Raw genomic sequence first — 57,671 nt, 5'->3', positions numbered from 1 at the left:
GCCTGGTGCGGACAAAAGGAGCCGAAAGTGAAAGCACCATCTCAGGTGATCACGTATGTGTCTGCCCATGATAATCATACACTCTGGGATAAACTGTGTGAAACAACAGCGTCAGAAGAATTGAGAAGAAAACAGTACCGTCTGGCAGCGGGAATGTATCTGACCTGTCAGGGAATTCCGTTTTTGTTATCTGGAGAGGAGTTCGCACGGACAAAAGGCGGCAGGGATAACACGTATAATGCACCGATCACCATCAATCGTCTGGATTGGGAACAGGCATACAAGGAACAGGAGCTGGTGGAATATTACCGGGGACTGATCACACTGCGAAAAATGCTGCCGGGATTGTGGGATAAAAGCGCACAGGCGGCAAAACGCATCTTAAAAACGTGGAAAACAGATGGTTGTGTGGGCTTGTATGTGGATAACCAGACAAAAGAAAAAGCAGAACTGTGGAAAACACTCTGTATTGTATATAACGGCAGTGAAAAACAGCAGGAAGTGAAACTTTTGAAAGGGACATGGGAAGTTCTTGCAGACGGAGAGGACAGCTTTTTATGGAAACATCCACAGATTGCAGCGGAACATATGAAAGTTTCTCCGGTCAGTATTTTGATACTTGGAAAAAAGGAAGAGAGCAGGTAAAGTGTGATGAAATGGATGTATGGAAAACAAGACTGGAAAACAAGAGAGCGGGGACTGGAAAACTGTTATTTGATGACCAACGGACTGGGGGGATTTTCCTCCATGACGATGACGGGGGCAGTGTCAAGAAATGACCATGCACTGTTGATGGCCTGTACAACAGCGCCAAACTGCAGATACAATATGATACACCGCTTAAAGGAAGAACTTCTGACAGAAACAGGAGACGTGCTTACACTGTCCACACAGGAGTTTGAGGAGCAGACACCGGAGGATGGATATCTTCATCTGGCGGCATTTTCCTATGAAGATACTCCGATCTGGAGATTCCTTGTAAATGGTGTGGAGATCAAAAAAGAGATTGGAATGCCACAGGAAGAAAATACAGTGGCGCTTCGTTATGAAATCAAAAACCGCAGCAGCCGGAATGTGGAATTTGTGCTGACTCCATTTTTCCAGTTCGTACCAAAGGGAGCCGATCTCTTGCCGGATCAGGAAATCGTATTTACAAAAGGAGCAGTGGAAAGTGAAGGAATGACACTGCATCTTCGTACAAACGGAATGATAAAAGAGATCGCAGAGACAGAGGAAGTTTATTTTTACCGCTATGATGTCTGTGACGGACGCAGGGCGTATGGACACGCAAGAGCCAACCATCAGATCCGTCTGCAGGCAGAGGCTGGAAAACAGGTGGTCCTGGAAGTAGTCTATGAGATGGAACCATCAAAAAACAGTGCACAGACGATCATTGAGCAGACGAAAGCAGACAGAAAACAGCTGGAGGAAACAGCCGGATTTACTTCGGAGGCTGGGAAAATGCTTTCAAAAAGTGCCAGACAGTTTGTTTCAAAACGGGAATCCACGGGGGGAGATACGATTTTGGCAGGATATCCGTTTTTTGAAGACTGGGGCAGAGATACGATGATTGCACTTCCGGGAATCTGCATTTCTACCGGACAGTTTGAGACTGCAAAAAGGATTCTGCGCACCTTTGCACAGAATGAGAGAGACGGTCTGATGCCGAATCTGTTTCCAGAGGGAGGAAACGAACCGCTGTACAATACAGTCGATGCGGCACTGTTGTTTATCAATTGCGTGTATTTGTATTATGAAGCAACAAAAGATATGGAGTTTGTCCGGGAAGTGTATCCGGTGATGGAGCGGATCATGGATGGATATCAGAGCGGGACAAAGTTTGGGATCCACATGGATACAGACGGGCTGATCTGTGCAGGGGAAGGTCTTGCTCAGGTGACCTGGATGGACGTACGTGTGGGAGAGATTCTGCCGACTCCAAGACACGGAAAGCCGGTGGAGATCAATGCCTACTGGTACAATGCCTTAAAAATTATGGAAACATTTACAGAAGAAACAGAAACAAGCAGATACTACGCGCAACTGGCAGAAAAGGTAAGGGATTCGTTTACAGAAAAATTCTGGATGTCGCAGAAAAATTGTCTGAAAGACCTGGTTTCCGGAACAGAGGCAGATACCCAGATCCGCTGCAATCAGATCTGGGCACTCTCCATGCCGTTTACGATGCTGGAGCCGGAAAAAGAGCGGAAGATAGTGGAAACTGTTTTTGAAAAGCTGTATACTTTTTATGGGATGCGTACACTGGAAGAAGCAGATCCGGAATTTCATCCATACTATGAAGGAGCGATGGAAAAGCGGGATATGGCATACCATCAGGGCACTGTATGGACGTTCCCACTGGGGGCTTACTATCTGGCGTATCTCAAGGTTCACGCATACAGTGAACGCGCAAAACAGGACGTAAAAGAGCAGCTGGAAGTTCTGGAGTGCGCACTTAAGGAAGGGTGCATTGGACAGCTGCCGGAAATCTACGACGGGAAAAACCCAGTGTCTTCCAAAGGCTGTTTTGCACAGGCATGGAGTGTCGGAGAATTGCTCCGTGTATATGAACAGATTGAAAAAAAGAAGAAATAGAACATGGAATCTGAAAGGAGAATGACAATGGAAAAAGAATTAGAGCAGATGTTACAGACAGTTTGCAGCAAAGGAATAAAAGAGGCATCCAGTGAAGAGATCTACGCAGCGCTTCTTCAGTGGTCCAAAGAAAAAATGAATGGTATGAAACACAACGAGGGAGACAGAAAACTGTACTACATTTCCGCAGAATTTCTGGTAGGGAAACTCTTGTCCAACAACCTGATCAATCTGGGTGTATTTGAAGAAGTCAGAGAAGTGCTGAAAAAACACGGACACGATCTGACAGAGATTGAAGAAGTAGAATTGGAACCATCTCTTGGAAACGGAGGATTGGGACGTCTGGCAGCATGTTTCCTGGATTCCATCGCAACACTCGGACTCAATGGAGACGGTGTGGGACTGAACTATCACGACGGATTATTCCTTCAGAAATTTTCTGATAACAAACAGTGGGAAGAGAAAAATCCATGGATCACAGAAAAGAGCTGGCTGACAAAAACAGATGTGAGTTTTGAGGTTCCGTTTAAAGATTTTACCCTGAAATCTACCATGTATGACATTGACGTACCGGGATATCAGAGCGGCTGCAACAAACTGCACCTGTTTGATCTGGACAGTGTAGATGAGAGCATCATTGGAAATGGAATCCAGTTCGACAAACAGGAGATCCATAAAAACCTGACATTGTTCCTCTATCCGGATGACAGTGATGAAGCAGGACAGCTTCTGCGTATTTATCAGCAGTATTTCATGGTCAGCAATGCAGCACAGCTGATCCTCAAAGAAGCCGAGGATCGTGGGGTGAATCTGTATCACCTGCATGAGCATGTGTGCATCCAGATCAATGATACACATCCGACTATGGTCATTCCGGAACTGATCCGTATCCTGACAGAACAAAAAGGATTTAATATCGATACTGCAGTGGACGTGGTGAGCAAGACTTGTGCGTATACAAACCATACGATCCTGGCAGAGGCGCTGGAAAAATGGCCGATCTCTTATCTGGAGAAAGTGGTACCGCATCTGATGCCGATCATCCGCGAACTGGATCGAAGAGTGAGAAGAGATTTCCACGATCCGAGAGTGTATATCATTGATGAGATGGACCGCGTGCACATGGCACACATTGATATTCATTTCGGATATGCAGTAAACGGTGTGGCAGCGCTTCACACAGAGATTTTAAAAGAATCTGAGCTGAAACCGTTCTACGATATTTATCCGCAGAAGTTCAACAACAAGACCAACGGAATCACATTCCGCAGATGGCTGGTACACTGCAATCACAATCTGGCAGAGTACTTAAAAGAACTGATCGGACCTGGATATATGGAGAATGCAGAAGAACTGGAAAAACTTCTGGCATATCAGGATGATGAGAATGTTCTCGCAAAACTGAAAGAGATTAAAAAAGAAGCAAAAGCAGAATTAAAGAAATATCTCAAGATGACACAGAATGTGGAGATTGATGAAAATTCTGTATTTGATATCCAGATCAAACGTCTCCATGAGTATAAGAGACAGCAGATGAACGCACTGTATGCGATCTACAAATACAAAGAGATCAAAAAAGGAAATCTGCCGAAACGTCCGCTCACAATGATCTTCGGAGCAAAGGCAGCACCGGCATATACGATTGCCAAAGATATCATTCATCTGATCCTCTGCCTGCAGCAGCTCATTGACAATGATCCGCAGGTAAGCCCGTACATGAAGATCGTGATGGTAGAAAACTACAATGTGACAAAGGCAGAGAAACTGATCCCTGCATGTGATATTTCCGAGCAGATTTCTCTGGCTTCCAAAGAGGCTTCCGGAACCGGAAATATGAAATTTATGCTCAACGGCGCTGTGACGCTCGGAACAGAAGACGGAGCAAATGTGGAGATCCATCAGCTTGTCGGCGATGACAATATTTACATTTTCGGAGAAAAATCTGAAAAGATCATCAAGCTGTATGAAACAGGAGAATACTGTTCGAAAGATATTTACGAAAACGATCCGATGGTAGAAGAGCTGGTAGACTTTATTATCAGTAAAGATTTGATCCGCATCGGAGATCCGGTGAACCTGGGACGTCTGTACAAAGAAATCGTAGGCAAAGACTGGTTCATGGCACTTTTGGATGTGAAAGATTATATCAGAACAAAAGAGCAGATGCTTTCTGATTATGAAGATGAAAAAGCGTGGGAGAAAAAAATGCTGGTGAACATTGCCAAAGCCGGATTTTTCTCTTCCGACAGAACGATTGCAGAGTATAACAGAGACATCTGGCATCTGTAGGATATGGCAAAAGCCAAAGGAGAGAGTAAAATGAGAAAAACAGGAATTTTGATGCCTGTATCTTCCCTCCCGTCTCGAACGGGAGTGGGAGAGATGGGGGCAGAAGCATATCATTTTCTGACATTGTTAAAAGAAAGCGGTATAAGGATCTGGCAGATTTTGCCGATGAATCCGGTAGGATACGGAAACTCCCCGTATCAGCCATATTCTTCCTGTGCAGGGGATGAGTTATATATCAGTTTGGATACGCTGTATGAGGAAGGGCTGTTAAAAGAAAGACCAGAAGGGTTTCACGAATATGCGACGAAAGTCGATTATGATGCTGTGCGTCTGCACAAAGAGCCTTATTTAAGAGAAGCTTTTCAGACATTTCTTACAAGTGGCGGCTGTGAGACAAAAGACTATCAGGAGTTTGCAGATCAGAGCTGGGTATATGAATATGGTGCTTTCCGTGCGCTGAAAAAGGCAAACGGGGGATGCTGCTGGAATGAATGGAAACAGGAAGATAAAATGTGGCCGGATGCGAGAACGGATTTGGCGCCTGAGTTAGAAACAGAAGTGCAGTATCATATGTTTTTACAGTATGTATTTTTCAGTCAGTGGATGAAACTGAAAGAAAAGGCCAATGCGTATGATATTCAGATCATGGGAGATGTGCCGTTTTATGTGGGGGTAGATTCTGTGGACGTGTGGGCAGCAAAAGACAATTTCCTTCTGGATACAGACGGAAGGCCGATCTTTATTGCAGGAGTTCCGCCGGATTATTTCAGTGCGACCGGTCAGAGATGGGGCAATCCAATCTACAACTGGGAATATTTAAAAGAAAACAACTATCAGTTCTGGGTGGACCGGATCGGATACAGCAGCAAGCTGTTTGACATTATCCGGATCGATCACTTCCGGGCGTTTGACACCTTCTGGAAAATTCCGGCAAGTTGTCCGACAGCTGTGGAAGGCGAGTGGATTGAGGCGCCGGGATATGAAGTGATTGACACGCTCAAAGAGAAGATCCCGGGTGTAAATCTGGTGGCGGAAGATCTGGGAGATCTCAGACCGGAAGTACTGGAATTGAAGGATCACTATCATCTGAAAGGCATGAAGATCCTTGTATTTTCGATTGAGACAAAAGGAAAATATGCATATGACAGCTTCCGCGATGTAGAAAATATGATCGTGTATACGGGAACGCATGACAATGATACTTTGATGGAGTGGTATCATAATCTGACCTGCGCGGCGAAGCGTAAAGTGCGCAGATTTCTCACACGTGAGGGAATCAGGCAGGGAAGTGTCAAAGACCGTCTGCTTGCTTATACATTAAAGAGCAAGGCAGAATATGCGATCATTCCGATGGCGGATATTTTAGGGCAGGGAAAAGAAGGGCATCTGAATACACCGGGGACAGTCGGTTCTCCGAACTGGGAGTGGAGAATGCCGGACTTTACACTTGCCGGGAAAGAACTGAAACGATATAAAAATCTGATCACATTCCGGAACTAAAGGAGAGACAACATGCAATTTGCTGGAATTTTTCATAAAACATCAGAACAGATGAGTTATGCGTTAAATGAAAATGAGCTGATCGTAAACTTAAGAACAGGATATGATGTCAGACGGGTATTCATTCATTATGGAGATCCGTTTGAATCGGGAATCCTTGGCGGAAACGAGAAATGGACCGGAAAGAGAGAGGAAATCTGTTTTAAGAAACGTTTGCGTCACCAGCTCTGGTGGACAACGACATTGGTTCCAAAGTATAAACGCTGCAAATATTATTTTGAATTACATACAGAGGAAGAAGTCTGGTATTATTTTGAGGATGGATTTCTGACAGAAGAACAGATGCAGATGGACGGAAGGATGCTGCAGTGCTTTACCGTACCGTGGATGAATCCTGCGGATATTAATGTGACACCAGACTGGGTCAACGAGACAGTATGGTATCAGATTTTTCCGGACCGGTTCTGCAGGGGAGCAGATACGAAGGAAGAGGCCGGTGTGACGAAGTGGCGCACTGGTACTGTGACCAATGAAGAGAGGTTTGGCGGAAATTTAAATGGAATCCGGGAAAAAATTCCTTATCTGGAAGGGCTCGGAATCACGGGAATCTACCTGAATCCCATTATGAAAGCAGAATCCAACCACAAATATGACACCACAGATTATACGGTGATCGATCCTCATTTTGGAACGGAGGAAGAATTTAAAGATCTGGTAGAAGAGGCACATCAGCATGGGATTCGGATCATGGTGGATGCTGTGTTCAATCATTGTGGAAGAAAGTTTGCACCATGGCTGGATGTTCTGGAGAAAAAAGAAAAATCTGCGTATGCAGACTGGTTTATGATCCATGACTGGGAAACAGTCGAAAAACGGGCAGATACGAGAGACGGACGGTTTTATTCATTTGCATTTACTGATGGAATGCCAAAGCTGAATACAAATAACGAAGAAGTAATTCAATACTTCTGTAAAATATGCGAAGACTGGATCCGCAAATTCGATATTGACGGAATCCGGTTTGACGTGGGAAATGAAGTTTCCCACCGTTTTCTGAAAAAAATCCGGGAGCATTTAAAACAGATGAAACCGGATCTGTACTTACTGGGTGAAATCTGGCATGATGCAAGTCAGTGGCTTCTGGGAGATGAGTACGATTCTGTAATGAACTATCCTCTGATGAGCGGAATCCATGATTTCTTCTTAGATCGGGGAATGGAAAAAGAAGAATTTGAGTATATGGTGAACCGCTGTTATACGATGTATATGCAGCAGAGCAACAATGTGATGTTCAATCTTCTGGATTCTCATGACACGCAGCGTCTGATGAGTCGGTTTGATGATCTGGATCTGTTTTACCAGCAGCTTGCCGTGTTGTTTACAATGCCGGGAAGTGCCTGCATTTATTATGGAACAGAGATTGCAATGGAAGGCGGTTTTGATCCGGACTGCCGCAGATGTATGCCGTGGCAGGAACTGGATTCATCCGAAAACCAGGAAAAAATCCAGATCATGCAAAAGCTGATCGCAATGCGGAAACAGGAAGCAGCCTGCAAAAGTCTGTATTTCCATTTTCCGAATGAGTATGAGAAGAGACGTCTTGTGGAGTATATCAAACTGGATCAGGACGGCAATCAGCTGGAAGTACTCTTAAACTGTTCTGAGGAATCGGTATCAGTAAAAGAAGAGGGAGAAGTTTTGTTTTCCCGCAGATTTGAGCAGGGTGTATTGAAGAAAAACGGAACTTTGATCAGAAGAAAGAAATAAAGGAGAACGTCAATGGAAGGGACAAGAAAAGAACACTGGTGGAGGGATGCGGTGATCTATCAGATTTATCCACGCAGCTTTCAGGACAGCAATGGAGATGGGATCGGAGATCTGCGAGGGATCATTCAGAGACTGGATTATTTAAAAGAGCTGGGAATCGATGCGATCTGGCTGTCTCCGGTCTGCAAATCCCCGCAGGATGACAATGGATATGACATCTCTGATTATCAGGATATCGATCCTATGTTCGGAAGTCTGGATGACATGGAAGAGCTGATAAAAGAAGCCAAAAAGAGAAATATCCGGATTATCATGGATCTTGTGTTAAACCATTCTTCTGATGAGCATCGCTGGTTTCAGGAGGCAAAGAAAAGCAAGGATAACCCGTACCATGACTATTATGTCTGGAGAGATGGGAAAGAGGGCGTGTATCCGAATGATATGAGATCCGTATTTGGGGGACCTGCCTGGGAATGGGTGCCGGAACTGGAACAGTACTATTTTCACCAGTTTTCGGTAAAACAGCCGGATCTGAACTGGGAGAATCCAAAAGTGCGCCGTGAGATCTATGATATGATCCTCTGGTGGATGGAAAAAGGAGCGGGTGGATTCCGTCTGGATGTGATCGATCAGATTGCCAAGGAGCCGGATCAAAAGATCACAAACAACGGACCGAGACTCCATGAGTTTATTCAGGAACTGAGCAGGGAAACATTCCAAAAGGGAGATCTGATCACAGTAGGAGAGGCATGGGGCGCAGATATTGAACGCGCCAAATTGTACAGCAATCCGGATGGAAGCGAGTTTTCTATGGTGTTCCAGTTCGAGCATATTGGTCTGGATCAGCAGGAAGGAAAGTCGAAATGGGATGTGGCGCCGCTTCCAGTAGTGAAATTAAAACAGGTGCTTGCAAAATGGCAGAGAGAACTGCACGGATGTGGATGGAACAGTCTGTTCTGGAACAATCACGATCTGCCAAGAATCGTGTCCCGTTGGGGAAATGATCAGAAATACCGCGTGGAATCTGCAAAGATGCTTGCTACCTTGCTGCATGGAATGCAGGGAACTCCTTATATCTATCAGGGAGAAGAACTGGGTATGACAAATGTGCGCTTTGCAGATATCAGCCAGTATCAGGATATTGAGACACTGAATATGTACAAAGAGCGTCTGGATGAAGGATATAGCAAGGAAGAAATCATGAACTCCATTTATGCAAAGGGCAGGGACAATGCAAGAACGCCGATGCAGTGGAGTGGTGAGGTGAATGCAGGATTTACAAAGGGAACCCCATGGTTGGAAGTGAATCCGAATTATACGAAGATCAATGCCGAGTCGGAACTATCCGATCCCGATTCTGTATTCTACTATTATCAGAAGCTGATCCGGCTGAGAAAAGAACATTCCGTGTTTGTAAACGGAGAGTTTACACTTTTGATGGAAGAGGATCCGCAGGTGTTTGCCTATATAAGAAAAGAAGGCGATACAGAAGTCCTGGTATGTGCAAATTTCAGTGAAACACCGGCAGCGTGCGATCTTTTGAGTGAATGGAAAGACGGAGAGGTACTGATCTGGAATTATAAGGAAAAAGGAGAGACTGGAGTGCTCAGACCTTATGAAGCAATGATGATCAGAAGATAAATAGAGAATCCATATTTGAGAGAGGGGGAGGAATCTTCCTCTCTTTTTACGTAATAAGAAACGATGGAGTTTTCAAGGTGAAAAACAAATTTCAACTTTCTCTTTTTAAATAATCGTGCTATAATGCAGAAAAGCATAAAAATTCTGGTTTTCTAAGCGGAACCATACCGCATCTTTTATTCTAAGTCATATCGGAAAATCTCTATGCTTTGATTTCAATCTAAAACAGCAGAGAGGTTTGAGGGAAAGATGCCGTATTGGAAAGCCTCCTGCAGCTATTTTCATTCAAGGAGGTATTTATATGAACCAGACAACACCAACACAGCCTGTAAACAGACTGTACAAATCGAGGATTTTTGCCATGCTCTACAGTGACAGGAAAGATCTGCTCGATCTGTACAATGCGGTCAGTGGAAAACATTATGAAGATCCGGAATTGTTGGAAATCAATACACTGGAAAATGCAATCTACATGTCGATGCATAATGATCTGTCCTTTCTCATTGATTCCAGACTTTCCCTGTATGAGCATCAGTCCACCTACAGTCCCAACCTGCCCCTGCGGTATTTGTTTTATATCTCGGATCTGTATTCCGGGATGACAAAAGATGAAAACCTGTATGGTACGAAATGCATTCAGATCCCGACTCCGCAGTTTGTGATCTTTTACAATGGAAGTCAGGAACAGCCGGATCGAAAAATTTTAAGATTGTCTGATGCGTATTGCGTCAAAGAAGAACATCCGGCATTGGAGCTGACTGCGGTGATGCTGAACATCAACCGCGGGCATAATGAGAAGTTGAAGGAAATGTGCAAATCTCTGAAGGATTACTCGGAATATACTGCAAGAGTGCGGGAGTACGCCCAGGTAAAGCCGGTGGAAGAAGCAGTGGAACAGGCAATCAGTGAGTGTATTCAGGAAGGGATTATGGCAGAGTTTTTGAAACAAAACAGAGCGGAGGCGAAACAAGTGAGTATTTATGAATATGATGAGGAAAAGCATATGCGGCAGGAGCGGGAAGCGTCCTGGGAAGAGGGCAAATTGGAAGGGAAAATTGAGCTTCTTAGAATGCAGATTCAAAAGAAACTGGTAAAAGGAAAATCTATTTCTGAGATTTCAGAGGAACTTGAAGAAGAGGAAGAGGTTATTGCAGAGATGATCCGAGAAATGGGAGAAGAGAGGGCAACGGGCAAAGAAGAACAATAGAAAATACATATTTGGGGCTGTCGGGAATTAACCGATAGCCCCTTGCTAACTTTGATTGCGTTGGTGTTTATACAAAAGATAAAGAACAACTCGAAAAATATAATCTTTTACCGGCTAAAGTCATGTTAGAGATAGCAGACCAAAAGTCTGTGAAAGGGTTAGGATATATTGGCGGAGTAATGGGACCGAAAGAATTTACGGACAGTAAATCTTATGTTGTTCAGATGCTTTGTTCCAGCAAACACAAAATTTCTTATGTAGAACCTACTCTTGTGTATGGAAACGGACGCAATGATATCGTGTTTAGCTCGTACAAACTGTCTGTTTTGTGCGAGCTTTTTTCATAGCTGCAGTTTTCTGTTGTAAAAGATGTTGTTATCCGCCATATTATGCAGAAATCCGGTTCTTGACTTTGTGTGGTAAAATGTAGAAAAAGGAGGGAACAGCATGAAAAACGGAACAGAACATGATATGACACAAGGAGCAGTGGCCGTTCCTCTGATTGGCTTTACGATACCACTGGTACTCGGTAATTTTTTTCAACTTTTTTATAATGCAGCGGATTCCATCATTGTAGGTCGATACGTGGGGGAGCGTGCATTGGCAGCAGTCGGAACATCCACACCGGTGATGAATCTTGTCATCCTTTTGATCAGCGGTCTTTGTATGGGGGCAAGTATTTTGATGAGTTCCCAGTTTGGAGCGGGAAATTATGAACAGTTATCCCGTCAGATCAGTACCACATTGTTGTCCGGCTGCGGATTTTCAATCGGTTTTTCCGTGCTGACAATCTTGGTGTCAGAACCATTGCTTCGGCTGATACAGGTACCGAAGGAAGTGATGCCGGATGCGCTTGCGTATCTCAGGATCATTTTTATCGGAATTTTGTTTACGTTTATTTACAATTTTCTTGCCAATACACTTCGGGCACTGGGCGATAGTAAAACGCCGCTGTATTTTCTGGTTGCCAGTGCAATTTTAAATGTGCTCGGAGATCTGCTTTTTGTGGCAGTATTTGGATGGGGCGTGGCGGGAAGTGCCATTTCAACGGTATTAAGTGAGGCCAGCAGCTGTCTTTTTTGTGCGTTGTATATCAGGAAGCGGGTTCCGCTTTTGTGCCTGGGAAAGCGGTGGTTTGTGTTTGATAAAAGTTTGATGAAAAAGACTATTAGTTATGGAAGCACCAGTGCCATGCAGCAAGTCTGCCTTCAGATTGGAAAGACAATCATTCAGGCAGTGGTCAACACCCAGGGAGTCAGTGTAATGGCAGCATTTACGGCAGTAAACCGCGTGGATGATTTTGCGTATATTCCTCAGCAGAACATCGGGCATGCCATGACGACTTTTATTGCCCAGAATAAGGGGGCAGGCAAAAGAGAAAGAATCCGCAGGGGACTTCAGAGTGGAATCGGGATTGAACTGGTATATGGTCTGATCTTGCTGGTTCTGATGTATTTTGGTGCAGAGAAGATTATGGGATTGTTTACCTCTCAGGAAGATGCACAGGTGGTGACTCTGGGAAAGTCTTATCTGCATCTGGTTTCCTGGATGTATATTCTTCCGGCGATAACGAATGGGATTCAGGGATTTTTCCGTGGCATGGGAGATCTGAAGGTGACACTGTACAGTACTTTTATGAATATGGCAGGGCGTGTGCTGGCAGTTATTGTGATGTTTCTGGTATTCAACTTGGGATTTGTAAGCCTTGCGTGGGCGAATCTGATCGGGTGGATCGTGATGCTTCTTTTTGAAATCCCTCTTCTGATGAGACAGTTAAAAGAGCTGAGAAAATAAAAACAAGGCTGCTCTTGCAGGATTTTTCAAGATAAGATACAGTAGATATAAAACAGTGATCCAGGGAGGAAAACAAACGATGAATACTATAAAAGTGAGAAATTTAGAGATTGGCACAGGAATGCCGAAAATCTGTGTTCCGATAGTGGGAAAAACAGTACCGGAGATTTTAGAAAACGCAAAAAGTGCAGTACAGGCAAAAGCAGATGTAGTGGAATGGAGAGTGGACTGGTACGAAGATGTATTTTCGTTTGAGTGTGTCGAACATGTCTTGCGTAAGCTATGTGAAATTACAGGAGAGATTCCGCTTTTATTCACATTCCGTACACTGCAGGAGGGCGGAGAACAGGCAATCGATGCAGCGGCGTATAGAGAATTGAATGAAAAAGCAGCCCGGACTAAGATGGCAGATCTGATCGATGCAGAATTATCAGCAGGAGAGAAAACGGTGAAATCTCTCATAAAAACAGCGCATACCTTCGGAGTGAAAGTGGTGGTTTCCAATCACGATTTTGAGAAAACTCCTTCCAAAGAAGAAATCGTGGCAAGACTTCAGAAGATGCAGGAACTTGGGGCAGACCTTCCCAAGATCGCAGTGATGCCGCAGTGCAGGAAAGATGTGCTGACATTGCTTGCGGCAACGGAAGAGATGGCAGGAACCTATGCCGATCGCCCCATCATCACGATGTCTATGGCAAAAGATGGAGTGATCAGCAGACTCTGTGGAGAAGTATTTGGCTCTGCGCTGACTTTCGGGGCGGCAGGACAAACATCTGCGCCGGGGCAGATTGAAGTGGAGAAACTAAGAGGAGTGCTTGAAATTTTTCATTAGAGAAAGAGGCATTTATGCGAATCAAAGCAAAAGAAATTGCGCAGGAACTGGGGCTTTCGGAGGCAACGGTATCTCTGGCTCTCAATAACCGTCCGGGAGTCAATGCCAATACAAAAAAGCGGATTTTGGAATGTGTAAGAGCAAAGCAGGAGAAAGAACTGAAGAATTTTGAGACACAGGAAAATTCGATTCAGGGCGAAGTGATGATGCTCAACTACGTTAAAAACGGAATTATTATGAAGCGAAGTCAAGACCGCCATCCTGCAATGCCATTAAGCTAGTGTATTGACACGATGATATTTAGCAATACTACTGCCCTATCAGGAAGCAGTAGTAAATGTGGGATATAGTGAACTGAGCTTTATTCTGGCATCGTGGGTTCTAAAATGCCAGTTGACCTTTGCTGCCAGTGTATTCCGTTCCGTTTCCCATGCGGACAGTTCGCTGCGTAACTGTTCTATTTCAGCGATGCGGCGGCTAAGGCATTGCCTGGTCATTACATTAAGCTCTATTTCAGCAATATCCAGCCAGCTGCAATGCTTGGGCGTGTAATGTATCTCCAGTTTTTTTATGATACGCCTTTCTTCTTCTGCCGGATACCGTTTGTACAGGGATGACGGTTTATGGGTATTAAGGTTATCCATCACAAGGAGGATCTTTTCGGCATCGGGGTACATGTTGTCCACAAGATACCTGATTTCCTCTGCCCAGTCTGTGGCTGTACGGTGTTCACGTACACTTACATGGTGAACGCCTCCGAGCGGTTCCACAAAAGCAAAAATGCTGACGGTGCCGTTGCGGACATATTCCGAATTGGTTTTCTGGTCGCTTCCGGGAATCATTGGCAAAGGCTCCCTGATCTCTCCCAAAAGCTGGTACGGTTTCTCATCCATACACACAACCGGATGATTCTCATCATAGGGGAGTTCATACATATTCAGGACAGCTGTGATTACCAGAAAATTTTAGTTAAATATCAACAAGCCAATACACTAGGTGTTCGAGGTTTTGTTCGAATTTGCATTGAAACATGTGCAAGAGGATATTTTGGTGCTTGGAAATACAGATTCAGAAAAAAGGGCATGCTGATAAGACAGATGATGTTCATCTGTCAAAAATGACAATCTTCAGTGGTAGAGCCTAACCCGGATAAACCGGAAAAGTTATTTTTATTTTCTACCCCTTGTGTTATTCTAAAGAAAAAGGGGGTTTTTATATGTTACTCACTGATAAATACGTTGATAAAATTCATGGCATCATTACCTGTTATGACCGCATGATCATTCAGGGATATATCCCAAACTGGAGCCATGCGGAAGCAATGACTGCCTATATGAAACTCAACGGTATCCGTATTTTTGATTATCCCACCAGTTTCTCCCAGCCCCTTACGGAACAGGTCCGTCAGAATGCGGAAAAGATTGCTCACGAAAATGGAATGGAAATTGAGTTCATCCGAAAACTCCATGCTTTTCGAAAAGATGACCGCATCCAGAACATCATTGCCGAAACCGGAAAAACGGAAGGTCTGATCCATATCTTTTCTGCTATGGAATGCTGTAATACCTACAGGCCCTGGCATGATAAAACAACTGGGAAGACCTTCCTGAAGTTTGACCAGAGCAAGTGTCTTCATTACTATTTCTATTTTATCGACAGGGAACTTGGCCTTTGCTATCTTCGTGTCCCTACATGGCCGCCTTTCCGTCTTCAGTTTTACATGAACGGTCATAACCTGCTCGCCTATAAGCTTGATAAAAAACAGCTTTCTTACCGGATGCAGGACAACGCGTTCCTTGAAATCTCCGATATTGAAACTGCTCAGAAACTTTCTGACCGTATCAACCCGCAAGGGCTCCATAAAGTTCTCGATGTCTTTGCCAGACGCTACAGTCCCGTTCCGGAATCTCTCGGGCTGGGTTATACCTGGACGGTTCAGCAGATCGAATGTGCCACGGATATCATGTTCCGTAAGCCGGAATACCTGGCACCAATCTATGATGAAATCATCCACACTGCGATATATACTGTGAAGCCTGACAACATCGCCACTTTCCTTGGACAGCGAATCACTTATAACTGTACCAAAGAGATTGGCACAAACTATAATCAGCGCATCCTCGGAACGAGGATCAAGCACCACATGGGTGATGTGTCCATAAAAATGTATGACAAGTTTGGCTGTGTACTGCGAATTGAAAGCACCTGCAATGATATCAGTACGTTCCGTGTGGAGCGGGAAGTTCAGCATAGGGATGGAACATCCGATATTCGGAAAGACCCTTTAAAAAAGAGTATTTACAGTTTATATCAGTTATTCACAATCCTGAAATCTGCGAATTACAGATACCTTGAATTTATCTCATCCTTTGATGATCACAGCAGCGGCAGGAAGAAATTGGATGAAGTCAGTCATTCCCGGAGGGAAAAGGAACGAACCTATCGCGGATTCAACTTTTTTGATTCTCGTGATCTGTCTGTACTGGAAGCCATCAGCAAAGGGGAATACATGACATTCGGGATACAAGGAAAACAGATCCGCCAGCATCTTCCGAAAATCACTCCGTCTGCCATGACAAGGATCTTTAAACGTCTGAAAGTCCATGGACTGATTGAAAAAATCCCAGGATCCTATAAATATTTGATAACGGCTCTTGGAAAAGAGATCATAGCTGCTGGTTTATCGATAAAAAACCTTATCCTTGTTCCGGCGCTTACATCTTGATTTTCCTGATGCCGAAATTTTGCCATTTTGCGTAGAAAATCATTTATAAGTGGCCTAAGGCTATCGATATCCGAAATGAATCGCACTGATTCCACGGAGGGGCCGGTCAAATTGTTGGAATTTTTCTTTTACAGCATGGACGTATTTCAACATCAACTTAATGATATCAATAGGTTTATCGGAGTCCCTGCGAATAAAGAACTTTCTTGCTGTTTTCAGAGCAGAAGAAATGTCGATTTCGTAAAGATATTTGTTATCATTCTTCCGTTCTTTTTTCTTGCTTTCTTCAGCTGCTTCGTTAGCAATGAAGATTCCGAAATTATAGAGTGTCAGATTTGCATAGATTTCCTGTTTTAGGAATTCGGGTTTTTTACTGTGGAAGTACAAAAGCCCATTTGCATGCTTAAGATAACGGAAAGAAATTTCAATGCCCCATCTCCAGTGATAGCATTCCTTGATGTCTTCCATAGTAAAGCTGTGGGGCAGATTTGTGATGAGATACTCATATGTATTTTCTGCAGTTTTTATTTTTACGACACGAAACTGCATGAAGTAAAGATGTCTCCTATCTCTGTTAAGAAGCTCATAAAAATGAGGTGTGTTTTTACTCGGATTAATATATCGGTACACATCCGACTGATCTTTCATAACATTTGTAGCTTTGTCAGTGAAATAACGTTTCATCGTAACATCGAATTCTTCAAGGTCGTCAGGAAGTTCAGTAGCGTAATAGGAAAGCAGACTTTTAGAAGAGGCGCTTTTACACGAAAAACATAATTTAGATTCTTGAGTTCACAGTGGAATAACAGATCGTAAGATTCATAACCACGATCAGCAGTTACAATATATTTCCGAAAAAGGTATTCGAAAGCAGACAGTGAAATCTGACTGCGTCGTTGATTGAAAGCGGATTGAGATGGAATAAGATCAGGAACCATGTCAAAGTAATCCATAATTTCATCATTGGTAGTTCCTTTTCCCATGTCGATAATAAGACGCATGGTATCGTAGAAAGAGAGTTTGCCCTGATGCTGACGCATGAAATTGTGTCCAGGATTGTTTGACAAGAGCCAATGATGCTCCGACATGTCAGCGATGATAGAGTTCAATTTTTGTTTTACATTTGATGGATAATCGTTCATAATAAATGTGTGCCTCCTTAGTATGGGAATAATTGGTTCCCCACGAATCAATTCCCTTGATAAACTAAGGGTCACCTTGTTGTTCCGATGGACAACAAGGTGACCGCACATTTTTTGTTGCATGTCAATAGGAAAATAAAAAAAGATATATAAAATATGTTACAAAGATGTTAAATAAGTGCCAGCCTAAAAAATAGTATAAAATGAGAACTACTGATATTATAAGGGATAGCAGGCTTGGAAGAAAAAGGTGTTAAGCTAGAGAAGCTAACTGGTATTGAACACAATGGTGTCAGGCACTATTAAATTTTCATGTTTGAAAGAAAGGACAGGTTCAGACAGAATGGAACAAAGTGATTGCTATACATATTTAGCCTGTGTTAGAATATTTTGGAGAAAAATCTAGAAGGAATGGAATAGGGGAAGTGGGTTTTGAAATTAAAAAGAATATTGGATTCATTAACATATGAAAAGCAGATGTTTATAAAACTGATGGCGTTGGTAACAATTCCGATGATTATCATGGGGATTGTCTCCAGCTTAATTTATGTCAATGGAGAATCTGCTAGAAGTGAGCTCCAGCTGCAGTCTTATAGTGAACAAATTACAAGGGAATATGAGAATGTGTTTTCATCGTTGAAAGAGTACTATATTGAAGTGGCAAATGAAGATGCAGTTCGATGGCTGGCTCAGCAGGAGAAACCACCATATTCTATGTACAGTGATTTGAATCGGGCGCAGGACAGTCTTCAGGGAAACTATTTTGTAGAGAAGTATGTAGAGTCATATGAATTTATCAATGTCAGAAGTGGATGGATATTGGATGATTATGGCATGTTCGACTATGATGAACTGAAAAATAGAGAGGAAGCGGAGCAATTTCTGGAGGCGCAGAAAGAGGTTCCATTATCTGCTTATTGGATTAAAGCTAAAGACAGTGAAAAGTACGGAAATCATAATTTGCGCAAACAAAATACGGTAGATCTGAGTGGTTTTCGACTTGTGATAAAAAAAGAATATGGAGCAGGTGATCTTGCATGGATTATTGTTGTAAAAATAAACGAATCAGAAATTCGGCAGCTGTTACCATCGAATTATGAAAATATGGGATACAGTGTCTCTGTTTTAAGTGATCAGTCGGTAATGGCAGAAACAAATCAGAAACTGACACAAATATGGTTGGAAAAGTTCTCAGAAGAGAAAGAATGGGGGGCGTTCGATTCAGAAGGTACATTGCAAATCGAAAAGACGACAAAGTATAGTATCAGTAGAACCAGTGGTGCGACCAGTGGCCTTACATATTTGGTAGGATTTAATCATAATCAGATACGAAAGATAGGAATGACATTTATATTTGCATCATTTGCGGTGATTGCAGTAATTGCAGTGCTGATTCAGATTGTGCGTGTACTTGTACTTGCATTTGCTAATCCATTGAATAAATTGGAACTTCATGTAAAGGAGCGAGATATCCAGTTAAAAGAATTTCTGTTATCGAATCTTATAAAAGGTGAGATGAATGAAGGAAAGATAAAAGACGCTTTGGGGAAATACCAGATTACAGAATATAGCTCCTATCGAATGCTTGGTATGGCTTGTAAAGAGAATGATAATAAGGAAATATTAAAGAGAGAAATCTATACCGGAATTCTGGAAACATTGCCTGAAGAAATACAAAGTAAAATATTTATTACACCTCTGTTTTACGGAGATAAGATGATTTTTGTTGCGGGCGGTGAGGATGATAATGCAGCGGAGAATCAAACAGCAGTGATTTATAAAGAAGTAAAGGATTTTATTGCAGAGCATTTTTTATACCATGTTTCCTGTGGAATCAGTCAGACATTTCATCATCTTACAGATATTCAGCAGGCATACAATGAATGTAATGAAGCTCTTTATGATCAGACGAATGCAAACAAATCAGAAGGCTCAACACTGGTGTTGTTCGATGACTATTCCATGTTGAAACGTGAAAGTAATGTATATGACATAATTATGGAAGGCGAATTGGTTCAGGCAATAGAAAACTGCAATGTGGAGGAAAGCCAGAGACTCCTGGAAACAATGATTGAGCGATTGGATTCAAAGCGTGTAATTGGAGTGGAGAGAAACTTCTATTTAACGAGACTACTTACAGTGATTGTTGGAACAACGGTTACACATGGACTGTTACTTGAGGATGTATTCATGGATAGTCAATATAATACATTTAACCGGATTCCAATGCTTTATGATACGGAAAAACTGAAGGAAGCAATCATAAAAGAAGTGATTCAGCCAATCATTGAGAGTTTGCAAAAACTTGAAGATGGAGATGAGATGGGCATTTTCCAGCAGATCCAGAAGCTTGTACGGGAGAATCGAGGAAATATAACACTGAGTGAATGTGCACAGACATTAAATTATCATCCAAATTATATCGGGAAAATAATAAAGAAAGAAAAAAATATCACGTTTACAGATATGGTAAACGAGGAAAAGCTGATGCAGGCAAAATATATGTTGTTGACGACAGAAATGTCGGTGGCAGAAATATCGGAAATATTAATGTATAATAACGTGCAGAATTTCATCCGTTTTTTCAAGAAACATATCGGAGTGACACCTGCGGCATTCAGAAAAGAACATTAAAATAAAAATGAAGAAGTGGATAATCATGTTTTTTTGCTGTTATCAAGAGAAAAACAGTGTGGTCAGAACATGATAACCGGAATGCGATAAAAGCTGAAACCCCTTGAATTTCAAGGGGTTTTCGCATGTGTAAAAGGATAATAACAGATTGTAAAATGATTATTTACAAATGAATGAAAGAGACGGTACAATGTGCTCACGGAAGCGGACCGCAATCGTAGATATCATGAGCCGATCATGATAAAAAAGAGGACGAGGAGAAAGTGGGAATGAAGACAAAAGCAAAAACCCAAGCAGTAACATCTCGTACAGGACAATGGAAAGCACATATATGGTTATATATCATGATTATTCCAGGTGTGTTGTACATGCTGATTTTTAATTATCTTCCAATGGGGGGATTGGCAATGGCCTTTCAGGATTTTAGTCCATATAATGGAGATTCAGCGATATCAGCAATTATAAACAGTCCTTTCGTAGGATTTGACATATTTAAGAAATTTCTTACGGGACCGGATTTCTGGAGCCTGTTAAAGAATACTCTTTCAATCTCAATCGCAAGCCTGATTTTTTATTTTCCGGCACCGATTATTTTAGCACTCTTATTAAATGAAGTGAAAAATATGGCATTCAAACGTGTTACACAGACGATGGTGTACATCCCTCATTTTATTTCATTTGTAATTGTGGCGGCACTGACAACTCAGTTGTTTTCAACAACAGACGGAATCGTGTATCATTTTCTGACAATGATTTTTGGAAAAAATGCACCTGATATTATGTCAGATCCGAATTTGTTTGTTCCGATGATCATCGGACAGAACATGTGGAAAGAAACCGGATATGGAACAATCATCTTCCTGGCGGCTCTCTCAGGCGTGGATGTACAACTTTATGAAGCAGCAGATATGGATGGAGCAAATCGTTGGCAGAAAATGTGGCATGTAACTCTTCCGGCTATTCGTTCAACAATTGTAATTATGTTGATTTTGAAAGTGGGACAGATTTTAAATACAGGATACGAACAGATTTATCTGATGCAGAACTCCATGAACAGAGCAGCATCGGATGTGTTTGACACATATATTTACACAAAAGGTGTTGTGAATGGAAACTATTCTCTGGCAACAGCAGCAGGAATGTTTAAATCCGTTGTAAGTATGGTTATGGTCATCGGAGCGAACAAGCTTGCAAAAGTGTTTGGTGAATCAGGATTCTATTAAAAGGGGTGAGAAAAATGGCAAAAATGAAAGCAAGCGTAAAAAATGGCATGCAGGGAAGGAAAATTAAACGAAGTCCGGCTGATCAGGCGGTGCAGGTGCTGATTTATTTGTTTATTGCATCGTTTGCGCTGATTACTCTGCTTCCTTTTCTCTATGTAATCGCAGGATCCTTTGCGACAGAAAAAGAACTGACAGAACGGGCATTTTTCATAATCCCGCATACAATATCACTGAATGCATACAAATATATCTTTGCAAATGGTGAAACAATCAGAGGACTTCTCAATTCGGTTTTTGTAACGGTGGTTGGTGTTGCGATAAATATGTTTTTATCATGTACATTAGCGTATCCGTTATCAAGAAACTATTTTAAAGGAAGAAACTTTTTTATTAACATGGTAATTGTAACGATGCTCTTTACAGGAGGTATGGTTCCGACTTATATTCTTGTAGCAAATGTGTTGAATTTGAGAGATTCTTTCTGGGCATTATGGCTGCCGGGAGCAATCAATCCGTTTAATATGATCATTATTAAAAACTATTTTCAGGGACTTCCGATGGAGTTGGAGGAATCGGCAAGGCTGGATGGATGTAACGATCTACAGATATTTATGAAGATTATTCTTCCGCTTTCAAAACCGGTACTTGCGAGTGTATCTTTGTTCTATGCAGTTACGCACTGGAATTCGTATTTCAATGCAATGATGTACATTTCGGATTCTAAGAAAGAAGTAATTCAGATCGTACTTCGAAGAATCATCTTTATGACGTCCTCTGTGGCAACACAGAGTGGGATGGACTTCGGTGCATTCGGTACACCTCCGGAGCAGTCAGTGAAGATGGCAACGACAGTAGTTGCGACCATTCCGATTTTGATCATTTATCCGTTCATCCAGAAGTATTTTACGAAGGGTGTTATGGTTGGAGCAGTAAAAGGATGATATAAAATACAATTTATATAAAAAGAAGGGAAAAGATTATGAGAAAAACATGGAAAAAAGCAACAGCAATTACCCTCGCGGGTGTAACAGCAATGTCAATGGCAGCATGTGGTGGTTCTTCCGATAAAAAGGAATCCACATCATCAACAACAGAAGACGGGAAACCGGTCATCAGTATGATGGTTCCGGCTTTTTACGGCACAGAGCTTCAGAATGAGCATTCTGATGAAGTAATCAAGAAATATGAAGATTACACAGGAGTCAGTGTAGAGTGGAAATTTGAGAATGACGGTACATACAAAGAAAAACTTGGATTGACATTGATGGATAAAGATAATATGCCGATGATTCTTACATCAAATGTAGAACTGAGTGCAAATATTGTAGATGCCGCAAAGAAAGGTGCGTTTTGGGATCTGACATCATATCTGGAAGATTCAGAAGCATATCCGAATCTCTCCCAGGCAGATCCGGAAGTTTCAAAAGCACTTACAGTGGACGGTCAGATCATCGGATTATATCGTGCGCGTGCCAAAGGTCGTTTAGGTCTTTCTTACAGAAAAGACTGGGCAGAGAAAGTTGGAATCACAGAAGATCCGAAGACAATTGAAGATGTATACGAGATGCTTTACAAATTTACATATGAGGATCCGGACGGAAACGGTGTAGATGATACATATGGTCTTGAACTTACAAAGTATACAGGACCTTTGGATGTAATCCAGACATGGTTTGGTACAGGAAATGAATGGGTAGAAGAGAATGGAAAAATGGTTCCGGTTCACCAGACAGAAGAGTATCAGGAAGCACTGGATTGGATGAAGAAAATCTATGATGAAGGTCTGGTAAGAAAAGACTGGGCAACAATTGATTCTGGTACATTCCAGGAGGCATGTAAGAAGGGAGAAACAGGAGTATTCGTAGATGTCATGGACGGCGGTACAAGAATCTGGGATTACTTTAAAACAAATAACATCACATCTGTAGTGGACTCTTCTAAGACCGCAACGATGCAGCTTGTAGGACCTATTGAGGAAAAAACACTGGCGACAAGCGGATACAATGGTTTCTATATGATTACAAAAGCAGGTGCTAAAACAGAAGAAGATCTGAAAAACTGTCTTACATTCCTGGATAAAATGTGTGATGACGAGATGATGGTTTTGGCTGATTACGGACTGGAAGATATCAGCTATACAATCAACGAGAATGGAAACATTGAAAAGAGCGGTGATTTTGAAATGTCAAGTCTTCCGAATACAGGTCTGAACCAGGCAGAAGCATATATTCCGAACCTTCTTTCTCAGAGCCCGTCACTGGAGATGGATGAAGTTCAGAAGGCAAGATACGAGTCCTATGAGTATAACGAGCCATTTGCTGTAAGCAATCCGGCACTGGGATATCTTGCAAACTCAGAGGTGAATGCAGAAGTTGGTACAGATATTGAGCAGATTATCGAAGATGCAAGAACACAGTACATTTGTGGACAGATCGATAAGAAAGGTCTTGAGGATGCAGCACAGTTGTGGCTTGATCGTGGAGGAGACAGACTTGTTGAGGAAGTAAACGAGCTGTATAAAGCCGATAAATAAATGAATTAGAGTAGTGAGAAAGGCTTCAGCAGGAAAACTGGTTGGAGCCTTTTGTGTTTCTATAGGAAACTGCGGAAAGGAAAACAAGATGATGGAATTAGCACAGATCACCCGCAACGAGGCAGTAATCATGTGGGATGAAGCTATTGGCGCACAAAGCTACAGAATTTACTGGTCTGACCGTGAGGGAGAGCAAGTAAGGTATCAGATGATAGGGGAAATTCCGGCAGATCAAGAGAGGGTTTATCGATTGAAAAAATCAACGCACCGGCCGCATTATCTAAAACTGGTTCCGGTGATAGATGGAAAAGAAACGGCAGAGGAGCTGTTCGTGACACCGGTTCATTATATTCAGAAGGAACAACTGGAGCAACTGAAGCGCGGTCTGATCGCAGTGCCGTGCAGGGAAGGTGTTTTCTTAAGCTGGCGATTGTTCCTTACAGAGGTGACCGGAGTAAGAGAAGATGGAAGAGGGCTTGACGGCGTCGGATTTGTTATTTATAGAAACGGAGAAAGCATCGCTGAGGTGAATGACAGTATGAATTATCTGGATATTCAAGGTGGTATGGATGATCAGTATAGTGTGGCACCTGTCATAAATGGAAACATCTTATCCAGGTGTGAGTGTGTAAATGTTTGGGAAAATGGGTATTATGATATTCCTATTCAGAAACCGGCAGACGGAATTACCCCGGCAGGAGAAGCATTTACATATTCAGCAAACGATATGTCTGTGGCGGATGTAGACGGCGATGGAGAGTATGAGTATATTGTGAAATGGGATCCGTCCAACTCCCATGATGTCTCGATCAAAGGATATACCGGTCACTGCTATCTGGATTGTTATAAATTGGATGGAGAATTGATGTGGCGCCTGGACATGGGAGAAAATATACGAGCCGGTGCTCATTATACCCAGTTTATCTGTTATGACTTTAATGGAGATGGACAGGCGGAGATGGCAGTGAAAACGGCACCGGGTACGAAAATGACGATTTTCTTCGAAGGCAAAGAAAAAGAACAATATATCACAATACCAGAAAAAGATATGTGTGCGGGAATCACGCATGAAGATTCATATGTTTGTTCGGCCGAAGATTATTATGAACATCTGGTAAAGGTATTCCAAAGCTGGCATGAGCAGCCGGAAGTTATCAGTGGTACATGGCCGTCTACACTAGAAGAATGTTTTGGGACAGAGCAAAGATTTGAGTATCCGCTGTCAGAGCAGGATGCGCGTCAATTGACGGATTATTTTATTGATGTGTATGCGAAAGAAAGAAGTGATAAAAATTGCTTGAGAGAGTTTGAAGGCTTCATATATGAAGGCCCGGAGTATTTGACGATGTTTGCCGGGAATGGCGAGGAACTGGAAACAATAGAGTTTCCTGTCGGGCGTACTGATGATGGTCTGCGATGGGGAGATTATGCAATGAAACGAATCGAACCGTGTAACCGTGTGGATCGATTCCTGTCGGGAGTGGCCTATCTGGATGGAGAACGTCCGTATCTGATTGTATGCCGTGGCTATTACACAAGATCAACACTGACGGCATATCGTTTCTTTGAAAACAAATTTGAGACGGAGTGGAAGGTAGACAGTGGGTTTGTTCCAATGAACAATCCATTTCATGATAATCCGCATCTGAAAAAAGGAGAGGATCCGGTGTACGGTAAACTTGCGGGACAGGGAAATCATTCGCTTGCAACAGCAGATGTAGATGGGGACGGCTGTATGGAAATCATTTACGGAGCAGCATGTATCGATCATGACGGAAGTTTATTATACAGTTCTTATGGAATGCTGCCAGACGGAAGAGAAGCTAAGTTTGGACACGGAGATGCCATGCATGTGGCAGATATCGATCCGGATCGTCCGGGGCTGGAGATTTTTAATGTTTTTGAAGAAGGGATTAACGCTCCATACGGGTATGCCCTGCGTCATGCGGAAAATGGAGAAGTTGTGTTTGGAGAATATGCGGAGGAAGATCTGGGAAGATGCATGATTGGAGATATTCATCCCAATGCAAGGGGGCTACAGTGCTGGGTGAACGGAAAAGGGACATATGACTGTCACGGAACTCTTTTGGAGGCAGGTTCGCCGGGCAGCAATATGTCGATTCGCTGGGCATCAGATCTGACGACACAGATTACGGACGGCGAGGATTATCTTCATGAAACTGCAACAGGAGTGATCAGTGATATGATACACGGCGAGATGCTCCGTCCGGAGAATACGCTGACAAATAACGGTACCAAAGGAAATCCATGTCTTGTGGCTGATATCTTCGGGGATTTCCGGGAGGAGATCCTTCTGCGGACAAGCGACAGTTCCGCAATCCGAATTTATAGTTCAACGGAATTGACGGAACATAAATTGTTTACTTTGATGCATGATGTGCAGTATCGGTGTGGAGTGGCATGGCAGAATAACTGCTATAACCAGCCGGGGTATACGAAGTTTTATTATGCTTCGGATATGGATTTCAGGCAGGTACTGCCGGAGATGAAACGTAAGCCGGTATTGTATCTTGCAGGAGATTCGACGGCACAGAGTTATCATGAGTCAGAAAGACCACAGACCGGATGGGGAGAAAAGCTTGTTGACGCCCTGGAAGCCGAAAACTGTTGGAAAGAAGCGCATCGGGACAGCAGTCCGTTTTCGCAGGAAATGAGCTATGAAACCAGACATATTATCGTTGACAATTGTGCGATGGCAGGTCGATCCTCCAGATCTTTTAGAGAAGAAGGTCGACTTGAGGACATCAAAAATCAGATGAAGAGTGGAGATTATCTGTTGATACAGTTCGGACATAATGATGCGGCAGCAGAGAAAAAAGAACGCTATGTTCCGCTGGAAACATTTGGAGAATCTCTTATGGAATATATAAGAGTGGCAAGAGAAAAGAAGGCGTATCCGATTCTGATTTCGTCAATCTGTCTGCGTCCGTGTCTGGCAAATGAACAGGGAGAAAACGCAAAAATCGATGCATTACTTCCGAAATATGCAAAAGAAATGAAGAAGCTTGCAGATAAAGAAAATATTCCATATGTGGATATGCTGGGGATTACAAGAAAAGCATGTGCAAAGGCAGGAGAAGAACAAACTGCTGTATGGTATCGTGAAGACAACGTCCATCTACAAGAGGCAGGAGCACAACTGTATGCGCATTTTGTAGCAGAAGAAATCAAAAAGTTAATCGGAAAGGAATAAAACAATGGGGAAATTAGAATACAATAAAGCAAACTTAGAAGAGCAAATGGATAAAATCGTTGCGCGTACGATGCGTATGGATATGACATGGGACTGGCCATGCGGAGTCGCGTATTACGGAATTGCAGAAGCATATGAGGCAACAAAAAAGCAGGAATATCTGAACGTATTAAAAGAGAGGGTAGATGAACTGATTGAACTTGGACTTCCTGTCTGGACAGTAAACACCTGCGCGATGGGGCATTGTCTGATCACGCTGTATCAGGCTACCGGTGAAGAGAAATACATGGATCTGATCCAGTTTAAAATTGCCTATCTGAGAAATGATGCACTTCGTTTCGGAAATCACGTATTGCAGCATACGGTTTCTGCAAAGAATGATTTTCCGGAGCAGTGTTGGGCGGATACGCTATTTATGGCAGCGTTCTTTATGCTGCGGGTAGGTGTAATGACAGAAGATGCAGAATTGATTGATGATGCGTTGAATCAGTTCTGTTGGCATATCCAGTATCTTCAAGATGAAGAAAACGGATTGTGGTATCACGGATACAATAACATCACAAAAGATCATATGTCAGGTTTCCACTGGGGAAGAGCAAACTGCTGGGGAGCTTATACAATGTGTCAGGTGGGACGAATTCTGCCGGAATGCTATCTATATCCACAGTATCTTGAAATTGTAGGAAGTCTGAATGAGCAGTTGTCAGCATTGAAATTATTACAGACAGAGAATGGACTTTGGAGAACAATCCTGGATGATGAAGAGTCCTATGAAGAAATCTCTGCGTCTGCGGGGATTGCAGCTGCATTGACTTTGAAAGGAAATCCGCTTCATTTGAAATATGTGCAGAAATCAATCGATGGAATTCTCGCACATGTAAATCCGGATGGCAGAGTGACCGATGTATCCGGAGGCACGGCGGTGATGAAAGACCGGGAGGGTTACTGTGGTATTTCGAAAAAATGGATCCAGGGATGGGGCCAGGGAATGGCACTTGCATTCTTCAGCGCAGTATTGAATGTGGAAAATATTACAGGGGATGGTGCGTTATGAGGAACAAATTGAAAAATATCTATGTATGTTTTCCGAAAGGAAAGCATAAGGTTCTGACGCTTAGTTACGATGATGGACGGGTGGAAGACAGACGTCTCGTGGAAATTATGAATCAAAATGGAGTTCGTGGGACATTTCACTTGAATTCAGGCTTGGTAGATGAAGAACGAATCCAGGTGGAAGAGTGGAAAACGCTTTATCAGAGACATGAGGTATCCTGCCATACCGTACTGCATCCGACAATCAGTCGATGTCCGATTGAGCAGACCGCTATGCAGGTGCTGGAGGATCGACGTGCGCTTGAGAGAGCGGTTGGATATCCGGTAAGAGGAATGTCTTATCCGAATGGTTCCTGCAATGATGAAATTGTCGGGTTGCTTCCGGGACTGGGAATTGAGTACTGTCGGACTGTAGGAAGTACGGATAGCTTTGGTATGCCGGAGAATTATCTGAAATGGACGGCAACCTGCCATCACAATCACAATCTGCTGGAAAACGGCCAGAAGTTTGTTGAATTATTTAAAGCACAGTACTTATACATGATGTATGTATGGGGGCACAGCTTTGAGTTTACAAGAGATAATAACTGGGAGCTGATAGAAGAATTCTGTCAGCTTGTGGGAAATCGGGAAGATATATGGTATGCGACGAATATTGAAATTGTGGATTATATGAAGGCTGCAAAAAATTTGAAGTTTACAATTGATGCAGATAAAGTATATAATCCAGGATTTGATTCTGTATGGATTAATGTCGATGGAATGATCGTGGAAGTGCCAGGTGGAAAGACGGTCAATATATAGTAAAATGCGGGTTACTGCTCACAGGTTCCCTGTGAACAGTAACAAATGAGGAAAGAAACAGGAACGGAGTGAAGAAACAAATGAGTACAAAAGTTGTTTCAATGACAGAAGGAAAAATCTGGAAGAAATTATTACTGTTTTCGATTCCACTGATGATGGGAAGTTTTTTTCAGCAGCTTTACAATACGGCGGATAGTATTATTGTAGGTAATTATGTCGGGAAAGAAGCTCTGGCAGCAATCGGAACGACAGATAATCTGATCAATACGTTTATCGGCTTTTTTATGGGACTTTCTACAGGAGCAGGAATTATCATTTCGCAGTATTTCGGAGCAAAAGATGAGAAGAATGTACAGATTGCGGTAAACACAACGATTGGGCTTACATTTGTTATGAGCGTGATTTGTACGGTGTGCGCGCTGGGATTCAGGACACAAATGCTTAAATTGATGAATACACCAGCAGAGGTATTTGTACAGGCAGATGCATATCTGAGAATTTATTTTCTCGGAGTAACAGGGCTTCTCTTTTATAATATGGGAGCTGGAATCCTTCGGGCAGTAGGTGACTCCCGTCGACCGTTATATTTCCTTATCTTTTCAACCGTTTTGAATATCGTCCTGGATTTGATTTTTGTGGCAGGGTTCAGTCTGGGCGTAGAAGGAGCGGCGTATGCTACGGTTATTTCGCAAGGGGCATCTGCTGTCCTTGTAATGATCGTTCTGAGCAGAGAACGGGCAAGTTATCGAGTGGTTTGGAATAGGATCAGACTCAATCCGGAAATGATAGGAAAGATAGTACGCGTCGGATTACCGATGGCATTACAGTCGGCAGTTGTGTCATTCTCTAATGTATTTGTACAGTCGTATATCAATCATTTCGGTGTAGCGGCAATGGCGGGATGGTTAGCATATGGAAAAGTTGATAAATTCTGTCTGCTTCCGATTCAAAGTCTTTCTCTTGGTTTGATGACATTTGTCGGACAGAATTATGGGGCAAAACGATATGACAGAATTAGAAAAGGAATCCGGACAGGATTGACAATGTGCTTTGGGATTGCGATATGCATGATCATTCTAATTAATCTCTTCGCAGAATCGTTGGTATCCATGTTTATCCAAAGTCCGGACGTTGTAAAATTCGGAACATTATTTATCCATATAGAAATGCCGTTTTACCTTGCGCTCTGTGTCAACTCAGTTTACGACAGTACGTTAAGAGGGATCGGAATGACGAAAGGACCGATGTTGATTATGATGATAAATTCGATTCTCTTCCGGCAGATTTACTTATTTGTTGTGTCCAGAGTATCAGAATCCATGATTCCGATTGTGCTCGGATACCCATTAGGATGGATCTTGTGCAGTGTGATGCTGGTTCTGTATTATAAACATCACTGCTCATCAGCATATAAGGAGTAATGGATTAGTGGACCACCAGGTGCGCCATCCTGTGATTGAAACGATAAAAGCGATTGTGGAAAAATCTGGGTATTCATTTGAATATCGTCTGTTTCAGGAAAAGTGTGAACATGTAGAGAATCTGATTGCTGAATGCAGGGAGAAGGACGTAAAAGGAATCTACATCATGGCGGCAGAAATGGAAAAATCAGATATTTATCCCTTTTTAGAACTTCAGATACCGATTGTAACAGGAGATAATCTGTTTTATGAAGAGGGAATCAATAGTTTTCTGATCGATAACCGGGAAGGAATCCGAAGAGGTGTAGATTATCTGGTAGATAAGGGGCATAGCAGGATTGTATATCTGGCAGAAGATATTGATATTTTCAATTTTCTCGAAAGAAGAGAAGCATTTGTTCTGGAGATGGCAAAGCGGGAGTGTGGAGACGCAAGCAATCGTATCAGGCAGCTTGGCTGTAATGTAGAGGAAGCTGCTTTTTCGATGGGAAAATATCTGGATGAAGGAATGCGGGGAGTGACTGCGTTTATTCTGGAAAGTTCTGTTATTTCCATGTGGGGATCAAAGCGCTTCTTGAGCGGAATATACGAATTCCAAGGGACATCTCTTTGCTTGGATTTGATGCAGTTGCACCAGTGGAACTTCCGGGATTTGAACTGACACTGATCAAAGGAACCCATACGAAACGCCACATAGCAGCAGTGAAGCATCTGCTCCGTTATATGGAAGACGAAAACGAAGAAATTATGAGAGTATACTATAAGACCCGGCTTTCAGAAGGGGAAACAGTGTTCGATAAAACAAAATATATTTATGGGTGAAAAATATTTGATGACGGGTATTTAAAGAAAATTTAAATGCCTGTTATTTTTTATAAATTTGAGGAGAGAATCAGGGAATATCGGAAGTGAAATCTGCAAAATAGCAGAAAAAATGAAAGGGGATTGAGAGTTTTTCTGTCAGATGTTATCTTGGTTTTAAATAAAGAACGCGCGTTACAGTTTACAAAAAACAGGAGGAATGCAACCATGGCTAAGAAAAACTATGAAAATCTGGCAAAGGAAATTGTCAGATATATCGGTGGGGTGGAAAATGTTAATACTTTGATCCATTGTGCAACAAGGCTTCGATTTAAAGTAAAAAACATACAGAATGTAGATAAGAAAAAACTGGAGCAGTTGGAGGGAGTGATTACAGTACTTGACAGCGGTGGTCAGATCCAGGTTGTAATCGGGCAGCATGTAGCGGATGTATATGATACAATTTTTGAAGTTACAGACTTAAAAAAGGAGAATCCGAGTGATGCAGAGGAATCAGGGGAGAAAAAGAATCTCCTGAATACATTTATGGATACGATTTCTGGTATTTCTGGCATATACCGCAGCAAAAAAATTCAGAGCGAATGAGTTCGTGGCAGTGGGAGTTGCAGCGGCATTACTTTATCCGGATCGGACAGCTGCATATTCTGCCGGAGAGGCATTGACCTTTTTAAAAATTCCGGTTGTGCTGGTAAGCTATACTTCATCTGTAATCCCGATTGTGATTTCAGTATATGCACTTTCTAAACTGGAAAAAGGATTGAAGAAAATCGTCCCGACAGTATGCAAAACCTTTTTGACGCCGCTTCTCAGTCTGGCAATTATGGTGCCGGCAACTTATCTTGTGATCGGGCCGATTGCAGATACTGTAGGAAAAGCACTGGCTTCCGGATATACAGGACTGGTGGGATTGAATCCGGTTATTGCAGGGGGACTGCTTGGTCTGATCTGGCCGGCAGCAGTCATGTTTGGTGTACACTGGGGATTTGTTCCGATTGTTATGAATAATATTGCAGAGTATGGACGAGATACATTGTTTACCATCACTGGACCCAATAACATGGCACAGGCAGGAGCTACACTTGGTGTGTTCCTGAAAACAAAAGACAAATCAGTTAAGGAACTGGCAGGTCCGGCAGCGCTTTCGGCAGTTCTCGCAGGAATTACAGAACCTGCGATTTATGGAGTTACATTGCGGTTTAAAAGACCATTTTTCATCGGGGCGGTATTTTCCGGAATTGCAGGAGCTATCGTAGCTGCTGCAGGAACAGGAGCACCAACACTTCTTGGAACAAGCATTTTGACATTGCCGGGATATATCGGTGTCGGATTTGTCGGATTTTTAATCGCGTGTGCGATCGCCTATTTTGGATCTGCGATTGTAACGTATTTCTTTGGATATAGTGATGATATGCTTCCGAAAAAAGAAGAAAAGAAAGAAGAACCACAGGAAATTATTCCGGCAAAAGATGAAGCGCTTCTGGCGCCGGTCAGTGGAAAAGTAATTCCTCTTTCTGAGGTAAGAGATGAAGCGTTTGCGGGAGGAATCCTCGGACAGGGTGCGGCAGTAATTCCAGAAAATGGAGAAATCTGTGCACCGTGTGACGGAGTAATCAGTGTGATGTATCCAACCGGACACGCAGTAGGCATTAAATCAGATATCGGAGCAGAGATTTTGATCCATGTAGGCATGGATACGGTGACTTTAAATGGAAGCTGTTTTGCTGTAAAAGTGAAAGCCGGTGATTATGTGAAAGCAGGACAGCTTCTGGTCAGAGCGAATATTGAAGGAATCAAAAAGGAAGGTTTGGATATTACAACACCGGTCATTGTTGCAAATACAGCAGATTATATGCAAATTAAGACGGTAGCAGAGGAATCCGTGAAGAGCGGAGAAGTTCTGCTGAACTGTGTTTCCAAATAGAAACGAAAGGAGAGTATCATGAGCAGAGTAACAGTAAGTGAGGATAAAAGCACATTTTGTCGGGATAAAAAGCCGTTCTTTTATCTGGCAGATACCATCTGGAGTGCGTTTACAAATATAACCGAGGATGAGTGGATTTATTATCTGAAGAGACGCAAAGAGCAGGGGTTTAACGTTCTCCAGATCAATACAATGCCGCAGTGGGATCGTTGTATCTCGGATATCGGACTGTATCCCTTTGCGACAGCGGATGGACATCGGTTTGACTTTACAAAGTGGAATGAGGCGTATTATGAGCATGCGGTCAGAATGTGTGAACTGGCGGAAGAGGAAGGATTTCAGTTGGCGCTGGTGGTGCTCTGGTTAAATTATGTGCCGGGAACATGGGGGAGCAAGGTTACGGATTGTAATGTGATGCCGAAGGAATTCGTTAAAACATATACAGAAAAGATTGTACATGTTTTTGATCGATTTGAGCCGATTTACATTGTAAGCGGAGATACAGATTTTGATACGCCGGAAGCAGTGTCCTATTATCGGGATGCACTGGATGTTTTATGTGAAAAAAGTCCGCATACATTGAAAACGATGCATATCAAACGGGGATATGATTTTCTTCCGGAAGAATTTTTGGAAAAACTGGATTTTTATATGTTCCAGTCCGGACATAATCGGGAAGGGCAGGATATGGCATATGTTCTTCCAGAAAATTTCCGTAAGAAATATCCGAAAAAACCATTGATCAATGCAGAACCATGTTATGAACAGATGGGGTTCCGCAGAAAAATATATGGTCGTTTTCAGGCAGAAGATACCAGAAAAGCAGCATGGAGCAGCATTTTGTCCGGGGCTTGTGCAGGGGTGACTTATGGAGCTCATGGAATCTGGAACTGGCAAAAACTGAACAAACCCGTAAATCCAATCCTTGGAGAAGGATTTGACGCACCGTTTCCATGGAATGAAGCACTACAGTTTCCGGGAGCGTGGGATTATGGAATGATCCGTCAGCTTCTTGATGAGCTTCATACAGGAGAGTTGATACCGGCACAGGAAGTGTTAGAGAATGAGACAACACAGATTCGTATGGCGCAGACAACAGATGGCAGATATCTGTTGTATCTTCCGCATAGTACGAAGGTTGTGTTAAAAAGAGAGTTGAATGGATGCAGTATCAGGGCAATGGATCTGGCATCCGGGCACAGAGCATATGTAAGTGCAGTATGCAGAGAAGGAAAAACAGAGATTGCAATGCATCCATGCCAGATGATGTGATCGCGGCGATGGATGCAGAGCATCGTAACTATTTTTATGGAGATGTGCATGTACGAGGAAAATATCCGGGATATATGAAACGATACTTCAGGGAGCATGGAATCCAGATTCAGTTTGCTCCGGAAGATGAAGAAATTCTGAAAAATACGGTAGATTTTGTATCATTTAGTTATTATATGAGTGTCTGTGCGACATCAGATCCTGAAAAACAGAAAAAAGGTCTTGGAAATCTTCTGGGAGGAGTACCGAATCCAACACTCAAAGCAAGTGACTGGGGGTGGCAGATCGATCCGAAAGGATTGCGCTATGTGCTGAATATGTTTTATGATCGCTATCAGAAGCCGCTGTTCATTGTAGAAAATGGATTGGGAGCTGTAGATGTTCTGGTCGAAGATGAGAATGGAAACAAAACAGTAGAGGATGATTACCGGATTCAGTATCTGAAGGATCACCTGATACAGGTGGGGGAAGCGATTCAGGATGGCGTGGAAATTATGGGATACACATCCTGGGGATGTATCGATGTTGTCAGTGCATCTACTGCAGAATTAAAAAAACGATATGGGTACATTTATGTAGACAGAAATGATGATGGAACAGGTACGATGGAACGGTATAAGAAGAAATCATTTTACTGGTATCAGAAAGTGATTGAAAGCAACGGGGAAGTGCTATATAGTGAAGAAGATATAAATTTAAGTGAATAGTATTGTGTGGGAGAATGACGGTTCTCGCGTTTCCGTATGAGTGGGTGCAATTTTTTCCCATCAGGGAAGATACAATAGTACTCATTTTCAAACATCTGTTTTAAAACCAGGATCAGCGTGTTAGAATCTGTCAGGTTATTGATTACATAGCTATGGACAATGAAATAATTCTCTAATGAAGATATAAACACACAGGTAGAGTTTCAGAGAATGTCATACCTTCTTTATGTGAAAAAGGAAATGAAATAAGCGTATAATACTATTTTTGAGTGCATATTCAGTTTCGGAATATGCACTTATTTTTTATAATATAGGTAATTGAGAAACACGTTTGCAATCCTGATGGAAATGTAGATAGAGTCCTACGTTGTCAGACAATCAGAGGTTTCAGGCTACGGATACTTATATTGATGAATTTTATTAGCAACTATTGCGGTAATAAGTTATGTAATGTCAGCGAGCAATAAATCATCAGGAAGATAGGACATACAAATTTTATGGTAGGAATCTTACTTTGCAAATGAGTTTTGAGGAGATATTTTATTTTGTAACAAAAAAGGCTGTATCTATGCGGTTTGTGGTGTTTTGCAAACGCATATTTATAGTAATCAAAAGGAGGCAACAGATGATTTCAACAGATGAAGGATACATGAGGCTGGAATATTTCTCTGAAAATGTTGCAGCGGATAAAAAAAGAAAAGAGTTCGATATAAAAAATCATGCATTATGCTACACAAACCAAAAGCCAGATTTTCTCTTTATTGGGGATTCCATTACAGAGTATTGGGAGCTAAATGCATATTTTGGAAGTGGTAATCACTTTCTTGTTAATAGGGGCATTGCGGGAGATACAACAAAGTACTTAAAAAAGCGATTTTATACAGATGCAGTTCAATTACGTCCAAGATATTGTATCCTGGGAATAGGAATTAATGATTCCATAGAGCTGGAAGGGGATTATTGGAAAAGATTGGAGCCGACACCGTATAATCAAGTAGTGGCAACTGCAAAGCTGCATATTACAGAAATTGTACAACAGGCAAAAGAAGAAAATATCTGCTTGATTCTAACATCTCTTTTACCAATTCATATTCCGATCCTGATGGATGAAAGGAGTAGAAAAAATTATATCAAAGAGCTGAATGAGTGGCTGGCAGAAGTGGCGAAGAAGAATAATCTTATTTTTGTAAATTATTATGCTACAATGGTATTTCCAGGAACAGACAAGCCGTTGGATAAGATTACCTATGATGGTCTGCACCCAAATGCCAAAGGATACCAGATCATGGCCACAGTTTTACGTAATACGTTAAAAAAATATGAGATTCTAATTTGAAAGGAGATACCAGAGATGATATTTGATTCGATTCAGAATAAGGAAAACTATAAGGAAGACAGGAAAATCTATCAGGCATTATGCTATTTGGCAGAAATAAAAAGATGGGAAGAAGCATTTCCGGATACCGTAATTCAGAAAGGAGTCATAGTGGCGAACCCAGTATCATTTGTTAGCAAGGAAGAAAAGGAGTGTATGTATGAAGCACATCAAAAGTATATAGATGTTCATTATATTATTGAAGGAGTGGAAAGAATTGCAACTGCTGATGTAAGTAGTCTGCAAATCCAAACGCCGTTCAGTGAAGAAAAAGATATCGGGTTTTATCAAGGGGATGAATCAGGCGGTTATCTATTGAAGGCAGGAGAGTTTATGGTGTGCTTTCCAAGCGATGCACATAAGGTTGCAATGATGGATAAATCACCGGAAATAGTAAAAAAAATAGTCGTTAAAATTAAAGTTTAAAGAAATTATGATGAAAGCAGCTATAATACATAGTTAGGTTTTTCCGATCTTTGAATCTGTTTTAAAGGAATATTCAAAGAAAGGGAGAAATCTTGGTGTGTCATTATAGCCGTTTTTTTAATCAATGGAGGATGATATGTCAGTGGTAGATAACATACGATTTACGTTTTTATATATTGAGTTTTATTCCATGGGAAGAACATGGGTGTATCCGGAATCAGTGATTCCGTATAGTATATTCCGATATATTGAAAAAGGAAAGGCGGAACTTTGTATTGACGGGGAAGAAATTATTGTGGAGGAAAATCAGATTGTATATATCCCGCAGGGATGCAAAATGTCTTGTCGTGCGCTCGGTGAATCCTTTGAGTTTTACAGTCTTCGTTTTACTACCTCGGTATTTTATGAAGGGGAAGACATGTTGGCGGAATATTATGGGATTCCAAGAGTTTCGGTCAATGAGGGAGAAGATGTTTACTTTAAAGAAATTTATAAGTGGGTAAAAAAGGATTCCATGGTAAAAAAATGCTTTGTAAGAGGGAATTTGGATCTTCTGATTGGTTCGCTGGCTATGCACGGGAATAAGGTTGATAAGGTGACTGGAGATTTCGTGGAAACAATAGAGGAAAAGTCATTAAGGGATAGGAATTCAAAGAAGAATGAGCAAATCGATCCAAGGATCTATATAGTGGCAGATTATATTATTCTGCATCCAAGTGAAAAGTACACGCCACAAAAGATGGCAGAAATGGCAGATCTTAGTAAACAGAGATTCAGCAGCCTATTTAAGATTAATATGGGAAAGACACCAATGGAATATGTGAGAGAGATTCGGCTTACAACAGCAGCAAGGGCTTTACTGGTAAGTAATGACAATATCAATGATATTGCGTATGCATGTGGATATGAAGACACGAATTATTTTATAAGGGAATTTAAGTCAGCCTTTGGTTTTACTCCGAATCAATATCGGAAAGTAGCAAGAGAGTAAAAAATGAGTGTAAAATGCTATTATTGAGTGTGCGTTTAGTAGATATGTATAAAAATAGTGACTAAAATAAGATTACAATAAAACAAATGATGTGGCTGCATTGGGAAAATGAAACTAAATAACAACATAACGAACAAATGAGGGTAAGATTATGAAGAAAAAAACAGCTATTTTATTAGCCGGAACAATGATTGCATCTACCATACTTGCGGGATGTGGTTCTAAAGAAGAGGGCGCAGCAAATCAAGTGGCATCCGAGGAGCTGAAAGGAGATATTACATTTTGGCATTCTTTTACACAAGGACCAAGACTGGAAGTGATACAGGAAACCGCGGACCAGTTTATGAAAGATAATCCGGGAGTAAATATTAAAATTGAAACATTCTCTTGGGGAGATTTTTACACAAAATGGACAACGGGGCTGGCTTCAGGAAATGTGCCAGACATGAGTACTGCACTTCCAGGGCATGTGGTAGAGATGATGAATGCAGATGCTTTGGTGCCTGTGGATGACTTAATAGATGATATTGGAAGGGACAAATTTTCAAAGACGGCATTATCGGAAGGTGAAAAAGATGGGGAATGTTATTCCTTGCCACTGTATTCTCACGCACAGGTTATGTGGTATCGTAAGGATTTATTGGAGGAAGCAGGACTTTCTGTGCCTAAGACATGGGATGAATTTGCTGAGGCTGCAAAAACACTTACAAAAGATGGTGTGTATGGCTGTTCCTTCCCTTGTGGTTCAAATGATCTTATGGCAACCAGGTTTTTGAATTTTTATGTCAGGAGTGGGGGAGGGAGTCTTTTGACCGATGACCTTAAAGCAGATCTGACCAGTGACCTGGCAATAGATGGAATCAAATACTGGTTGGATATTTATAAAAACTGTTCTCCGAAAGATTCTGTCAATTATGCTGTATTGGATCAGGCAAATTTGTTTTATCAGGGAAAAACAGCATTTGATTTTAATTCGGGTTTCCAGATTAGCGGGGTGGAAACCAACTCTCCGGATTTGATCGATCAGATCGATTGTGCGCCACTTCCAAAGCTGAATGCAGATGATCCAGATTATGGAGCTGAGACTTCTAATATTCCTATGGTCATTTGGAGAAATTCAAAACATCCGGAAATCTGTAAAGCCTTTATGAAAAAACTGTATGAGAGAGATACCTATATTAAATTCCTGGATGCGACTCCAGTAGGAATGCTTCCTTCCATTAGTGGAATTTCTGATACGCCGGAATATAAGGAAAACGAGACAGTTCAAAAGTTCTCCAACGCAGTCGATGTGATTACAGATGCAATGGAGAAGGGAACCGCTATCGGATATGAGCATGGTCCAAGCATTCAGGCAGGTTTCCTTACTTCTCAGGGAATCATTGAAAGTATGTTCCAGGATATTATTACGAATGGTACGGATGTGAAGAAGGCTGCCAAAACAGCAGAAAAGCAATTAAATGAATTATTCAGTACCGTGCAGCAATGAAAAAACGGGTTAGATAGATAGCCCAGGAAATGAGGAAAGGCATATATGATGAAAAGAAAAGAAAAAGTAGATTATGCCCGTTGGATTTTTGTACTACCTGCGTTGCTGGTGGTAGGTGTTTTGCTGATATACCCAATATTTTCCAGCCTGTATTATAGCATGACATCAAAGCACTTGATTCGGCTGACCTATGATTTTATAGGAATGGCGAATTATAAGGAAGTGTTGACAGATCCAAATTTTTATAAGGCATTCCTAAATTCTATTTTATGGACTATAGGCTCATTATTAGGGCAGTTATTTATTGGATTTACAGCAGCTCTTGCAATTAACCGTGTAAAAGTAGGAAAAGGTATTTATCGTACGTTGATGATTATTCCGTGGGCATTTCCATCCATTGTAATAGCATTGTCCTGGAAATGGATTTTAAATGGAGTGTCTGGATTTATTCCCAATATGCTGGTTCAGCTTGGAATATGCAGCGAATTACCACAATTCCTTAGTGACAGCAGTCTGGTATTCCTGACGTTAATTTTTATCAATGTATGGTTTGGTGCACCGATGATCATGGTGAATGTATTATCTGCTTTGCAGACAATTCCGCAGGATCAGTATGAAGCGGCACAGATTGATGGTGCATCTAAGTTTCAGCAGTTTTGGTTCATTACAGTACCGCATATTAAGATTGTTGTTGGACTTTTAGTTGTTCTTCGTACAATCTGGGTATTCAATAACTTTGATATTATTTACCTGCTTACCGGTGGTGGACCGGCAAATGCAACAACAACAATGCCGATTTATGCTTACAACATGGGTTGGAATACAAAACTGTTAGGAAGATCCTCTGCAGTCACCATGTTATTGCTGGCATTTTTGCTGTTGGTATGTGTAGTGTACTTTACAATTATTGCAAAATGGGAAAAGGAGGATAAATGATGATGAATCGAAAAGGAAAAGTCGGAAATGCTTTCTGCCATTTATATTTGATAATCTTATCATTGATTGCGTTTTTCCCGTTAGTGTGGATACTGTTGTGTTCGGTGAAGGCATCGGGAGAATTGACATCCAATCCTACCAGATTCTTACCGAAACATTTTACCTTAGATAACTTTACCCATGTGATTCAGGATTTGGGATTTGCTAAAAATATTGGAAACAGTTTGTTCATAGCCATTATCACAACGTGCATTGCAATTGTGATTTCTTCCATGGCGGCTTATGGGATTGTACGTTTTTTTCCAAAACTGGGTTCCATTATGTCAAAAGTACTTGTAGCTACATACATGTTTCCACCCATTCTGCTGGCAATTCCCTATTCTATGGTAATGGCAAAGTTGGGATTAGTTAATACCCGGATCGGTCTGATTATTGTATACCTATCCTTTAGTGTTCCTTACGCAGTCTGGATGCTGGTAGGATTTTTCAAAACGGTGCCATTGGGGATTGAAGAAGCAGCAAGAGTGGATGGTGCCAATAAATTTCAAACGTTTGTACAGATTGTTCTTCCTCTGGTCATGCCGGGGATTGTAGCAACAGCAATTTATACATTTATCAATGCATGGAATGAATTCTTATATTCATTGATTTTAATTAACAGTACAGATAAAATGACGGTTTCCGTGGCATTAAAATCTTTGCAGGGAGCTGAAATATTGAACTGGGGAGATATGATGGCAGCATCAACTCTCGTAGTAGTTCCATCCGTTATATTTTTTATGTTTATTCAGAATAAAATTGCAGGTGGAATGACAGATGGTGCAGTAAAATAAAAAAATTGGAGGTATTAAGTAATGAAAACAGTAGGATATGCAATTGTAGGAACAGGATATTTTGGTGCAGAACTTGGAAGAATTATGAAGGAACAGGAGGGTGCTAGGATTGTGGCAGTCCTTGATCCGGAAAACGGTCAGACCATAGCAGAGGAGTTGGATTGTGATGTGGAAACGGATCTGGATACTCTATATAGCAGGGAAGATGTTGAAGCAGTTATTGTTGCCACACCTAATTACTTACATAAAGAGCCGGTCATCAAAGCAGCAGAACATGGCGTGAATGTATTTTGTGAAAAACCCATTGCACTTTCCTATCAGGATTGTGACGAAATGGTAAGAACCTGTCAGGAACACGGTGTAATCTTTATGGCAGGTCATGTTATGAATTTCTTCCATGGGGTACGCTATGCGAAAAAACTGATTAATGATGGGGTGATTGGAAAAGTTCTCTATTGCCATTCTGCAAGAAATGGATGGGAAGAACAGCAGCCAACTATTTCCTGGAAAAAAATCAGGGAAAAATCAGGTGGACATCTGTACCATCACATCCATGAATTGGATTGTGTACAGTTTTTGATGGGAGGAATGCCAGAAGAAGTTACCATGACAGGTGGAAATGTTGCACATCAGGGAGAGGCTTTTGGAGATGAAGATGACATGTTGTTTGTGAATATGCAGTTTTCTGATAATCGGTATGCAGTATTAGAATGGGGGTCTGCTTTCCATTGGCCAGAACATTACGTCCTGATTCAAGGAACAAAAGGTGCAATTAAGATTGATATGTGTGATTGTGGCGGTACACTGAAAGTAGATGGCAGGGAGGAACATTTCCTTGTGCATGAGTCACAGGAAGAAGATGATGATCGGACAAGAATCTATCATGGTACGGAGATGGATGGTGCCATTATGTATGGAAAGCCAGGAAAGAAACCGCCAATGTGGCTCCACAGCATTATGAAAAATGAGATGAAATACCTAAATGGCATTCTCCATGGAAAGGAAGTTGACGATGAATTCAGACCATTGCTCACAGGAGAAGCTGCAAGAGCTGCGATTGCGACGGCAGATGCCTGCACGAAATCAAGGTTCGAAGATCGAAAAGTGAAACTCAGTGAGATTATCGGAGAGGGAAGTACGATATGAATAAGTATAAAAAAATTGTTTCTATAGCAGCAACTGCAGTGATGTGTGTTGCACCAATGAGTGTATATGCCCAAGAGGCCCAGACAGATGTGATTGAGGCTGTAGCAGAGAAGAAACAAGATACAGAATCTTCTTCGGTACCAGTGTTGCAAAAGGAAGGAATCGAAATCTCGGAAGGTACAGGATATGATTTGAGTAAAGAACCTGGGGCAGCAACAGTAAAAGCATTGGAACAGGGAACTATCGTTATCTCCTATAAAACAACCAGTGAAAATGCGATTCAATCGTTATTGAGTGTGGGAAATGGTACAAAAGGAAATCAGGATAGACATTTCCACTTATATATCACAAATGCAGGCGGCGTAGGTATGGAATTGAGAAATACAGATGGCGAGTTTAAATATACGCTGGATTGCCCGGCTGCTGTGCGTGGTAGTTATAAGGGGGAAAGAGTATCCAACACAGTTGCATTAAAAGCGGACAAAGAAAATAAACAGTACAAGCTATTTGCAAATGGCGAATTAATAGCAACGCTGGATCAGGAGGCATTTAAGTTTATCAGTGATATTACAGGAGTAGACAATGTAATGCTGGGCGGTACCATGCGTCAGGGAACCGTTGCCTATCCATTTGGAGGTTCCATAGAGAGAATGCAGGTATATCGGGATGTACTTTCTGATGATGAACTTATTGCTGTGACAGGAAAGACTATATATGCAGAGAATATCTTTTATGCAGGAGATGCTACAAAATCCAACTATTTCCGAATCCCATCCCTTTTGGCGTTGGATTCTGGTACAGTGATTGCAGCAGCAGATGCAAGATATGGTGGCACCCATGATGCAAAAAGTAAGATCAATACAGCATTTGCGAAAAGTACAGATGGTGGAAAAACGTGGGGACAGCCGACATTGCCATTGAAGTTTGACGATTATGTAGCAAAGAACATAGACTGGCCACGGGATTCGGTGGGCAAGAATGTGCAGATACAAGGGAGTGCTTCCTACATAGATCCGGTACTTTTAGAGGATAAGGAAACACATCGGGTATTTCTTTTTGCTGATATGATGCCGGCAGGAATTGGAAGTTCCAACGCTTCCGTAGGTTCTGGATTTAAAGAGGTTGATGGGAAGAAATATTTGAAATTGCACTGGAAGGATGATGCGGCAGGAACGTATGATTACTCTGTAAGAGAAAATGGAACCATTTATAACGATACTACAAATTCAGCAACTGAATATAGTGTTGATGGTGAATATAATCTGTACAAAAATGGAAATGCCATGCTATGTAAACAGTATGATTACAATTTTGAAGGTACAAAGTTGTTGGAAACACAGACGGACACGGACGTAAATATGAATGTTTTTTATAAAGATGCAGATTTTAAAGTATTCCCAACAACTTATTTGGCAATGAAATACTCAGATGATGAGGGAGAAACCTGGTCTGATTTACAGATTGTAAGTACCTTTAAGCCAGAGGAATCAAAATTTCTCGTATTGGGACCAGGTGTAGGCAAACAGATAGCAAATGGAGAACATGCCGGAAGATTGATTGTTCCATTGTATTCGAAATCATCTGCAGAACTGGGATTTATGTATAGTGATGACCATGGAAATAACTGGACATACGTAGAAGCAGACCAGAATACAGGTGGGGCAACCGCAGAAGCACAGATCGTAGAAATGCCGGATGGTTCCTTGAAAACTTATCTGCGTACAGGATCAGGATATATTGCACAAGTGATGAGTACAGATGGAGGAGAAACCTGGAGTGAGCGAGTTCCACTAACAGAAATTGCAACAACAGGGTATGGAACGCAGTTGTCAGTGATTAATTATTCACAGCCTGTTGATGGAAAGCCTGCTATCTTACTATCAGCACCAAATGCGACCAATGGCAGAAAAAATGGAAAGATATGGATTGGTTTGATCAGCGAAACAGGAAATTCCGGAAAAGATAAGTATTCTGTAGATTGGAAATATTGCTATTCTGTGGATACCCCTCAAATGGGCTACTCTTATTCCTGTCTGACAGAGCTTCCGGATGGCGAGATCGGGCTTTTATATGAAAAATATGATTCCTGGTCAAGAAATGAATTGCATCTGAAAAATATATTGAAATATGAGAGGTTTAATATTGATGAACTGAAAGTTCAACCATAAGATGTAATATTCCTGATAATTAAAGAAAATAGGCGGTATATACCGTGACCGCTTATTTTCATAAAGAGGAAATGAATGATACGGAAGTTAAATCCAAGGAGGAAAAAGAGATGTATCAGAAAGTGGCAAATCTGAAGGGGAAATTGATTGTATCATGCCAGGCATTGCCGAATGAACCACTACATTCTTCTTTTATCATGGGAAGAATGGCACTGGCAGCAAAGGAAGGCGGAGCGAGAGGAATCCGTGCGAATTCAAAAGAAGATATTAAAGAGATTCGGTCAAAAGTGGATCTTCCAATCATTGGTATTGTAAAGAGGGATTATGAAGACAGTGCAGTTTATATTACTCCAACAATGAAGGAAATAGAAGAATTGATGGAAGTGAAACCGGATATTATTGCAATGGATGCAACCATATCCAAACGTCCGAGCAATCAGACTTTGGATGAATTCTTCCACGAAGTGAAAGAAAAATATCCTAATCAGCTTTGGATGGCGGACTGTTCTACCATAGAAGAAGCCCTTCATGCAGATGATCTTGGCTTTGATTTTATTGGAACCACTCTAGTCGGTTATACGGAGCAGAGTAAGGGAGATAAAATAGAGAAGAATGATTTTGAAATTCTGAGAGAAATTATTGCAGGAGTCAAACACAAGGTAATTGCTGAAGGAAATATCAATACACCCCAAAAGGCAAGGCATGTCATTGAACTTGGTGCGTACAGCGTTGTAGTTGGTTCGATTATCACAAGACCACAGTTAATCACAAAATCATTTGTAGAGGAAATGGAACGCTAGGGGAGAAAACAAAATGAATGGCTTTTATGAAGCAAAGGAGCAAAACTATGAGAAATCTTGAGAAGTATAAAGGTGTGATTCCGGCATTTTATGCTTGCTATGACAAAGAAGGAAACATTAGTCCAGAAGGTGTACAGGGACTGACAAAATATTTTGTAAAAAAAGGGGTAAAAGGTGTCTATGTAAACGGTTCTTCCGGAGAATGTATTTATCAGAGTGTGGAGGACCGTAAGATTGTACTTGAGAATGTTATGAAAGTAGCGGAAGGTAAACTTACAGTTATTGCCCATGTGGCCTGCAATAACACGAAGGACAGTCAGGAGCTTGCCAGACATGCAGAAGGGCTGGGGGTAGATGCAATCGCTGCAATTCCTCCCATCTATTTTCACTTACCGGAATATGCTATTGCGCAGTATTGGAATGCCATTAGTGCAGCGGCACCGAACACAGACTTTGTAATTTATAACATACCTCAGCTTGCTGGTGTTGCACTTACACAGAATTTATTTGTAGAGATGAGGAAAAATCCCAACGTCATTGGTGTCAAGAATTCCTCTATGCCGGTACAGGATATCCAAATGTTTAAGCAGGCTGCAGGAGCTGAGTACATTATCTTTAATGGTCCTGATGAGCAGTTTATGAGCGGACGTGTTATCGGGGCAGAGGGTGCAATTGGGGGAACCTATGGTGCTATGCCTGAATTATACTTAAAGTTGGATGAGTGTATAAATGCAGGAAAGATGACAGAGGCAAGAAAAATCCAGTATGCTTGTAATGAGATAATTTACAAAATGTGTTCAGCGCATGGAAATATGTATGCAGTTATTAAAGCAATTCTAAAGATTAATGAAGGACTGGAACTTGGTGCAGTAAGAGAGCCTCTTCCAGCATTGGTAGATGAGGACATGGAGATTGTAAAAGAAGCTGCACAGATGATCTGTGATGCGAAGAAGAAATTTCTATAATGATAATACGTAGACAAGATTCCATGTAGGAATACTTGTTAGTAGTGATGCCCGGCTCAGCTTAAAAGCCGGGTGTTGCTTTTTAGGTTGAAAAGAGTTTGATTTAAGATGCAGATGGGATTAAATAAGAAAGTAAATGAGGGTATGAAATGAAGAAGTATATAAGTATTGACATTGGGGGGACGGCAATTAAGTATGGCATCATTTGTGAAAATGCGGAAATTATTTTGAAAGAAACTTTGAGAACAGAAGCGTGGAAGGGTGGACCTGCAATTCTGAAGAAAGTTATAGGGATTGTGGAGCATCTGATTGAACAAACCAAGGGAAAGATTTCGGGTATCTGCATTTCTACTGCAGGAATGGTAGATACAAAAAGCGGTTCTATTTTTTATTCAGCACCACTGATTCCTGACTATGCGGGGATGGAATTTAAAAAGACATTAGAGGATAAATTTCATATACCATGTGAAGTGGAAAATGATGTAAACTGTGCAGGGCTTGCAGAATATAGTTCAGGTGCAGCGAAAGGATGCAGGGTGGTTTTGATGTTGACCATAGGTACGGGTATTGGTGGCTGTATCGTGTTAGATGGGAAGGTATTTCATGGTTTTAGTAACAGTGCATGTGAGGTTGGGTATATGCACATGGATGGCAGTGATTTTCAGACGCTTGGGGCAGCCAGCATTTTAAGTAAAAAAGTATCCCAGTGGAAAGGAGATTCTGAAGATAAGTGGGATGGATACCATATCTTCGAGGAAGCCAAAAAAGGAGATATGATTTGTAATCGTGCCATTGATCAAATGGCAGAAATCCTTGGAAAGGGAATTGCCAATATTTGCTATGTGATCAATCCAGAGATTGTTGTGCTTGGTGGTGGCATCATGGCCCAGGAAGAGTTTCTGCGAGGTAAAATTCAAAATTCTGTCAAAAAGTATCTTATATCCAGTATTGAGGAATGTACTAAAATAGTATTCGCAAAGCACCAAAATGATGCAGGAATACTTGGAGCGTTTTATCATTTCTGTGGAGTAAACAAAAAATTATAGATACAGGAATGTCATTGGGCACTAACCGTCAACAGCTTACATATCCAAATAAGGAAAGTGTAAGCTGTTGATTTTTTCTTATTTGATGATCATCTTTGTATCCCAATTTTTATCTAATACAAGCTCTTATCGTTTCCTGCATTCCTCCGCTTTATCCTCATTCCAGACAAGTTTTCCGGTCTGTACTGCTTCTTCATACCGACTGATCTTGTATTCCAGGCGTTTTAACATTTGCGAAATCTTGTTCTGTTGTTCGATCAGATGTTCTTTCTGTTCCAGTAAGAGATGGAGTCTTGCGGGGATCGTCTCGTCTCCTTCCTGGAACAGATGCACGTATTCGATCATGGATTCGACTGGAAGACCTGCATTTCTCATACACAGGGCGAGTTCAATCCAGCCCAGATCCGCTTCTCCGTAATTACGAATACCACCGGACGTTCGAGGAACCGCCGGAATCATACCGATGCGTTCATAGTAGCGCAGGGTGTCCTGTGTGATCTGATATTTTTCACTGACTTCTTTGATCGTCAAAGAGAATCCCTCCTTTTTGGAAATTCGAGTATTTGTGTACTCTTGATATAAGAATACTATAAAGCATGGAGTGTGCTCCAAGTCAATATATTTTTGAAAAAATGTCGGGCAGATTAGATTCCGGGTTGCTGACAGAGGATGGCAAGAGTATAATGAAAAAAATGAGAATTCTTCTGATTCGCAGAAAGGAGCAGAAAATATGAATGTTGAACAAGACTATATTATGCGTATGATCAAGGAATTTGCAAATGTATTGGGAAGACTGCTATTCAACAAGAAGAAACCCATGTATGAACTGGATGTAACGAACAGATACCATGTAGGAGATGATCTGTATACACGTTTATGCAGGATGGCTGATGAAGGAAAGATCAATGAAGCGGAAAATCTTCTCTATGAAGAAATGGTACCGGGAGATATGGATTATCTGGAGATGGCGCTGGCATTTTATGCGTATTTGAATTGTTTTGAGGACGAGGTCCTTCACAGGTATCATTACACAAGAGATGAGATCAAAGAAGGAATGGAAGATTTTCTGGACAGATATGGATGCAGTGATATGAAAGAATTACTGGGGGAATAAATACAATGGAAAGATCAAGAGAAGAATTGGATACACGATTAAAACAGCAGATACAGTTTATTGTAGAAGTAGATAAAGTAAAGAATATTTTCAGGCAGACATATCTTGCGGATGCAAACAGAAAAGAGAATGACGCAGAACATTCCTGGCATCTGGCGCTTATGGCAGTACTTTTAAAGGATTACATGAAAGAAGAGATAGATCTGGCGAAGGTGATGATCATGGTTCTGATCCATGATCTTGTTGAGATTGATGCGGGAGATACGTATGCATATGATGAAAGTGGTGCAGCGACCAAGAGAGAACGGGAAGAAAAGGCGGCTGATCGTATTTTTGGATTACTGCCGGAAGATCAGGGACAAGAATTCCGCAAGTTGTGGGAAGAGTTCGAAGCTTATAAGACTCCGGAAGCAAAATATGCCCATCTTCTCGATAATTTCCAGCCTCTTTTGCTGAATGATGCTTCAGGTGGGAAAAGCTGGGAAGAGCACGGAGTACACAGAAGTCAGGTGTATAAAAGAAATGAGCGGATCCCGGAGACTTCAGAGATAATCTGGGAGCAGATGAAGGAGATCATTCAGAAGCATATTGAGCAGGGACACTTATTTGAAGATTGATAAACTGTAAATAGAAACTGACAAAGAGGTGGGAAACATGTATGAAGCAGGAGTAGAGAGACTGCAGGAAATGATCGATGAGAGCAGCAATATTGTATTTTTCGGAGGAGCAGGGGTATCTACCGAAAGTAATATTCCGGATTTTCGGAGCGCGGATGGAATTTATCATCAGTCTTATAAATATTCACCTGAGGAAGTAGTAAGCCACAGTTTTTATGAAAAGCATCCGAAAGCGTTTTTTGAGTTCTATCGGGAGAAGATGATGGTATTGGATGCAAAGCCCAACGCCGCACATTTGAAGCTGGCAGAACTTGAGAATGCAGGTAAGATAAAAGCAGTCATCACACAGAATATTGACGGGCTGCATCAGGCCGCGGGAAGTCAGGTTGTGTATGAACTGCATGGAAGTATTCATCGGAATTACTGTGAAAAATGCGGACGGTTCTATGATGCAGGGTTTGTGAAAGCGGCAGAAGGAGTACCAGTGTGTTCATGCGGAGGGCGGATCAAACCGGATGTTGTTCTATATGAAGAAGCGCTGGACGGAACGACAATCGAAAAGGCTGTCAGGGCGATTTCGCAGGCAGATATGCTGATCATCGGAGGCACCTCTCTGGTTGTATATCCGGCAGCAGGATTTATCGACTATTTTCGCGGAAAGTATCTGGTAGTGATCAATAAATCAGAGATGGCAAAGGCAGTCAGAGCAAACTTAAGTATTTCCGCGCCGATCGGAGAAATTCTGGGAAGAATTAAAGTGAAATAAAAATCTGCAGAGAGTGCGTTGAGAAATTATATTCGGCACTTTCTGCAGATTTTTGCTTTTATTTGTTTTAGTTGCAGCTTTCCCATCTTCCGGATGCACCGCAAGGCAGTACAAGACCAGTATTTTTGACCGGAAGACCGATTTCCTGAGATTCGACTTTTCCGTTCCATGGTTTTAACTCAGTTGCAAGCATATAGGTCAGAACAGCAGGAGCAAGTCCTGTTGTATAAGAATTCACAAGGAAGAACAGAGCATCCTTTGACAGAATCTTCGTACACAACTGAATGAGCGGGTGGATCATGTCTTCAATCTTCCAGATCTCACCTTTGGGACCTCTTCCATAAGAAGGAGGATCCATGATGATGGCATCATAAGTGTTGCCTCTGCGGATCTCACGTTCTACAAACTTTACGCAGTCATCGACAAGCCAGCGGATCGGTGCATCCTTCAGACCGGAGGAGAGCGCATTTTCCTTTGCCCATGTGACCATTCCCTTGGACGCATCCACATGAGTGACCTGTGCGCCAGCTGCAGCCGCAGCCAGTGTGGCGCCCCCGGTGTAGGCAAAAAGGTTTAAGACTTTGACAGATCTTCCGGCTTTTTTGATCTTTTCAGAGAACCAGTCCCAGTTGGTTGCCTGCTCCGGGAAGAGCCCGGTGTGTTTGAAATTAAATGGTTTTAAATTAAAGGTGAGAGATCCGTAATGAATCTGCCACTGCTCCGGGAGACTGAAAAATTCCCATTCGCCGCCGCCTTTTTTGCTTCGGTGATAGTGTCCGTTTCTAGATTTCCATCCTTTGTCTGTCTTTGGAGTGTCCCAGATGACCTGCGGGTCAGGACGAACCAGGATATAATCTCCCCATCGCTCCAGTTTTTCACCTTTTGAGCAGTCTATGACTTCGTAATCTTTCCAATTATCAGCTATCCACATAATAATAGAGTTCCTTTCGTACTGTATGATTGTTTTATCTTCTCATAAATAGAAGAAATTTTCAACTGTATGAGCAAAAATGATAAGCAAAAAGCACGGTAAAAACCGTGCTTTTTGCTTTTGGTATGTCATTGAGAGGTTTTCCTCGTTGCTTTGCAGTTTGTATTATTATATACAAATCTGGGGAATATCCTACAATGAGGATGTATATATAAATTGGAGTTCACCGTCGCAAGACTGTTCTTGGGGGAAACAGTCGGCGAAAGTATAACTGCAACAGCAACCAAATTAAATGGTCGATGACTTATGACTCATTCATAAGTCGGTTTTAATATATCACGCAGAAAAAAGAGTGTCAAGAAATCAGAATAAAAAAATTTTGATTTTTACTATTTGACAAGAAATTGTGAAAATCTACCGAAAAAATTGTGCGATTTTTGTTACATGTGCTACTTCCGAAACGATACGACAATAAGAAAAAGGTTCCGATTCTGTGGGATTTCAAAAATGGCAAATCTTAAAGAAGGGAAAAAGGAAAAGATTGTAAAAGAGTTTCTTCATATTATAATAGATTCTTTTCTTTGCATGTGAGCATGACAGTTCAGAGCCTATGTCTAACATCGAGTGTGAGCGGCTGTATTGTATTAAAAAAAATACAAAAAAATAAAAAAAGTACTTGAAAAATGAGAATAAGTTCGTTATACTAAGAGAGCTGTGGCATGATAGCGTTGAAGCGTGAGGTTGCCGCTTAGTGAGAAATCACATAGCGGGTTTTCCGTGGAGCGAATGTCAAGTTAGGAAACTGGCGACAAGTCACTGTACGAATCACAACTGATTACTGCTTACCGATAATGGGTAAAGGTATGAAACAACGTGTGAGTTTCTCACGACACACACGGGAGAGTGTACAGTCACCGCTTGTCGTACTGATGTGAAAAGTACGAAAAGGAGGCGACTTTTTTTATGGCAAGTCAAGTAATGAGAATCACATTGAAAGCATATGATCACCAGCTGGTTGATGCATCTGCAAAAAAAATCATCGAAACTGTAAAGAAAAACGGAGCACAGGTAAGCGGACCGGTACCACTTCCAACTAAGAAGGAAGTTGTTACAATCTTAAGAGCGGTTCACAAATACAAAGATTCCAGAGAGCAGTTCGAGCAGAGAACTCATAAGAGACTGATTGATATCACTACACCAACACAGAAAACTGTGGACGCGCTTTCCAGACTGGAAATGCCAGCAGGTGTTTACATCGATATCAAAATGAAAAACAAATAAGAAAGTCCACAAAATGCGGGCAGCAAAATGAGACAGTAACAATCCTATAATTTAGGATGAGCGCGAAAGCGTTCCGCTGTAAATCACAGGAGGTAATTATAATGAAGAAAGCTATTTTGGCTACAAAAGTCGGAATGACTCAGATCTTCAATGAAGAGACAGGAGTCCTGATTCCGGTAACTGTATTGCAGGCTGGACCATGTGTAGTAACACAGGTTAAAACAGTTGAGAATGACGGTTACAAAGCAGTTCAGGTCGGATTTGTTGACAAGAAAGAAAAGATTGTCACAAAAGACAAGAGCGGTAAAAAAGAGATTGCACACAGAAATGGTGTGACAAAAGCAGAAAAAGGACACTTTGACAAAGCAGGTGTTTCCGGAAAGAGATATGTAAAAGAATTCAGATTTGAAAATGCTGAAGAATATACATTGGCTCAGGAAATCAAAGCTGATATCTTCGCAGCAGGAGATAAGGTAGATGCAACAGCAATCTCCAAAGGTAAAGGTTTCCAGGGAGCAATCAAGCGTCACAATCAGAGCAGAGGACCTATGACACACGGTTCTAAGTTCCATCGTCACGCTGGTTCTAACGGTGCGGCATCCGATCCGAGTAAAGTATTCAAAGGTAAAAAGATGCCAGGTCAGATGGGTGGAAAGAAGATTACAGTTCAGAACCTGGAAGTAGTAAGAGTAGATGCAGAGAACAACCTGCTGTTAGTAAAAGGTTCCGTTCCAGGACCTAAGAAATCTCTTATCACAATCAAAGAAACTGTAAAGGCTAACTAGTCTGACGGACAGAAAGGAGGAACACACAGATGGCAAACGTATCTGTTTATAATATCGAAGGTAAAGAAGTTGGTACAATCGATTTAAGCGATGCAGTGTTTGGTGTTGAAGTAAATGAACACCTTGTACACATGGCAGTAGTAAGCCAGCTTGCAAACAAACGTCAGGGAACACAGAAAGCGAAAACTCGTTCTGAAGTTTCCGGAGGCGGAAGAAAACCATGGAGACAGAAAGGGACAGGTCATGCAAGACAGGGTTCTACAAGATCTCCACAGTGGACAGGCGGTGGAGTTGTATTCGCTCCAACACCAAGAGATTACTCCATGAAACTCAACAAAAAAGAAAAAAGAGCAGCTCTGAAATCTGCACTTTCTTCAAGAGTAGCTGAGAACAAATTCATCGTGATCGACGAGATGAACTTTGGAGAAATCAAAACAAAGAATTTCCAGAACATGCTGAACAGCCTGAACGTAAACAAAGCTTTAGTTGTACTGGAAGATGGAAATGTAAACGCTGAACTTTCTGCAAGAAACATCGCAGATGTAAAAACAGCAAGAACAAATACAATCAACGTATTTGATATCCTGAAATACAACACAGTAATCGCTACAAAAGCAGCTGTTGCAAATATCGAGGAGGTGTACGCATAATGGCAAACATTCAGTATTATGATGTAATCCTTAAACCGGTAATCACTGAGAAGAGCATGGAAATGATGGCTGATAAGAAATACACTTTCCAGGTACACACAGATGCTACAAAATCTCAGATCAAAGAAGCTGTTGAAAAAATGTTCGCAGGAACAAAAGTAAAAAGCGTCAACACAATGAACCTTGATGGTAAAACAAAAAGACGTGGAATGACATTCGGAAAAACAGCTAAGACAAAGAAAGCAATTGTACAGTTAACAGAAGAGAGCGCAGATATCGAAATCTTTGAAGGGCTGTAAGATTTGACATTAAACGGTGCAAATCCGTGAAACAAATAATTAGGAAAAATGAAAGGAGAGACAGTAATGGGAATTAAAGTATACAACCCATATACACCTTCCAGAAGACAGATGACAGGATCTGATTTCTCTGAGATCACAAAAACAACTCCTGAGAAATCCTTACTGGAATCTAAAAATAGAAAAGCTGGTCGTAACAACCAGGGTAAAATCACTGTAAGACACCGCGGAGGCGGAGCTAAAAAGAAATATAGAATTATCGACTTCAAGAGAAGAAAAGACGGAATTCCGGCAACTGTAATCGGAATCGAATACGATCCGAACAGAACAGCTAACATCGCACTGATCTGCTACGCAGACGGAGAGAAAGCTTACATCCTTGCACCAGAAGGATTAAAAGACGGAATGACAGTTATGAACGGAGCAGAAGCAGAGGTAAGAGTAGGAAACTGCCTGCCACTTTCTGAAATCCCAGTTGGTACACAGATCCACAACATCGAGTTATATCCTGGAAAAGGCGGACAGATGGTTCGTTCAGCAGGAAACAGCGCTCAGTTGATGGCGAAAGAAGGAAAATACGCAACACTTAGACTTCCATCCGGTGAGATGAGAATGGTTCCAATCATTTGTAGAGCATCTATCGGTGTCGTAGGAAACGGAGATCACAGCCTGATCAACGTTGGTAAAGCAGGACGTAAGCGTCACATGGGTATCAGACCTACTGTCCGCGGTTCTGTTATGAACCCGAACGACCATCCGCACGGTGGTGGTGAAGGTAAGACTGGTATCGGTCGTCCAGGTCCATGTACTCCATGGGGTAAACCGGCACTTGGTCTTAAGACACGTAAGAAAAATAAAGCTTCTAACAAGATGATCGTAAGAAGAAGAGACGGTAAAGCAATCAAATAATTTAGTTTACAAGGAGGTTAGAACCTATGGCTCGCTCACTTAAAAAAGGACCATTTGCAGATGCCAGCTTACTGAAAAAAGTAGATGCTATGAACGCTGCAGGTGATAAATCAGTTATTAAGACATGGTCACGTCGTTCTACAATCTTCCCGTCATTTGTTGGACACACAATCGCTGTTCACGACGGAAGAAAACATGTACCGGTGTATGTGACAGAAGATATGGTTGGACACAAACTCGGAGAGTTCGTTGCAACAAGAACATACAGAGGACACGGAAAAGACGAGAAGAAGTCAAAAGTCAGATAATATAGATTAGATTATTCGGAAGGAGGGTTCATCCATGGCAAAAGGACATAGATCCCAAATCAAGAGAGAAAGAAACGAGCAGAAAGACACAAGACCATCAGCTAAGATTTCTTACGCTAGAGTCTCTGTTCAGAAAGCATGCTACGTTTTGGATGCCATCAGAGGTAAGGATGTACAGACAGCACTTGGTATTTTAGCTTATAATCCAAGATATGCTTCAAGCGTAATAGAGAAATTATTGAAATCAGCAATCGCAAATGCTGAGAACAACAACGGTATGAACGTTGAGAACCTTTATATCGAAGAGTGTTATGCAAACAAAGGACCAACAATGAAGAGAATCAGACCGAGAGCACAGGGTAGAGCTTACAGAATCGAAAAGAGAATGAGCCATATCACAATCGTGCTGAATGAAAGATAAGGAGGACACTCATGGGACAGAAAGTTAATCCACATGGTTTAAGAGTCGGCGTTATCAAAGAATGGGATTCTAGATGGTACGCAGAAAAAGACTTTGCAGATAACCTGGTAGAAGATAACAAGATCAGAACATTTCTGAAAAAGAAATTATACAGTGCAGGTGTTTCCAAGATCGAGATCGAAAGAGCATCTGACCGTGTGAAAATCATCATCTACACAGCAAAACCTGGTGTAGTAATCGGTAAGGGTGGTTCTGAGATTGAGAAAGTGAAAGCAGAACTTGCTAAATTCACAAACAAAAAATTAATCGTAGACATCAAAGAAGTAAAAAGACCAGATAAAGATGCTCAGTTAGTAGCTGAAAACATCGCACAGCAGCTGGAAAACCGTATTTCATTCAGACGTGCTATGAAATCCTGCATGTCAAGAACAATGAAATCAGGAGCACTTGGTGTGAAGACATCTGTTTCCGGACGTCTCGGCGGAGCTGATATGGCTCGTACAGAGTTCTACAGCGAAGGAACAATTCCGCTTCAGACACTGAGAGCAGACATTGATTATGGATTCGCAGAAGCTGACACAACTTACGGAAAAGTCGGTGTAAAGGTTTGGATTTACAAAGGCGAAGTTCTTCCGACTAGAGCAGATAAGGAAGGGAGCGATAAATAATGTTAATGCCAAAAAGAGTGAAACGTCGTAAACAGTTCCGTGGTACCATGAAAGGTAAAGCTTTAAGAGGTAACACGATTTCATATGGTGAGTATGGTATTGTCGCAACAGAGCCGTGCTGGATTCGTTCTAACCAGATCGAGGCAGCCCGTGTTGCTATGACACGTTACATCAAACGTGGTGGTAAAGTTTGGATCAAAATTTTCCCAGACAAACCTGTAACAGCAAAACCAGCAGAAACTCGAATGGGTAGTGGAAAAGGAACATTAGAGTACTGGGCAGCAGTAGTAAAACCAGGTCGTGTAATGTTCGAAATTGCAGGAGTACCAGAGGAAACAGCTAGAGAGGCACTTCGTCTTGCAATGCATAAATTACCTTGCAAATGCAAAATCGTTTCTCGCGCAGACTTAGAAGGCGGTGATAACAGTGAAAATTAATACATTTGTAAACGAATTAAGAGCAAAATCTGTAGAAGAATTAAATGAAGAATTAGTAGCTGCTAAAAAGGAACTCTTCAATCTGAGATTCCAGAATGCAACTAACCAGTTAGATAACACAAGCAGAATTAAAGAAGTTAGAAAGAACATCGCAAGAATTCAGACGATGATCACAGAAGCTTCTAAAGCTGAATAGGAGGTCGTACTGTGGAAGAAAGAAATTTAAGAAAAGTTCGTACAGGCAAGGTTGTCAGCGATAAAATGGACAAAACAATCGTTGTCGCAGTTGAAGACCACGTTAAACACCCTCTTTATAAGAAAATCGTAAAAAGAACTTATAAATTGAAAGCTCATGATGAAAACAATGAGTGTAACGTTGGGGATACAGTAAGAGTTATGGAAACAAGACCACTGTCTAAAGACAAAAGATGGAGACTTGTTGAGATCGTAGAAAAAGCGAAATAATTGATTCGCACTTTGAAGATTCGTTCAAAGAATGGAAAATAAAGGAGGATTACCTGCATGATACAACAGGAAAGTAGACTTAAAGTAGCAGACAACACAGGTGCTAAAGAATTACTTTGTATCCGTGTGCTTGGCGGTTCTACAAGAAGATATGCCCACATCGGAGATGTTATCGTTGCGTCTGTTAAAGATGCAACACCAGGCGGCGTTGTTAAAAAAGGTGACGTTGTTAAGGCTGTAGTTGTCCGTACTGTAAACAGTACTCGTCGTAAAGATGGTTCCTATATCAGATTCGATGAAAATGCTGCTGTAATTATAAAAGACGATATGAACCCACGTGGAACACGTATTTTTGGACCAGTAGCCAGAGAGCTCAGAGACAAACGCTTCATGAAGATTGTTTCTTTAGCTCCGGAAGTACTGTAGGAGGTGCCTAGAATGTCAGCTATGAAGATTAAAAAAGGCGATATGGTTAAAGTTATCGCTGGTAAAGATAAAAACAAAGAAGGCAAAGTTCTTGCTGTAAATAACAAAGACGGAAAAGTTCTGGTTGAGGGAATCAACATGCTCACAAAGCATACGAAACCAAGCGCAGCGAATCAGAATGGTGGTATCGTTCATCAGGAAGGCTACATTGATGCTTCTAACGTAATGCTTCTGCATGACGGAAAAGCTACAAGAGTAGGATTCAAAATGGATGGAGACAAAAAGGTTCGTTTTGCAAAATCAACAGGTAAAGTAATTGATTA

General features: G+C 41.6%; 57 protein-coding genes (2 of these 57 only partly in view). 52 read left to right on the top strand and 5 right to left on the bottom strand.

Annotated elements, in window-relative coordinates; genetic code table 11:
* From pulA to FXV78_RS03110, 10 genes are all read left to right on the top strand, one after another.
* Positions 1 to 645, top strand: the end of a protein-coding gene (gene pulA / locus FXV78_RS03160; RefSeq protein WP_004842563.1) for a type I pullulanase. 1,302 nt of this gene lie to the left of the window's left edge; only the last 645 of its 1,947 coding nucleotides appear in the window; the start codon falls outside the window, past its left edge; its stop codon occupies positions 643 to 645.
* 6 nt (positions 646 to 651) lie between these two features.
* Positions 652 to 2,595, top strand: a complete 1,944-nt coding sequence (locus FXV78_RS03155) for an amylo-alpha-1,6-glucosidase (RefSeq protein WP_004842564.1) — start codon at positions 652 to 654, stop codon at positions 2,593 to 2,595.
* 27 nt (positions 2,596 to 2,622) lie between these two features.
* Positions 2,623 to 4,884 (top strand): glycogen/starch/alpha-glucan phosphorylase, encoded by a 2,262-nt coding sequence (locus FXV78_RS03150; RefSeq protein WP_009245106.1) that lies wholly within the window; start codon positions 2,623 to 2,625, stop codon positions 4,882 to 4,884.
* Between the two features lie 30 nt (positions 4,885 to 4,914).
* The gene (malQ, locus tag FXV78_RS03145; RefSeq protein ID WP_023923989.1) at positions 4,915 to 6,384 is read left to right on the top strand and encodes a 4-alpha-glucanotransferase; all 1,470 of its coding nucleotides are present in this window, start codon (positions 4,915 to 4,917) and stop codon (positions 6,382 to 6,384) included.
* Positions 6,385 to 6,396: 12 nt separating this feature from the next.
* Positions 6,397 to 8,151: a glycoside hydrolase family 13 protein gene (locus FXV78_RS03140; protein WP_004842567.1), complete on the top strand. Its 1,755-nt coding sequence runs from the start codon at positions 6,397 to 6,399 to the stop codon at positions 8,149 to 8,151.
* Between the two features lie 12 nt (positions 8,152 to 8,163).
* Positions 8,164 to 9,792 (top strand): glycoside hydrolase family 13 protein, encoded by a 1,629-nt coding sequence (locus FXV78_RS03135; protein WP_004842569.1) that lies wholly within the window; start codon positions 8,164 to 8,166, stop codon positions 9,790 to 9,792.
* 301 nt (positions 9,793 to 10,093) lie between these two features.
* A complete protein-coding gene (locus FXV78_RS03130) occupies positions 10,094 to 10,999 on the top strand; it encodes an RpnC/YadD family protein (protein ID WP_054337198.1) in 906 nt (301 codons plus the stop codon).
* Between the two features lie 447 nt (positions 11,000 to 11,446).
* Entirely contained in the window at positions 11,447 to 12,793 is a 1,347-nt protein-coding gene (locus FXV78_RS03120) for an MATE family efflux transporter (RefSeq protein ID WP_004844865.1), read from the top strand.
* 79 nt (positions 12,794 to 12,872) lie between these two features.
* On the top strand, positions 12,873 to 13,625 hold the full coding sequence (aroD, locus tag FXV78_RS03115; protein ID WP_009245101.1) for a type I 3-dehydroquinate dehydratase: 753 nt from the start codon (positions 12,873 to 12,875) through the stop codon (positions 13,623 to 13,625).
* 14 nt (positions 13,626 to 13,639) lie between these two features.
* Complete coding sequence (locus tag FXV78_RS03110; RefSeq protein ID WP_004844868.1) at positions 13,640 to 13,906, top strand: helix-turn-helix domain-containing protein; 267 nt, start codon at positions 13,640 to 13,642, stop codon at positions 13,904 to 13,906.
* A gap of 39 nt (positions 13,907 to 13,945) precedes the next feature.
* On the opposite strand, the gene FXV78_RS03105 is transcribed toward FXV78_RS03110, so the two are convergent.
* The gene (locus tag FXV78_RS03105; protein ID WP_039960247.1) at positions 13,946 to 14,560 is read right to left on the bottom strand and encodes an IS630 family transposase; all 615 of its coding nucleotides are present in this window, start codon (positions 14,558 to 14,560) and stop codon (positions 13,946 to 13,948) included.
* A 281-nt stretch (positions 14,561 to 14,841) separates the two neighbouring features.
* On the opposite strand from FXV78_RS03105, the gene FXV78_RS03100 reads away from it, so the two are divergent.
* Positions 14,842 to 16,350, top strand: a complete 1,509-nt coding sequence (locus tag FXV78_RS03100; RefSeq protein ID WP_105084792.1) for a MarR family transcriptional regulator — start codon at positions 14,842 to 14,844, stop codon at positions 16,348 to 16,350.
* Positions 16,351 to 16,410: 60 nt separating this feature from the next.
* Here FXV78_RS03100 and FXV78_RS18940 read toward each other — a convergent pair whose 3' ends face one another.
* Together FXV78_RS18940 and FXV78_RS03090 are read right to left on the bottom strand one after the other, a co-directional pair.
* Complete coding sequence (locus FXV78_RS18940) at positions 16,411 to 16,998, bottom strand: transposase (protein WP_378962344.1); 588 nt, start codon at positions 16,996 to 16,998, stop codon at positions 16,411 to 16,413.
* A 32-nt stretch (positions 16,999 to 17,030) separates the two neighbouring features.
* Entirely contained in the window at positions 17,031 to 17,492 is a 462-nt protein-coding gene (locus tag FXV78_RS03090) for a hypothetical protein (RefSeq protein ID WP_039959887.1), read from the bottom strand.
* Between the two features lie 432 nt (positions 17,493 to 17,924).
* Here FXV78_RS03090 and FXV78_RS03085 point away from each other — a divergent pair, with 432 nt between their 5' ends.
* From FXV78_RS03085 to FXV78_RS02970, 25 genes are all read left to right on the top strand, one after another.
* Positions 17,925 to 20,126 carry a helix-turn-helix domain-containing protein gene (locus FXV78_RS03085; protein WP_039959885.1) on the top strand — a complete coding sequence of 734 codons (2,202 nt, stop codon included), beginning with the start codon at positions 17,925 to 17,927 and terminating at the stop codon, positions 20,124 to 20,126.
* 269 nt (positions 20,127 to 20,395) lie between these two features.
* Positions 20,396 to 21,349: an ABC transporter permease gene (locus tag FXV78_RS03080; protein ID WP_004843667.1), complete on the top strand. Its 954-nt coding sequence runs from the start codon at positions 20,396 to 20,398 to the stop codon at positions 21,347 to 21,349.
* 14 nt (positions 21,350 to 21,363) lie between these two features.
* Positions 21,364 to 22,290: a carbohydrate ABC transporter permease gene (locus FXV78_RS03075; RefSeq protein WP_004843664.1), complete on the top strand. Its 927-nt coding sequence runs from the start codon at positions 21,364 to 21,366 to the stop codon at positions 22,288 to 22,290.
* Positions 22,291 to 22,328: 38 nt separating this feature from the next.
* The gene (locus tag FXV78_RS03070; protein ID WP_004843661.1) at positions 22,329 to 23,882 is read left to right on the top strand and encodes an extracellular solute-binding protein; all 1,554 of its coding nucleotides are present in this window, start codon (positions 22,329 to 22,331) and stop codon (positions 23,880 to 23,882) included.
* Between the two features lie 88 nt (positions 23,883 to 23,970).
* On the top strand, positions 23,971 to 27,096 hold the full coding sequence (locus FXV78_RS03065) for a rhamnogalacturonan lyase family protein (protein ID WP_039959894.1): 3,126 nt from the start codon (positions 23,971 to 23,973) through the stop codon (positions 27,094 to 27,096).
* Between the two features lie 4 nt (positions 27,097 to 27,100).
* Positions 27,101 to 28,150 carry a glycoside hydrolase family 88/105 protein gene (locus FXV78_RS03060; protein ID WP_004843657.1) on the top strand — a complete coding sequence of 350 codons (1,050 nt, stop codon included), beginning with the start codon at positions 27,101 to 27,103 and terminating at the stop codon, positions 28,148 to 28,150.
* On the top strand, positions 28,147 to 28,953 hold the full coding sequence (locus tag FXV78_RS03055; RefSeq protein WP_004843655.1) for a polysaccharide deacetylase family protein: 807 nt from the start codon (positions 28,147 to 28,149) through the stop codon (positions 28,951 to 28,953). Before FXV78_RS03060 ends, FXV78_RS03055 begins: the two co-directional genes overlap by 4 nt.
* Positions 28,954 to 29,033: 80 nt before the next feature.
* Positions 29,034 to 30,374, top strand: coding sequence for an MATE family efflux transporter (locus FXV78_RS03050; RefSeq protein WP_004843654.1), 1,341 nt, complete (start codon positions 29,034 to 29,036; stop codon positions 30,372 to 30,374).
* A gap of 31 nt (positions 30,375 to 30,405) precedes the next feature.
* A complete protein-coding gene (locus FXV78_RS03045; RefSeq protein WP_159308432.1) occupies positions 30,406 to 31,035 on the top strand; it encodes a type 1 periplasmic-binding domain-containing protein in 630 nt (209 codons plus the stop codon).
* Entirely contained in the window at positions 30,984 to 31,196 is a 213-nt protein-coding gene (locus FXV78_RS03040; RefSeq protein ID WP_233447399.1) for a hypothetical protein, read from the top strand. The genes FXV78_RS03045 and FXV78_RS03040 overlap by 52 nt, the downstream gene beginning before the upstream one ends.
* A 207-nt stretch (positions 31,197 to 31,403) precedes the next feature.
* Entirely contained in the window at positions 31,404 to 31,781 is a 378-nt protein-coding gene (locus FXV78_RS18125) for a PTS transporter subunit EIIB (protein WP_004843649.1), read from the top strand.
* Between the two features lie 10 nt (positions 31,782 to 31,791).
* The gene (locus tag FXV78_RS03035; protein ID WP_233447398.1) at positions 31,792 to 33,117 is read left to right on the top strand and encodes a glucose PTS transporter subunit IIA; all 1,326 of its coding nucleotides are present in this window, start codon (positions 31,792 to 31,794) and stop codon (positions 33,115 to 33,117) included.
* Between the two features lie 18 nt (positions 33,118 to 33,135).
* Complete coding sequence (locus FXV78_RS03030; protein WP_004843646.1) at positions 33,136 to 34,389, top strand: glycoside hydrolase family 140 protein; 1,254 nt, start codon at positions 33,136 to 33,138, stop codon at positions 34,387 to 34,389.
* Entirely contained in the window at positions 34,338 to 35,096 is a 759-nt protein-coding gene (locus tag FXV78_RS03025; protein WP_081448188.1) for a family 1 glycosylhydrolase, read from the top strand. Before FXV78_RS03030 ends, FXV78_RS03025 begins: the two co-directional genes overlap by 52 nt.
* Positions 35,097 to 35,721: 625 nt before the next feature.
* Positions 35,722 to 36,432: an SGNH/GDSL hydrolase family protein gene (locus FXV78_RS03020; RefSeq protein ID WP_023923965.1), complete on the top strand. Its 711-nt coding sequence runs from the start codon at positions 35,722 to 35,724 to the stop codon at positions 36,430 to 36,432.
* Between the two features lie 15 nt (positions 36,433 to 36,447).
* Positions 36,448 to 36,897 carry a NanQ anomerase/TabA/YiaL family protein gene (locus FXV78_RS03015; RefSeq protein WP_004843641.1) on the top strand — a complete coding sequence of 150 codons (450 nt, stop codon included), beginning with the start codon at positions 36,448 to 36,450 and terminating at the stop codon, positions 36,895 to 36,897.
* 124 nt (positions 36,898 to 37,021) lie between these two features.
* Positions 37,022 to 37,888 (top strand): AraC family transcriptional regulator, encoded by an 867-nt coding sequence (locus FXV78_RS03010; protein WP_004843639.1) that lies wholly within the window; start codon positions 37,022 to 37,024, stop codon positions 37,886 to 37,888.
* 151 nt (positions 37,889 to 38,039) lie between these two features.
* The gene (locus tag FXV78_RS03005; protein WP_004843638.1) at positions 38,040 to 39,377 is read left to right on the top strand and encodes an ABC transporter substrate-binding protein; all 1,338 of its coding nucleotides are present in this window, start codon (positions 38,040 to 38,042) and stop codon (positions 39,375 to 39,377) included.
* A 48-nt stretch (positions 39,378 to 39,425) separates the two neighbouring features.
* Positions 39,426 to 40,313, top strand: coding sequence for a carbohydrate ABC transporter permease (locus tag FXV78_RS03000; RefSeq protein WP_039959892.1), 888 nt, complete (start codon positions 39,426 to 39,428; stop codon positions 40,311 to 40,313).
* On the top strand, positions 40,313 to 41,146 hold the full coding sequence (locus FXV78_RS02995) for a carbohydrate ABC transporter permease (RefSeq protein ID WP_039959879.1): 834 nt from the start codon (positions 40,313 to 40,315) through the stop codon (positions 41,144 to 41,146). The genes FXV78_RS03000 and FXV78_RS02995 overlap by 1 nt, the downstream gene beginning before the upstream one ends.
* A gap of 21 nt (positions 41,147 to 41,167) precedes the next feature.
* On the top strand, positions 41,168 to 42,292 hold the full coding sequence (locus tag FXV78_RS02990; protein ID WP_004843633.1) for a Gfo/Idh/MocA family protein: 1,125 nt from the start codon (positions 41,168 to 41,170) through the stop codon (positions 42,290 to 42,292).
* Positions 42,289 to 44,460, top strand: coding sequence for a sialidase domain-containing protein (locus FXV78_RS02985; RefSeq protein ID WP_004843631.1), 2,172 nt, complete (start codon positions 42,289 to 42,291; stop codon positions 44,458 to 44,460). Before FXV78_RS02990 ends, FXV78_RS02985 begins: the two co-directional genes overlap by 4 nt.
* Before the next feature lie 110 nt (positions 44,461 to 44,570).
* Complete coding sequence (locus FXV78_RS02980; protein ID WP_024854132.1) at positions 44,571 to 45,260, top strand: N-acetylmannosamine-6-phosphate 2-epimerase; 690 nt, start codon at positions 44,571 to 44,573, stop codon at positions 45,258 to 45,260.
* Between the two features lie 47 nt (positions 45,261 to 45,307).
* Positions 45,308 to 46,225, top strand: a complete 918-nt coding sequence (locus tag FXV78_RS02975; protein WP_024854133.1) for a dihydrodipicolinate synthase family protein — start codon at positions 45,308 to 45,310, stop codon at positions 46,223 to 46,225.
* Positions 46,226 to 46,374: 149 nt separating this feature from the next.
* Positions 46,375 to 47,271, top strand: a complete 897-nt coding sequence (locus FXV78_RS02970) for an ROK family protein (protein ID WP_004843625.1) — start codon at positions 46,375 to 46,377, stop codon at positions 47,269 to 47,271.
* A gap of 126 nt (positions 47,272 to 47,397) precedes the next feature.
* On the opposite strand, the gene FXV78_RS02965 is transcribed toward FXV78_RS02970, so the two are convergent.
* Positions 47,398 to 47,802 (bottom strand): MerR family transcriptional regulator, encoded by a 405-nt coding sequence (locus FXV78_RS02965; protein WP_004843624.1) that lies wholly within the window; start codon positions 47,800 to 47,802, stop codon positions 47,398 to 47,400.
* 199 nt (positions 47,803 to 48,001) lie between these two features.
* On the opposite strand from FXV78_RS02965, the gene FXV78_RS02960 reads away from it, so the two are divergent.
* From FXV78_RS02960 to FXV78_RS02950, 3 genes are read left to right on the top strand one after another with little or no spacing between them, the layout of a single operon-like run.
* Complete coding sequence (locus FXV78_RS02960; protein ID WP_004843622.1) at positions 48,002 to 48,385, top strand: DUF6483 family protein; 384 nt, start codon at positions 48,002 to 48,004, stop codon at positions 48,383 to 48,385.
* A gap of 5 nt (positions 48,386 to 48,390) precedes the next feature.
* A complete protein-coding gene (locus FXV78_RS02955) occupies positions 48,391 to 49,002 on the top strand; it encodes an HD domain-containing protein (RefSeq protein ID WP_004843621.1) in 612 nt (203 codons plus the stop codon).
* A 37-nt stretch (positions 49,003 to 49,039) separates the two neighbouring features.
* On the top strand, positions 49,040 to 49,768 hold the full coding sequence (locus FXV78_RS02950; protein ID WP_004843620.1) for an NAD-dependent protein deacylase: 729 nt from the start codon (positions 49,040 to 49,042) through the stop codon (positions 49,766 to 49,768).
* 67 nt (positions 49,769 to 49,835) lie between these two features.
* Here the strand turns inward: FXV78_RS02950 and FXV78_RS02945 are convergent, their stop codons facing one another.
* On the bottom strand, positions 49,836 to 50,699 hold the full coding sequence (locus tag FXV78_RS02945) for a class I SAM-dependent methyltransferase (protein ID WP_004843618.1): 864 nt from the start codon (positions 50,697 to 50,699) through the stop codon (positions 49,836 to 49,838).
* 963 nt (positions 50,700 to 51,662) lie between these two features.
* On the opposite strand from FXV78_RS02945, the gene rpsJ reads away from it, so the two are divergent.
* The 13 genes from rpsJ to rplX all read left to right on the top strand — a co-directional run.
* Positions 51,663 to 51,980, top strand: a complete 318-nt coding sequence (gene rpsJ, locus FXV78_RS02940) for a 30S ribosomal protein S10 (RefSeq protein WP_004843615.1) — start codon at positions 51,663 to 51,665, stop codon at positions 51,978 to 51,980.
* Positions 51,981 to 52,081: 101 nt separating this feature from the next.
* A complete protein-coding gene (gene rplC / locus FXV78_RS02935) occupies positions 52,082 to 52,765 on the top strand; it encodes a 50S ribosomal protein L3 (RefSeq protein WP_009245095.1) in 684 nt (227 codons plus the stop codon).
* A 29-nt stretch (positions 52,766 to 52,794) separates the two neighbouring features.
* The gene (gene rplD, locus FXV78_RS02930; protein WP_004843612.1) at positions 52,795 to 53,415 is read left to right on the top strand and encodes a 50S ribosomal protein L4; all 621 of its coding nucleotides are present in this window, start codon (positions 52,795 to 52,797) and stop codon (positions 53,413 to 53,415) included.
* A complete protein-coding gene (gene rplW / locus FXV78_RS02925) occupies positions 53,415 to 53,714 on the top strand; it encodes a 50S ribosomal protein L23 (RefSeq protein ID WP_004843611.1) in 300 nt (99 codons plus the stop codon). The genes rplD and rplW overlap by 1 nt, the downstream gene beginning before the upstream one ends.
* Positions 53,715 to 53,780: 66 nt before the next feature.
* Complete coding sequence (gene rplB / locus FXV78_RS02920) at positions 53,781 to 54,623, top strand: 50S ribosomal protein L2 (protein ID WP_009245094.1); 843 nt, start codon at positions 53,781 to 53,783, stop codon at positions 54,621 to 54,623.
* 26 nt (positions 54,624 to 54,649) lie between these two features.
* Positions 54,650 to 54,931, top strand: coding sequence for a 30S ribosomal protein S19 (rpsS, locus tag FXV78_RS02915; RefSeq protein WP_004843609.1), 282 nt, complete (start codon positions 54,650 to 54,652; stop codon positions 54,929 to 54,931).
* A gap of 34 nt (positions 54,932 to 54,965) precedes the next feature.
* A complete protein-coding gene (gene rplV / locus FXV78_RS02910) occupies positions 54,966 to 55,352 on the top strand; it encodes a 50S ribosomal protein L22 (RefSeq protein WP_004843607.1) in 387 nt (128 codons plus the stop codon).
* An 11-nt stretch (positions 55,353 to 55,363) separates the two neighbouring features.
* A complete protein-coding gene (gene rpsC / locus FXV78_RS02905) occupies positions 55,364 to 56,020 on the top strand; it encodes a 30S ribosomal protein S3 (RefSeq protein ID WP_004843605.1) in 657 nt (218 codons plus the stop codon).
* Positions 56,020 to 56,457: a 50S ribosomal protein L16 gene (gene rplP, locus FXV78_RS02900; RefSeq protein WP_004843603.1), complete on the top strand. Its 438-nt coding sequence runs from the start codon at positions 56,020 to 56,022 to the stop codon at positions 56,455 to 56,457. Before rpsC ends, rplP begins: the two co-directional genes overlap by 1 nt.
* Positions 56,447 to 56,653, top strand: coding sequence for a 50S ribosomal protein L29 (gene rpmC, locus FXV78_RS02895; protein ID WP_004843602.1), 207 nt, complete (start codon positions 56,447 to 56,449; stop codon positions 56,651 to 56,653). The genes rplP and rpmC overlap by 11 nt, the downstream gene beginning before the upstream one ends.
* Before the next feature lie 65 nt (positions 56,654 to 56,718).
* On the top strand, positions 56,719 to 56,922 hold the full coding sequence (gene rpsQ / locus FXV78_RS02890) for a 30S ribosomal protein S17 (protein ID WP_179961931.1): 204 nt from the start codon (positions 56,719 to 56,721) through the stop codon (positions 56,920 to 56,922).
* A gap of 57 nt (positions 56,923 to 56,979) precedes the next feature.
* Positions 56,980 to 57,348: a 50S ribosomal protein L14 gene (gene rplN / locus FXV78_RS02885; protein WP_004843597.1), complete on the top strand. Its 369-nt coding sequence runs from the start codon at positions 56,980 to 56,982 to the stop codon at positions 57,346 to 57,348.
* Between the two features lie 12 nt (positions 57,349 to 57,360).
* On the top strand, positions 57,361 to 57,671 hold the 5' portion of the coding sequence (rplX, locus tag FXV78_RS02880) for a 50S ribosomal protein L24 (RefSeq protein WP_004843595.1). Its footprint extends 1 nt past the window's final position; 311 of the gene's 312 nt are visible here — the first part of the coding sequence; it begins with the start codon at positions 57,361 to 57,363; only part of the stop codon is in view: it crosses the right edge, with 2 bases visible at positions 57,670 to 57,671.

This window comes from Mediterraneibacter gnavus ATCC 29149, assembly GCF_008121495.1.
GTDB classification, from domain to species: domain Bacteria; phylum Bacillota; class Clostridia; order Lachnospirales; family Lachnospiraceae; genus Mediterraneibacter; species Mediterraneibacter gnavus.
This window is presented reverse-complemented; position numbering and strand designations above follow the sequence as displayed.

Bases quoted from the DNA above. Each gene is read 5' to 3' on its own strand.
- FXV78_RS02980 (WP_024854132.1), top strand. From the start codon at position 44,571: ATGTATCAGAAAGTGGCAAATCTGAAGGGGAAATTGATTGTATCATGC.
- rplW (WP_004843611.1), top strand. From the start codon at position 53,415: ATGGCAAACATTCAGTATTATGATGTAATCCTTAAACCGGTAATCACT.
- rplV (WP_004843607.1), top strand. From the start codon at position 54,966: ATGGCAAAAGGACATAGATCCCAAATCAAGAGAGAAAGAAACGAGCAG.
- rplD (WP_004843612.1), top strand. From the start codon at position 52,795: ATGGCAAACGTATCTGTTTATAATATCGAAGGTAAAGAAGTTGGTACA.
- FXV78_RS03050 (WP_004843654.1), top strand. From the start codon at position 29,034: ATGAGTACAAAAGTTGTTTCAATGACAGAAGGAAAAATCTGGAAGAAA.
- FXV78_RS03015 (WP_004843641.1), top strand. From the start codon at position 36,448: ATGATATTTGATTCGATTCAGAATAAGGAAAACTATAAGGAAGACAGG.
- FXV78_RS03100 (WP_105084792.1), top strand. From the start codon at position 14,842: ATGTTACTCACTGATAAATACGTTGATAAAATTCATGGCATCATTACC.
- FXV78_RS02960 (WP_004843622.1), top strand. From the start codon at position 48,002: ATGAATGTTGAACAAGACTATATTATGCGTATGATCAAGGAATTTGCA.
- FXV78_RS03060 (WP_004843657.1), top strand. From the start codon at position 27,101: ATGGGGAAATTAGAATACAATAAAGCAAACTTAGAAGAGCAAATGGAT.
- FXV78_RS02950 (WP_004843620.1), top strand. From the start codon at position 49,040: ATGTATGAAGCAGGAGTAGAGAGACTGCAGGAAATGATCGATGAGAGC.
- rpsS (WP_004843609.1), top strand. From the start codon at position 54,650: ATGGCTCGCTCACTTAAAAAAGGACCATTTGCAGATGCCAGCTTACTG.
- FXV78_RS03000 (WP_039959892.1), top strand. From the start codon at position 39,426: ATGAAAAGAAAAGAAAAAGTAGATTATGCCCGTTGGATTTTTGTACTA.
- FXV78_RS03075 (WP_004843664.1), top strand. From the start codon at position 21,364: ATGGCAAAAATGAAAGCAAGCGTAAAAAATGGCATGCAGGGAAGGAAA.
- FXV78_RS03120 (WP_004844865.1), top strand. From the start codon at position 11,447: ATGAAAAACGGAACAGAACATGATATGACACAAGGAGCAGTGGCCGTT.
- FXV78_RS02970 (WP_004843625.1), top strand. From the start codon at position 46,375: ATGAAGAAGTATATAAGTATTGACATTGGGGGGACGGCAATTAAGTAT.
- rpsC (WP_004843605.1), top strand. From the start codon at position 55,364: ATGGGACAGAAAGTTAATCCACATGGTTTAAGAGTCGGCGTTATCAAA.
- FXV78_RS03030 (WP_004843646.1), top strand. From the start codon at position 33,136: ATGAGCAGAGTAACAGTAAGTGAGGATAAAAGCACATTTTGTCGGGAT.
- FXV78_RS02990 (WP_004843633.1), top strand. From the start codon at position 41,168: ATGAAAACAGTAGGATATGCAATTGTAGGAACAGGATATTTTGGTGCA.
- FXV78_RS03150 (WP_009245106.1), top strand. From the start codon at position 2,623: ATGGAAAAAGAATTAGAGCAGATGTTACAGACAGTTTGCAGCAAAGGA.
- rplB (WP_009245094.1), top strand. From the start codon at position 53,781: ATGGGAATTAAAGTATACAACCCATATACACCTTCCAGAAGACAGATG.
- FXV78_RS03140 (WP_004842567.1), top strand. From the start codon at position 6,397: ATGCAATTTGCTGGAATTTTTCATAAAACATCAGAACAGATGAGTTAT.
- FXV78_RS03025 (WP_081448188.1), top strand. From the start codon at position 34,338: ATGCAGAGAAGGAAAAACAGAGATTGCAATGCATCCATGCCAGATGAT.
- FXV78_RS03105 (WP_039960247.1), bottom strand. From the start codon at position 14,560: ATGTATGAACTCCCCTATGATGAGAATCATCCGGTTGTGTGTATGGAT.
- FXV78_RS02945 (WP_004843618.1), bottom strand. From the start codon at position 50,699: ATGTGGATAGCTGATAATTGGAAAGATTACGAAGTCATAGACTGCTCA.
- rplC (WP_009245095.1), top strand. From the start codon at position 52,082: ATGAAGAAAGCTATTTTGGCTACAAAAGTCGGAATGACTCAGATCTTC.
- rpsQ (WP_179961931.1), top strand. From the start codon at position 56,719: ATGGACAAAACAATCGTTGTCGCAGTTGAAGACCACGTTAAACACCCT.
- rplP (WP_004843603.1), top strand. From the start codon at position 56,020: ATGTTAATGCCAAAAAGAGTGAAACGTCGTAAACAGTTCCGTGGTACC.
- FXV78_RS03055 (WP_004843655.1), top strand. From the start codon at position 28,147: ATGAGGAACAAATTGAAAAATATCTATGTATGTTTTCCGAAAGGAAAG.
- FXV78_RS03155 (WP_004842564.1), top strand. From the start codon at position 652: ATGAAATGGATGTATGGAAAACAAGACTGGAAAACAAGAGAGCGGGGA.
- FXV78_RS02955 (WP_004843621.1), top strand. From the start codon at position 48,391: ATGGAAAGATCAAGAGAAGAATTGGATACACGATTAAAACAGCAGATA.
- FXV78_RS03010 (WP_004843639.1), top strand. From the start codon at position 37,022: ATGGAGGATGATATGTCAGTGGTAGATAACATACGATTTACGTTTTTA.
- FXV78_RS18940 (WP_378962344.1), bottom strand. From the start codon at position 16,998: ATGAAAGATCAGTCGGATGTGTACCGATATATTAATCCGAGTAAAAAC.
- rplN (WP_004843597.1), top strand. From the start codon at position 56,980: ATGATACAACAGGAAAGTAGACTTAAAGTAGCAGACAACACAGGTGCT.
- FXV78_RS03080 (WP_004843667.1), top strand. From the start codon at position 20,396: ATGAAGACAAAAGCAAAAACCCAAGCAGTAACATCTCGTACAGGACAA.
- FXV78_RS03110 (WP_004844868.1), top strand. From the start codon at position 13,640: ATGCGAATCAAAGCAAAAGAAATTGCGCAGGAACTGGGGCTTTCGGAG.
- FXV78_RS02995 (WP_039959879.1), top strand. From the start codon at position 40,313: ATGATGAATCGAAAAGGAAAAGTCGGAAATGCTTTCTGCCATTTATAT.
- FXV78_RS03065 (WP_039959894.1), top strand. From the start codon at position 23,971: ATGATGGAATTAGCACAGATCACCCGCAACGAGGCAGTAATCATGTGG.
- FXV78_RS02975 (WP_024854133.1), top strand. From the start codon at position 45,308: ATGAGAAATCTTGAGAAGTATAAAGGTGTGATTCCGGCATTTTATGCT.
- FXV78_RS18125 (WP_004843649.1), top strand. From the start codon at position 31,404: ATGGCTAAGAAAAACTATGAAAATCTGGCAAAGGAAATTGTCAGATAT.
- aroD (WP_009245101.1), top strand. From the start codon at position 12,873: ATGAATACTATAAAAGTGAGAAATTTAGAGATTGGCACAGGAATGCCG.
- rpsJ (WP_004843615.1), top strand. From the start codon at position 51,663: ATGGCAAGTCAAGTAATGAGAATCACATTGAAAGCATATGATCACCAG.
- FXV78_RS03135 (WP_004842569.1), top strand. From the start codon at position 8,164: ATGGAAGGGACAAGAAAAGAACACTGGTGGAGGGATGCGGTGATCTAT.
- FXV78_RS03130 (WP_054337198.1), top strand. From the start codon at position 10,094: ATGAACCAGACAACACCAACACAGCCTGTAAACAGACTGTACAAATCG.
- FXV78_RS03090 (WP_039959887.1), bottom strand. From the start codon at position 17,492: ATGAACGATTATCCATCAAATGTAAAACAAAAATTGAACTCTATCATC.
- FXV78_RS03020 (WP_023923965.1), top strand. From the start codon at position 35,722: ATGATTTCAACAGATGAAGGATACATGAGGCTGGAATATTTCTCTGAA.
- FXV78_RS03005 (WP_004843638.1), top strand. From the start codon at position 38,040: ATGAAGAAAAAAACAGCTATTTTATTAGCCGGAACAATGATTGCATCT.
- malQ (WP_023923989.1), top strand. From the start codon at position 4,915: ATGAGAAAAACAGGAATTTTGATGCCTGTATCTTCCCTCCCGTCTCGA.
- FXV78_RS03070 (WP_004843661.1), top strand. From the start codon at position 22,329: ATGAGAAAAACATGGAAAAAAGCAACAGCAATTACCCTCGCGGGTGTA.
- FXV78_RS02985 (WP_004843631.1), top strand. From the start codon at position 42,289: ATGAATAAGTATAAAAAAATTGTTTCTATAGCAGCAACTGCAGTGATG.